The 55905-nt window shown below is 71.0% G+C and carries 54 protein-coding genes, 1 pseudogene and 1 riboswitch (1 of these 56 cut by a window edge); of the genes and pseudogenes, 35 read left to right on the top strand and 20 right to left on the bottom strand.

Annotation, left to right across the window (positions count from 1 at the left end; translation table 11 throughout):
* The 3 genes from ACH442_RS19190 to ACH442_RS19180 all read left to right on the top strand — a co-directional run.
* Nucleotides 1–111 carry the 3' end of an ABC transporter ATP-binding protein gene (locus ACH442_RS19190; RefSeq protein WP_396339354.1) on the top strand. The gene continues 867 nt to the left of window position 1, outside the view, so the window shows 111 of its 978 coding nt (coding positions 868–978); its start codon lies beyond the left edge, outside the window; it ends in the stop codon at nt 109–111.
* A complete protein-coding gene (locus tag ACH442_RS19185) occupies nt 108–1106 on the top strand; it encodes an ABC transporter permease subunit (protein ID WP_396339353.1) in 999 nt (332 codons plus the stop codon). The genes ACH442_RS19190 and ACH442_RS19185 overlap by 4 nt, the downstream gene beginning before the upstream one ends.
* 92 nt (nt 1107–1198) lie before the next feature.
* Nucleotides 1199–1534 carry a DUF3263 domain-containing protein gene (locus ACH442_RS19180; RefSeq protein WP_396339352.1) on the top strand — a complete coding sequence of 112 codons (336 nt, stop codon included), beginning with the start codon at nt 1199–1201 and terminating at the stop codon, nt 1532–1534.
* Here the strand turns inward: ACH442_RS19180 and ACH442_RS19175 are convergent.
* Nucleotides 1531–3741, bottom strand: coding sequence for an AAA family ATPase (locus ACH442_RS19175; RefSeq protein ID WP_396339351.1), 2211 nt, complete (start codon nt 3739–3741; stop codon nt 1531–1533). The two genes, ACH442_RS19180 and ACH442_RS19175, sit on opposite strands and share 4 nt — an antisense overlap.
* Nucleotides 3742–3842: 101 nt before the next feature.
* Here ACH442_RS19175 and ACH442_RS19170 point away from each other — a divergent pair, with 101 nt between their 5' ends.
* From ACH442_RS19170 to thrC, 4 genes are all read left to right on the top strand, one after another.
* Complete coding sequence (locus tag ACH442_RS19170) at nt 3843–4442, top strand: hypothetical protein (RefSeq protein WP_396339350.1); 600 nt, start codon at nt 3843–3845, stop codon at nt 4440–4442.
* 47 nt (nt 4443–4489) lie between these two features.
* The gene (locus ACH442_RS19165; protein ID WP_396339349.1) at nt 4490–7195 is read left to right on the top strand and encodes an alpha/beta fold hydrolase; all 2706 of its coding nucleotides are present in this window, start codon (nt 4490–4492) and stop codon (nt 7193–7195) included.
* Nucleotides 7192–8097 (top strand): ABC transporter permease, encoded by a 906-nt coding sequence (locus ACH442_RS19160; protein WP_396339348.1) that lies wholly within the window; start codon nt 7192–7194, stop codon nt 8095–8097. The genes ACH442_RS19165 and ACH442_RS19160 overlap by 4 nt, the downstream gene beginning before the upstream one ends.
* A 313-nt stretch (nt 8098–8410) precedes the next feature.
* Nucleotides 8411–8543, top strand: a riboswitch (SAM riboswitch).
* Nucleotides 8544–8554: 11 nt separating this feature from the next.
* Nucleotides 8555–9838: a threonine synthase gene (gene thrC / locus ACH442_RS19155; RefSeq protein WP_396339347.1), complete on the top strand. Its 1284-nt coding sequence runs from the start codon at nt 8555–8557 to the stop codon at nt 9836–9838.
* A gap of 177 nt (nt 9839–10015) precedes the next feature.
* Here the strand turns inward: thrC and ACH442_RS19150 are convergent, their stop codons facing one another.
* Both ACH442_RS19150 and ACH442_RS19145 read right to left on the bottom strand, forming a co-directional pair.
* Complete coding sequence (locus ACH442_RS19150; RefSeq protein ID WP_396339346.1) at nt 10016–10492, bottom strand: hypothetical protein; 477 nt, start codon at nt 10490–10492, stop codon at nt 10016–10018.
* A complete protein-coding gene (locus tag ACH442_RS19145) occupies nt 10492–10998 on the bottom strand; it encodes a GNAT family N-acetyltransferase (protein ID WP_396339345.1) in 507 nt (168 codons plus the stop codon). The genes ACH442_RS19150 and ACH442_RS19145 overlap by 1 nt, the downstream gene beginning before the upstream one ends.
* Nucleotides 10999–11394: 396 nt before the next feature.
* On the opposite strand from ACH442_RS19145, the gene groL reads away from it, so the two are divergent.
* The gene (gene groL / locus ACH442_RS19140) at nt 11395–13017 is read left to right on the top strand and encodes a chaperonin GroEL (RefSeq protein ID WP_396339344.1); all 1623 of its coding nucleotides are present in this window, start codon (nt 11395–11397) and stop codon (nt 13015–13017) included.
* Nucleotides 13018–13280: 263 nt separating this feature from the next.
* On the opposite strand, the gene ACH442_RS19135 is transcribed toward groL, so the two are convergent.
* Nucleotides 13281–14525, bottom strand: a complete 1245-nt coding sequence (locus tag ACH442_RS19135) for an MFS transporter (RefSeq protein ID WP_396339343.1) — start codon at nt 14523–14525, stop codon at nt 13281–13283.
* Between the two features lies 1 nt (nt 14526).
* Here ACH442_RS19135 and ACH442_RS19130 point away from each other — a divergent pair, with 1 nt between their 5' ends.
* Complete coding sequence (locus ACH442_RS19130; RefSeq protein WP_396339342.1) at nt 14527–15429, top strand: redoxin domain-containing protein; 903 nt, start codon at nt 14527–14529, stop codon at nt 15427–15429.
* Here the strand turns inward: ACH442_RS19130 and ACH442_RS19125 are convergent.
* Nucleotides 15401–19720, bottom strand: coding sequence for an Ig-like domain-containing protein (locus ACH442_RS19125; RefSeq protein ID WP_396339341.1), 4320 nt, complete (start codon nt 19718–19720; stop codon nt 15401–15403). The genes ACH442_RS19130 and ACH442_RS19125 overlap by 29 nt on opposite strands.
* A gap of 90 nt (nt 19721–19810) precedes the next feature.
* Here ACH442_RS19125 and ACH442_RS19120 point away from each other — a divergent pair, with 90 nt between their 5' ends.
* Together ACH442_RS19120 and ACH442_RS19115 are read left to right on the top strand one after the other, a co-directional pair.
* Nucleotides 19811–21610: a glycerol-3-phosphate dehydrogenase/oxidase gene (locus ACH442_RS19120; protein WP_396339340.1), complete on the top strand. Its 1800-nt coding sequence runs from the start codon at nt 19811–19813 to the stop codon at nt 21608–21610.
* A complete protein-coding gene (locus ACH442_RS19115) occupies nt 21607–21879 on the top strand; it encodes a DUF4031 domain-containing protein (RefSeq protein ID WP_396339339.1) in 273 nt (90 codons plus the stop codon). Before ACH442_RS19120 ends, ACH442_RS19115 begins: the two co-directional genes overlap by 4 nt.
* 77 nt (nt 21880–21956) lie before the next feature.
* Here the strand turns inward: ACH442_RS19115 and ACH442_RS19110 are convergent, their stop codons facing one another.
* Complete coding sequence (locus ACH442_RS19110; RefSeq protein WP_396339338.1) at nt 21957–23210, bottom strand: AI-2E family transporter; 1254 nt, start codon at nt 23208–23210, stop codon at nt 21957–21959.
* Between the two features lie 190 nt (nt 23211–23400).
* Between ACH442_RS19110 and ACH442_RS19105 the strand changes: the two genes are divergently transcribed.
* Nucleotides 23401–23697: a co-chaperone GroES gene (locus tag ACH442_RS19105; protein WP_203681235.1), complete on the top strand. Its 297-nt coding sequence runs from the start codon at nt 23401–23403 to the stop codon at nt 23695–23697.
* On the opposite strand, the gene ACH442_RS19100 is transcribed toward ACH442_RS19105, so the two are convergent.
* Together ACH442_RS19100 and ACH442_RS19095 are read right to left on the bottom strand one after the other, a co-directional pair.
* The gene (locus ACH442_RS19100; RefSeq protein ID WP_396339337.1) at nt 23688–25427 is read right to left on the bottom strand and encodes a PrsW family glutamic-type intramembrane protease; all 1740 of its coding nucleotides are present in this window, start codon (nt 25425–25427) and stop codon (nt 23688–23690) included. The genes ACH442_RS19105 and ACH442_RS19100 overlap by 10 nt on opposite strands.
* Before the next feature lie 50 nt (nt 25428–25477).
* The gene (locus ACH442_RS19095; RefSeq protein ID WP_396339335.1) at nt 25478–26641 is read right to left on the bottom strand and encodes an aromatic acid exporter family protein; all 1164 of its coding nucleotides are present in this window, start codon (nt 26639–26641) and stop codon (nt 25478–25480) included.
* A gap of 21 nt (nt 26642–26662) precedes the next feature.
* On the opposite strand from ACH442_RS19095, the gene ACH442_RS19090 reads away from it, so the two are divergent.
* A complete protein-coding gene (locus ACH442_RS19090; protein ID WP_396339334.1) occupies nt 26663–27310 on the top strand; it encodes a metal-dependent phosphohydrolase in 648 nt (215 codons plus the stop codon).
* 463 nt (nt 27311–27773) lie between these two features.
* Here ACH442_RS19090 and ACH442_RS19085 read toward each other — a convergent pair whose 3' ends face one another.
* From ACH442_RS19085 to ACH442_RS19065, 5 genes are all read right to left on the bottom strand, one after another.
* Entirely contained in the window at nt 27774–28109 is a 336-nt protein-coding gene (locus ACH442_RS19085; RefSeq protein ID WP_396339333.1) for a DUF1416 domain-containing protein, read from the bottom strand.
* A 5-nt stretch (nt 28110–28114) separates the two neighbouring features.
* The gene (locus tag ACH442_RS19080; protein WP_396339332.1) at nt 28115–28963 is read right to left on the bottom strand and encodes a sulfurtransferase; all 849 of its coding nucleotides are present in this window, start codon (nt 28961–28963) and stop codon (nt 28115–28117) included.
* Nucleotides 28964–29142: 179 nt separating this feature from the next.
* Nucleotides 29143–29220: an Ms5788A family Cys-rich leader peptide gene (locus ACH442_RS19075; protein WP_369009918.1), complete on the bottom strand. Its 78-nt coding sequence runs from the start codon at nt 29218–29220 to the stop codon at nt 29143–29145.
* 68 nt (nt 29221–29288) lie between these two features.
* Nucleotides 29289–30080, bottom strand: coding sequence for a DUF2993 domain-containing protein (locus ACH442_RS19070; protein WP_396339331.1), 792 nt, complete (start codon nt 30078–30080; stop codon nt 29289–29291).
* Between the two features lie 108 nt (nt 30081–30188).
* Nucleotides 30189–31193 carry a hypothetical protein gene (locus ACH442_RS19065; RefSeq protein WP_396339386.1) on the bottom strand — a complete coding sequence of 335 codons (1005 nt, stop codon included), beginning with the start codon at nt 31191–31193 and terminating at the stop codon, nt 30189–30191.
* Between the two features lie 281 nt (nt 31194–31474).
* Between ACH442_RS19065 and ACH442_RS19060 the strand changes: the two genes are divergently transcribed.
* From ACH442_RS19060 to pstB, 6 genes are all read left to right on the top strand, one after another.
* Nucleotides 31475–32191 (top strand): winged-helix domain-containing protein, encoded by a 717-nt coding sequence (locus ACH442_RS19060; RefSeq protein ID WP_396339330.1) that lies wholly within the window; start codon nt 31475–31477, stop codon nt 32189–32191.
* A 14-nt stretch (nt 32192–32205) separates the two neighbouring features.
* Nucleotides 32206–33045: a mycothiol synthase gene (mshD, locus tag ACH442_RS19055; RefSeq protein ID WP_396339329.1), complete on the top strand. Its 840-nt coding sequence runs from the start codon at nt 32206–32208 to the stop codon at nt 33043–33045.
* Between the two features lie 517 nt (nt 33046–33562).
* Nucleotides 33563–34663, top strand: coding sequence for a phosphate ABC transporter substrate-binding protein PstS (pstS, locus tag ACH442_RS19050; RefSeq protein ID WP_396339328.1), 1101 nt, complete (start codon nt 33563–33565; stop codon nt 34661–34663).
* A 45-nt stretch (nt 34664–34708) separates the two neighbouring features.
* Complete coding sequence (gene pstC / locus ACH442_RS19045) at nt 34709–35782, top strand: phosphate ABC transporter permease subunit PstC (protein WP_396339327.1); 1074 nt, start codon at nt 34709–34711, stop codon at nt 35780–35782.
* A gap of 73 nt (nt 35783–35855) precedes the next feature.
* Nucleotides 35856–36941: a phosphate ABC transporter permease PstA gene (pstA, locus tag ACH442_RS19040; protein ID WP_396339326.1), complete on the top strand. Its 1086-nt coding sequence runs from the start codon at nt 35856–35858 to the stop codon at nt 36939–36941.
* A gap of 13 nt (nt 36942–36954) precedes the next feature.
* Entirely contained in the window at nt 36955–37731 is a 777-nt protein-coding gene (gene pstB / locus ACH442_RS19035; protein ID WP_396339325.1) for a phosphate ABC transporter ATP-binding protein PstB, read from the top strand.
* Nucleotides 37732–37829: 98 nt separating this feature from the next.
* Here the strand turns inward: pstB and ACH442_RS19030 are convergent, their stop codons facing one another.
* On the bottom strand, nt 37830–38600 hold the full coding sequence (locus tag ACH442_RS19030; protein ID WP_396339385.1) for an NUDIX hydrolase: 771 nt from the start codon (nt 38598–38600) through the stop codon (nt 37830–37832).
* Nucleotides 38601–38659: 59 nt separating this feature from the next.
* Here ACH442_RS19030 and ACH442_RS19025 point away from each other — a divergent pair, with 59 nt between their 5' ends.
* Nucleotides 38660–39640, top strand: a complete 981-nt coding sequence (locus ACH442_RS19025; protein ID WP_396339324.1) for a Gfo/Idh/MocA family protein — start codon at nt 38660–38662, stop codon at nt 39638–39640.
* 473 nt (nt 39641–40113) lie between these two features.
* Here ACH442_RS19025 and ACH442_RS19020 read toward each other — a convergent pair whose 3' ends face one another.
* The 3 genes from ACH442_RS19020 to ACH442_RS19010 all read right to left on the bottom strand — a co-directional run bounded on the left by ACH442_RS19020 (nt 40114) and on the right by ACH442_RS19010 (nt 42715).
* Complete coding sequence (locus ACH442_RS19020; protein WP_396339323.1) at nt 40114–41121, bottom strand: anion permease; 1008 nt, start codon at nt 41119–41121, stop codon at nt 40114–40116.
* Nucleotides 41122–41123: 2 nt separating this feature from the next.
* Nucleotides 41124–41750 (bottom strand): DUF47 domain-containing protein, encoded by a 627-nt coding sequence (locus ACH442_RS19015; RefSeq protein ID WP_396339322.1) that lies wholly within the window; start codon nt 41748–41750, stop codon nt 41124–41126.
* Nucleotides 41751–41818: 68 nt separating this feature from the next.
* Nucleotides 41819–42715 carry a hypothetical protein gene (locus ACH442_RS19010; protein WP_396339321.1) on the bottom strand — a complete coding sequence of 299 codons (897 nt, stop codon included), beginning with the start codon at nt 42713–42715 and terminating at the stop codon, nt 41819–41821.
* A 97-nt stretch (nt 42716–42812) separates the two neighbouring features.
* Between ACH442_RS19010 and sigJ the strand changes: the two genes are divergently transcribed.
* Nucleotides 42813–43697, top strand: a complete 885-nt coding sequence (gene sigJ / locus ACH442_RS19005) for an RNA polymerase sigma factor SigJ (protein WP_396339320.1) — start codon at nt 42813–42815, stop codon at nt 43695–43697.
* Here sigJ and ACH442_RS19000 read toward each other — a convergent pair.
* Nucleotides 43677–44183 (bottom strand): DUF402 domain-containing protein, encoded by a 507-nt coding sequence (locus ACH442_RS19000; protein WP_396339319.1) that lies wholly within the window; start codon nt 44181–44183, stop codon nt 43677–43679. The two genes, sigJ and ACH442_RS19000, sit on opposite strands and share 21 nt — an antisense overlap.
* A 154-nt stretch (nt 44184–44337) precedes the next feature.
* Here ACH442_RS19000 and ACH442_RS18995 point away from each other — a divergent pair, with 154 nt between their 5' ends.
* From ACH442_RS18995 to ACH442_RS18985, 3 genes are read left to right on the top strand one after another with little or no spacing between them, the layout of a single operon-like run.
* On the top strand, nt 44338–46233 hold the full coding sequence (locus ACH442_RS18995; protein ID WP_396339384.1) for an ATP-dependent DNA helicase: 1896 nt from the start codon (nt 44338–44340) through the stop codon (nt 46231–46233).
* A complete protein-coding gene (locus tag ACH442_RS18990) occupies nt 46230–46649 on the top strand; it encodes an NUDIX hydrolase (protein ID WP_396339318.1) in 420 nt (139 codons plus the stop codon). The genes ACH442_RS18995 and ACH442_RS18990 overlap by 4 nt, the downstream gene beginning before the upstream one ends.
* A 55-nt stretch (nt 46650–46704) precedes the next feature.
* Nucleotides 46705–47598 (top strand): hypothetical protein, encoded by an 894-nt coding sequence (locus ACH442_RS18985; protein WP_396339317.1) that lies wholly within the window; start codon nt 46705–46707, stop codon nt 47596–47598.
* On the opposite strand, the gene ACH442_RS18980 is transcribed toward ACH442_RS18985, so the two are convergent.
* Nucleotides 47595–47969 carry a DsrE family protein gene (locus ACH442_RS18980; protein ID WP_396339316.1) on the bottom strand — a complete coding sequence of 125 codons (375 nt, stop codon included), beginning with the start codon at nt 47967–47969 and terminating at the stop codon, nt 47595–47597. The two genes, ACH442_RS18985 and ACH442_RS18980, sit on opposite strands and share 4 nt — an antisense overlap.
* Before the next feature lie 14 nt (nt 47970–47983).
* On the opposite strand from ACH442_RS18980, the gene mtfM reads away from it, so the two are divergent.
* Nucleotides 47984–48088 carry a small membrane protein MtfM gene (gene mtfM / locus ACH442_RS18975; protein ID WP_275407938.1) on the top strand — a complete coding sequence of 35 codons (105 nt, stop codon included), beginning with the start codon at nt 47984–47986 and terminating at the stop codon, nt 48086–48088.
* A complete protein-coding gene (locus ACH442_RS18970) occupies nt 48085–48687 on the top strand; it encodes an FABP family protein (RefSeq protein WP_396339315.1) in 603 nt (200 codons plus the stop codon). The genes mtfM and ACH442_RS18970 overlap by 4 nt, the downstream gene beginning before the upstream one ends.
* Here ACH442_RS18970 and ACH442_RS18965 read toward each other — a convergent pair.
* On the bottom strand, nt 48684–49418 hold the full coding sequence (locus tag ACH442_RS18965) for an aminotransferase class IV (RefSeq protein ID WP_396339314.1): 735 nt from the start codon (nt 49416–49418) through the stop codon (nt 48684–48686). The genes ACH442_RS18970 and ACH442_RS18965 overlap by 4 nt on opposite strands.
* A 31-nt stretch (nt 49419–49449) precedes the next feature.
* Between ACH442_RS18965 and ACH442_RS18960 the strand changes: the two genes are divergently transcribed.
* The 9 genes and pseudogenes from ACH442_RS18960 to ACH442_RS18920 all read left to right on the top strand — a co-directional run bounded on the left by ACH442_RS18960 (nt 49450) and on the right by ACH442_RS18920 (nt 55551).
* Nucleotides 49450–49872, top strand: a complete 423-nt coding sequence (locus ACH442_RS18960) for a Fur family transcriptional regulator (protein ID WP_396339313.1) — start codon at nt 49450–49452, stop codon at nt 49870–49872.
* 8 nt (nt 49873–49880) lie between these two features.
* Nucleotides 49881–50906 carry a YgfZ/GcvT domain-containing protein gene (locus tag ACH442_RS18955; RefSeq protein ID WP_396339383.1) on the top strand — a complete coding sequence of 342 codons (1026 nt, stop codon included), beginning with the start codon at nt 49881–49883 and terminating at the stop codon, nt 50904–50906.
* A 49-nt stretch (nt 50907–50955) separates the two neighbouring features.
* Nucleotides 50956–51789, top strand: a complete 834-nt coding sequence (locus tag ACH442_RS18950; protein WP_396339312.1) for a 3-keto-5-aminohexanoate cleavage protein — start codon at nt 50956–50958, stop codon at nt 51787–51789.
* A 37-nt stretch (nt 51790–51826) separates the two neighbouring features.
* Nucleotides 51827–52738 carry an asparaginase gene (locus tag ACH442_RS18945; RefSeq protein ID WP_396339311.1) on the top strand — a complete coding sequence of 304 codons (912 nt, stop codon included), beginning with the start codon at nt 51827–51829 and terminating at the stop codon, nt 52736–52738.
* A 95-nt stretch (nt 52739–52833) separates the two neighbouring features.
* A pseudogene (locus ACH442_RS18940) lies at nt 52834–53182 on the top strand (helix-turn-helix domain-containing protein); the annotation flags it as partial.
* Nucleotides 53183–53255: 73 nt separating this feature from the next.
* Nucleotides 53256–53765: a hypothetical protein gene (locus tag ACH442_RS18935; protein ID WP_396339310.1), complete on the top strand. Its 510-nt coding sequence runs from the start codon at nt 53256–53258 to the stop codon at nt 53763–53765.
* 67 nt (nt 53766–53832) lie between these two features.
* Nucleotides 53833–54147, top strand: a complete 315-nt coding sequence (locus tag ACH442_RS18930; RefSeq protein WP_396339309.1) for a DUF2516 family protein — start codon at nt 53833–53835, stop codon at nt 54145–54147.
* A 22-nt stretch (nt 54148–54169) separates the two neighbouring features.
* On the top strand, nt 54170–55054 hold the full coding sequence (locus ACH442_RS18925) for an alpha/beta fold hydrolase (RefSeq protein ID WP_396339308.1): 885 nt from the start codon (nt 54170–54172) through the stop codon (nt 55052–55054).
* An 89-nt stretch (nt 55055–55143) separates the two neighbouring features.
* A complete protein-coding gene (locus tag ACH442_RS18920) occupies nt 55144–55551 on the top strand; it encodes a hypothetical protein (protein ID WP_396339307.1) in 408 nt (135 codons plus the stop codon).
* Nucleotides 55552–55905: the final 354 nt, after the last annotated feature.

Raw genomic sequence — 55905 nt, 5'->3', positions numbered from 1 at the left:
GTCTCGGCCGATCTCGAGGACGTGTTCCTGGAGCTCACCGGCACCGCCCCGGTCGACGGAGCGAACCGGCAGGTCGATCAGGTCGTCGCGAAGGGCGGGTGGGGTCAGTGAGCCTGTTCCGGGCGGAGACCCGCCGGCTGTCGAAGCGCCGTTTCACCAGGTCCTTCGTGATCATCGCGCTGGTGGTGCTCGGCCTGATCGCGGGCGGCACGGCCTACACGCACGAGAAGACCACAGCGCAGACCCGCGCGGCCGCCGAGGCCGCCGCCGATCAGGACTACCAGGAGCAGCTCCGGTATGCCGAGCAGGCGCGCGTGAACTGCAAGAAGAACCCGGCGGACTTCGGCGGGGACTGCGACAGCATCACCGGGCCGGCCCGCGAGGACATCTCCTCCGACCAGTTCCTGACGCCGCAGTTCAACTTCCGCCAGGACTTCCCGGCGATGGTGATCGCCTGGGCGGCGCTGCTCGCCCTGGTCGCGTTCGTGATCGGCGCGTCCTTCGTGGGCGCCGAGTGGAACAGCGGCGGCATGATGAACCTGCTGCTCTGGCGGCCGCAACGGCTGCGAGTGCTGTCGACCAAGCTGTCCGCCCTGCTGACCTGGCTGTTCGGCTTGAGTGTGGTCACCGGAGCGGTCTGGACCGGGCTGTTCTGGCTCATCGCGACGCTGCGCGGGACGACCGAGGAGATGACCCCGGGCGCCTGGCAGTCGCTCGGCCTGACCGGGCTGCGCGGCCTGGGCCTGGTGCTGGTGGCCGGCATGATCGGATTCGGCGTGGCGTCGATCGGGCGGCACACCGCGGCGGCGCTGGGCGCGGCGATCGGCGTGATCGTGATCTTCCAGTTCGGCCTGGCCATCGTGTTGGAGCTGGCCCAGGCCCGGTTCTACGATGCGTATCTCCTGCCGGCCTGGATCGGTGCCTGGATGGCCAAGTCCTACGAGATCACCGACTACAACGCGCCGTGTGACTTCTCCGCCACTCAGGGGTGTGAGCAGCCGACGTTGACCATCACCTGGGAGATGGCGGGAAGCCTGTTCGCCGCGGTGTCAATCATCATTGTGGGTGTCGCAATGTGGACGATCCGTAGGCGAGACATCACCTGAGGTAGCGTACGCGGGGATCGCCGGCGGCCATTATGCTGGTGATCTCCGCGTAAATATCTGCAGCGACCGATGTCCTTCGTCAGGGGAGTGCCATGCAACCCGCCGCCGAACCGGCCGGTGACCAGCCGGTCGAGGAGCAGCAGCACATCCCCGCGCCCCGCGTCCCGGAGCCTTCGCCCGAGCCGGCCGCGGAAGCGCCCGCACTCACCGAACGCGAAGAGCAGATCCTCGCGTTCGAGGCGAAGTGGTGGAAACATGCCGGCGCCAAGGAGCAGGCCATCAAGGATGCGTTCGGGCTCTCCTCGACTCGGTACTACCAGCTCCTCAACGCCCTGCTCGACAACCCGCTGGCCCTGGAGCACGACCCCGTGCTGATCGGCCGCCTGCGGCGACTGCGATCGACCCGGGCGCGCACTCGCCGCCGTTAGGCCTGGCGTTTTTCGGCGTACGTCTCCAACCACGCGACCTGCGCGGCGTCGAGTGACGGGCGGATGCGTCTGCGGGCGGCATTCACGTTCGCCAGGGTGACCGTGGAAGCCTCCAGCGAATCGCGCATCGCGGCCAGCGCCGACTCCCGCACCAGGGCCGCGCAGTCCGCTGCCGAGAAACCGTCCAACTCCTGCCCGAGCGCGTCCAAGTCCACCGCCTCGTCCAGCGGCACCGCCCGTGCCGACGCCCGCAGGATCGCGGCGCGCGCCGGCCCGTCCGGCGGCGGCACGTAGACCAGGCGCTCCAACCGGCCGGGCCGCAGCAGCGCCGGGTCGATCAGATCCGGGCGGTTCGTCGCCCCGATCACCACCACGTTGCGCAGATCCTCCACCCCGTCCAGTTCGGTGAGCAGCGCCGCGACCACCCGGTCGGTGACCCCGCCGTCGGTGCCCTGACCGCGGGCCGGGGCGAGCGCGTCCACCTCGTCGAGGAAGACCAGGGTCGGCGCGGCCTCCCGGGCCCGGCGGAACAGTTCCCGCACCGCCCGCTCGCTGTCGCCGACCCACTTGCTGAGCAGCTCGGCGCCCTTGACCGAGAGCACGTTCGCCTTGCCGGTGCCGGCGATCGCCTTCACCAGGTACGTCTTCCCGCAGCCGGGCGGACCGTAGAGCAGCACCCCGCGCGGCGGGGAGACGCCGAGCCGGGCGAACGTGTCCGGATAGTTCAGCGGCCACAGCACCGACTCGGTCAGCACCTCCTTGACCTCGGCCATGTCGCCGACGTCGTCCAGCGTGACCGCGGCCACCTCCAGGGTGGACTCGGCCATCGAGGTGGGGCGGACCACGTCCAGCGCGACCTCGAAGTCGGCCATCGTCACCGACGGCGCCTCCGACTCCTTCTGCCGCAGCGCGGCCCGCACCCCGGCCTCCCGCACCAGCGCCCGCAGGTCGGCCGCCACGAACCCGGGGGTACGGCCGGCCACGTCCTCCAGCTGGACGTCGTCGGCCCGCTCCATCCGGCGTGTCAGCACCTGCAGCTGCTCGTGGCGCATCGCGGCGTCCGGCAGCGGCACGGTGATCTGCACGGCCAGCTGGTTCGGCGCGCGCAGCGACGGGTCGACCGACTCCGGCTTCCCGGTGGTGCAGACGATCGCCACGCCACGGCCGATCGCCTCGCCCAGCAGCTGACGGAACACGATCGAGATCGGGCCCGGCTCCTCCCTCGGCGTGAGCGCCTCCACGTCCGAGATCAGCAGCACCTCGGGGCGGTCACCGCGCAACTCGGCGATCATCGCGCGCAGCCGCCGGGCGGCCGCGTCGTCGGTGAGCGCCGCCAGCTCCGGCCCCCACACCGAGTGCACGATCGCGCCGACCTTGGCCCCGACCGCCCGGACCAGGTCGGACTTGCCGGACCCGGACGGGCCGCAGAGCAGGACTCCGAGGCTGACCTTGGTGTCCAGCTTCCGCAGCACCTCCTTGTGGTTGAAGCCGAGGTCGAGCAGCTCCTCCAGCTCCTTGGCCTGCGCGCGCAGACCGGGCAGGTCGTCGACGCTCGGCGTCAGCTCCTCGTCGGTGACCCCGGCGGTCTCCGTGGCCGGGGCGACCCGCACCACGACCGGGCCGGCCGGGGTCGCCGACGGGCCGTCCTGCCAGCCGACCACGGTGTCCATGGTGACCAGGGCCGCGTCGGTGTCCTCAACGGCGACGACGGTGAGCAGGGCGCTGGTCCACGCATACCCCACCCGGTTCGACAGACTGCGCCGGGCCGCCTCGACCAGCAGCCGGTGCCCGAGCTCCGGCAGCACGTCCTGCGGCAGCAGCGACACGTCGTCACCGGCGCTGACCACCTTGCCCAGCAGCGCCAGGCGCAGCATCTCCGGGGTGACCACGGCGACGATCTCCGGCGGACCGGACAGGGTCACCCGCCGCGCCCCGGTCAGCGGGATCGGCGTGATCGTGACCTGGCCGCCGTCGCGCATGCCGAGGTTGCCGAGGGTGAGGTCGTCGGCGTAGAGCAGCGCCCGGCTGGCGCCGGACTCGGCCCGGGCCACGATCCCGGCGGTCACCCGGGTGCCGGTCAGCCGTACCGGATCGCCCTGGTTGAGGCCCAGGGCGGCGATCACCTCCGGGTGCAGGCGGACGATGCCGCGCCGGGCGTCGAGGGCCGCGGGCCGCAAAGTCACGGTCAGCGTGAGATCATCTGCCACCGCGGATGCCTCCGATTGATCGTCTGGGGCTGTGGTCGTCAACGCTATCCGCCGAGGGGAAGCTCAGCCGCCCCTTGGCAACGGGGAGAAGAACTGTGTCCATGAAACGCCGTCTGGCCGTACTGACCGCCGTGACGCTCGCCGCCGCCCTGGCCGGCTGCAGCGACGACCCGAAGGACGACAAGCTGCCGCAGGCGCAGGCGACCGCCGCGCCGTCCCCGTCGACCGAGGTGAGCGTCGACGCGGAGCACCCCCTGCCGAGTGCGCCGGGCGCGTCCGGGAGCTCGGACGCGAAAGCGGTCGCCGCTGACGGCATCGGGCCGTTCGCGGTCGGCGTGACCCGGGCCGACCTCGAGGCGGACGGCCTGATCGAGTCGGTCAAGGACTCCGGTGGCGGCTGCGCCACCGCGACCGGGACCACCGTCTTCAACCCGCCGACGCTGATCTTCTCCCAGGGCAAGCTGACGCAGCTGCGGGTGACCAGCGGCGACGGCTTCGGGATCGGCAAGAGCCTGGCCGAAGTGCAGGCCGCCTACCCCGGTGGCAGCGCGGTCACCGGCCTCGGCGGGGCGACCGGCTACTCCGTCCCGTCCGGTACGAACGCGCTGCTCTTCGAGCTCAAGGCGGACAAGGTCACCGCGCTGTCCGCGGGCGTCGCCACCACCGTGACGAAGGTGTTCACCACCGGTCAGGGTTGCTGAGCCGCTTCACAGGTCGTGCTCAGGCGCGCCCGGATAGGTTGGGCCGCATGTCTGCGTTACCCCGGGTGACCCGGCGCCGGGCGGTCACCGCCGCGGTGGCGCTCGTGCTGATCGCTGCCGCGACCATCTACGCCGTGCTGCCCGAGCGGGCCGCCTGGACGGCTCAGGACCTGCGGATCACCGTCCGCTCCGGCCCCGCCGACGACCAACCGGCCGACCTCGACGCGCGTTTCCTGTTGCCGCGGGAGCGCTCCGGCAAGGTGCCCGCCGTGCTGCTCGCACACGGGTTCGGCGGCTCCAAGGACTCGGTCCGCTCCGACGCGGAGTCGCTCGCCGCCCGGGGTTACGCGGTGCTCACCTGGACCGCGCAGGGCTTCGGCGCCAGCACCGGCCAGATCCACCTGGACAGTCCGGACTACGAGGTCAAGGACGCCCAGCGCCTGCTCGACTGGCTGGCCCAGCGTCCCGAGGTGCAGACCGACGCCGCCGGTGACCCGCGCGTCGGCGTGGTCGGCGGCTCCTACGGCGGTGCGCTCGCCCTGCTCCTGGCCGGGCAGGATCAGCGGGTCGACGCGATCGTCCCGTCGATCACCTGGAACGACCTGAGCCGCGCCTTCCTGCCGCAGGCCGCGTCGACCAGCGCGACCGGCGTGTTCAAGAAGGGCTGGGCCGGGGTCTTCTTCGGTTCCAGCTCCGGCGGGGACAACCCGGCCTGCGGGCGCTTCGCCGCCGACGTGTGCGCCGCCTACCTGTCGATGGCCACCACCGGCAGCGCCGACCAGTCCGCCCTCGACCTGCTGCGCCGGTCCAGCCCGGCGACCGTGCTCGACCGGATCAAGGCGCCGTCGCTGCTGATCCAGGGCGCGGTCGACACGCTCTTCCCGCTCTCCGAGGCGGACTACAACGCCAAGGGGATCGCGGCCACCGGCACGCCGGTCAAGGTCGCGTGGTTCACCGGCGGCCACGACGGCGGCGCCGGCCCCGGCTCGGATCAGGACCGGGTCAAGTTCCTCACCGCGCAGTGGCTCGACCACTACCTCAGGGGCGAGGGCGCCGCACCCGGCGACGACTTCACCTGGTCGCGGGTGGCCGGCTTCAGCGCGCTCGACCGGGATCTGGTGACGAACGGGTACTCGACGCCGGCGTACCCGGGGATCACCGGCAGCGGCAGCACCCAGGTGGCCGTCACCGGCGAGGCACAGGCGATCGCCAACCCGCCGAACGGCAACCCCGGCGCCATCTCGTCGCTGCCCGGCCTCGGCAGCCGCCTCTCCTCGCTGCTCAGCGGTAACGTCGCCACCGATCTGCCGGGCCAGCACGCCACGTTCGCGACCGCGCCGCTGACCAGCGCGATCGACGTGGCCGGCGCGCCCACGCTGCGGTTGCGGGCGGCGTCACCGACCGGCGAGGCGGTGCTCTTCGTCAAGCTCTACGACGTCGACCAGGGCGGCACACCGACGCTGAGCGCGGGGCTGGTCGCCCCGGTCCGGCTCACCGGCCTGCCCACCGACCTCGCCGCGGCGCAGCCGGTGACCGTGACGCTGCCGGCGATCGTCCGGCGGCTCGAGGCCGGCCACACCCTGCAGGTCGTCGTCGCCTCCTCCGACCAGGCGTTCCTCACGCCGGCCGCCCCGGCCACCTACACCGTCGCGGTCGACGGGCAGGTGACGCTGCCGACCCTGGCGGGCACGCCCATCGCGTCGCCGGCGGCAATCTACTGGTACGCCCTGGGCGCGCTGATCGCGCTGGTGCTCCTGGGTCTCGCGGTCCTGCTGCTGATCCGCCGCGCGCGCCGCCGACGGCGGGTCACCACCGTGAACGCCGAACTCGCGGACACGCCGCTGGTCGTCAGTGGGCTGCGCAAGGCGTACAAGGACGGGTTCGTCGCCGTGGAGGAGATCGGCTTCACCGTCGAGCGCGGTCAGGTCGTCGGCCTGCTCGGGCCGAACGGGGCCGGCAAGACCACCACGCTGCGGGTGCTGATGGGGCTGACCACGCCGACCGCGGGAGAGATCCACGTGTTCGGGCACCGGCTGGTCCCCGGCGCGCAGATCCTGTCCCGGGTCGGCGCGCTCGTCGAAGGCCCCGGCTTCCTGCCGCACCTGACCGGGCATCAGAACCTGGAGGCGTACTGGCGGGCCACCGGCCGTCCGTGGGAGGACGCCCGCTTCGACGAGGCCCTGGAGATCGCGGGCCTGGGCGCGTCGGTGCACCGGAAGACGAAGAACTACAGCCACGGCATGCGGCAACGACTCGCCATCGCCCAGGCCATGCTCGGCCTGCCCGAGCTGCTGGTGCTCGACGAGCCGACGGACGGGCTGGACCCGCCGCAGATCGCCGAGATGCGCCGGGTGCTGCAGCGGTACGCCACCGACGGGCGCGCCGTGCTCGTCTCCAGCCACCTGCTGGCCGAGGTGGAACAGACCTGCACGCATGCCGTCGTGGTGAACAAGGGCCGGATCGTGGCCTCCGGTCCGGTCGAGGACATCGTCGGCGAGTCGCCGTCGGTCGCCATCGACGTCACCGACGTCCCGGCGGCCACCGAGATCCTCACCGGCCTGGGCGTCCGCTCGGTCACCGCGGACGGCCCGTCCGGCCTGATCGTGGACATGAACGGCACGCCGCGGGCCGAGGTGGTCGCGTCCCTGGTTCGCGGCGGGGTCGGCGTCGACCGGGTGGCCCCGCGCCGCCGCCTGGAGGACGCGTTCCTGGCCCTGGTCGGCGACAACTCCCGGGGAAGTGGAGACCGATGAGCGAGCTCACGAGCGATTCCGTGACGGCAGTCCCCGGCTCGAGAGCTTCGGCCGCGACGGGCTACCGGCCGTCGCGCACGCTGCCGATCGTCGCCGAGATCCGCCGGCAGGCATCCCGGCGGCGTACCCAGCTGGCGCTCGGTTTCATGGTGCTGCTGCCCTTGATCATCCTGGTGGCGTTCGAGTTCGGCGGCGGGAACGGCGACGACGACAACAACGGCGGAGGCGCGTTCAGCAGCCTGGTCGACCTGGCCACCTCCGGCGGGCTGAACTTCGCCCTGTTCTGCCTCGCCGTCTCGGCCGGCTTCCTGCTGGTGGTGGTCTTCGCGCTCTTCGCCGGGGACACCGTGGCCAGCGAGGCGAGCTGGGGGAGCCTGCGCTACCTGCTGGCGATCCCGGTCCCGCGGGCGCGGCTGCTCGCGGTCAAGCTGATCGTCGCGCTGGGATACTCGTTCCTCGCCCTGTTCCTGCTGGCCGGCACCGGTCTGCTGGTCGGAACCCTGCGGTACGGCTGGCATCCGCTCGGCAGCACCGTCGCGGCGCAGATCCCGCCTGGCCAGGGCGTGCTGCGGCTGCTCGGCATCCTCGCCTACCTGGCGGTGATCCTGCTGGTCGTGGCCGGGTTGGCGTTCCTGCTCTCGGTGCTCACCGACGCCGCCCTGGGCGCGGTCGGCGGCGCCGTCCTGCTCTGGATCCTGTCCAGCATCCTTGACCAGATCACCGCGCTCGGCTCGATCCGCAACGCGCTGCCCACGCACTACAGCGACGCGTGGTTGGGCCTGCTCTCCACCCCGGTCCAGACCGAGGACCTGGCGAAGGGGGCCATTTCCGCGATCATCTACGCGGTCGTGTTCTGGGGTGCGGCGTTCGTCCGCTTCACCCGCAAGGACGTCACCTCCTGACCGACCCGTCCGCGAGCCCGGGCGGGACTCTGCGGCCGGCGAGGGCTGTCGACGGGTTTGTGCTCTGACCTCGGCCCGCCACGGAGGTCGCCCTGGAGGGCTGAGCGTTCTGGGCGCCCCGCGCCCTGCTCGGCCCGGAAGGGTCCCCGCGGGAGCGGCGGAGGGCGACCACGGCGGACGTAGGACATGAAGGTCTTGAACGTGATCTTCGAAGGGTTGAGCCGGACCGGCCGATGAAGGAGGTCGCTCACACATCGGGAACTCACTGGGGAGATACCGAAGTCTCGTCGTAAGCTTCGGGAAACAACTGAATACCTCATCCAGAGGGGCAGAGGGAACGGCCCTGTGAAGCCCCGGCAACCACCGCACATGTCTCGATGACGAGGCCGCATGCGGCAGGTGCTAATTCCGTCCCCGCGGCAGGTCGCCGCCGGGAAAGATGAGAGGGAAGGCCTCGATGACGTCTACCGTCAGTGCACCTGCTGCTATCACCACCTCGCCCGCCCGTGGCCTGATCTGCCGCGCGTGCAGTGCCGAATATCCGCTGGCCGCGCAGCATGCCTGTTACGAGTGTTTCGGCCCACTCGAGGTGGCCTACGACGAGGCCGCTCTCGCGCGGGTGACCCGGGCTCAGATCGAGGCGGGCCCGCAGAACATCTGGCGCTACGCGGCGCTGCTGCCGGCGGGGCAGGACCCGGCGACCCGGGTGACTCTCGACCCGGGCCTGACGCCGCTGGTCAGCGCCCCGCAGCTGGCCGCCGAGCTGGGCATCACCGGCCAGCTCTGGATCAAGGACGACTCGCAGAACCCGACGCACTCGTTCAAGGACCGGGTCGTGTCGGTGGCACTGACCGCGGCGAAGGAGCTGGGCTTCACCCGGTTCTCGTGCGCGTCGACCGGCAACCTGGCGAACTCGGTGGCGGCCCACGCGGCCCGGGCCGGGGTGCCGAGCATCGTGTTCATCCCGTCCGACCTGGAGCAGGGCAAGGTCGTCACCACCGCGGTCTACGGCGGTGAGCTGGTCGCGATCGAGGGCTCCTACGACGACGTGAACCGGCTCTGCAGCGAGCTGGTCGAGACGGACGAGTTCGAGGACACCGCGTTCGTGAACGTGAACGTCCGCCCGTTCTACGCCGAGGGCTCGAAGACGCTGGGCTACGAGGTGGCCGAGCAGCTCGGCTGGCGGATCCCGGCGCAGGTGGTCATCCCGATGGCTTCCGGTGAGCTGCTCACCAAGGTGGACAAGGCGTTCAGCGAGCTGGTCGAGATCGGACTGGCCGAGGCGCCGGAGGGCGGCTGGACGGTGTTCGGCGCGCAGTCGGCCGGGTGCAACCCGATCGCGGAGGCGCTGCACAACGACACCGACGTGATCACCCCGGTGAAGCCGACCGGCATCGCGAAGTCGCTGAACATCGGTGACCCGGCCGCGGGGCCGTATGCGATCGAGGCGGTCCGCCGGACGGGCGGCTGGATGGACTACGCGAACGACGAGGAGATTCGCGAGGGCATCAAGCTGCTGGCCCGGACCACCGGCGTGTTCGCCGAGACGGCCGGCGGCACCACCGTCGCGGTGCTGAGGAAGCTGGTCGAGAGCGGCAAGCTGGACCCGGCGAAGGAGACTGTCGTCTACAACACCGGCGAGGGCCTGAAGACGCTGGACGCGATCGCCGCCGAGGTCGGGCCGACCCATCGGATCAAGCCGTCCCTCAAGGGTGCTCGCGAGGCCGGCCTGCTGGGATAACTGTCGGTAACCGGACATCTGCCGGTTGTCGAATATTCCTTCCTCCGAGGACTTGCGCGCCGATCTCCGGATCGGCAGGATGCTTGTCGCGGGAGGACGCGACGCCGTAAGAGGCCCCTCACCTGAGCTTGGCGACAATCTCCGAGGGTCCCAACGATCCCAGCGCTGACCCAATGGCTACGGCCGGAGGCGCTGTGCGTTCCGTCCTCCCGACCAAACTCTCCGCACCCACGGCCGCAGCGGCAGATCCTCCGGATAGCCGCCGTCGAGCAGTCCGGCGTGCCGTTCGAACCAGTTGCGCACACCCCACGACCCGGTCGTCGCGTAGGACCAGCCACATGCGACCCAGTACGCCGGGAAGAAGAGCGGGCCGAGCACCGCGTACTGCCCGGCGTGCCGGCTCTCGTGCGCGAGCAGCGCGGCCCGGTCCTCGGCGAGCAGCCATTCCGCGCTGCGCCGCGTGATGATCACCGAACCGATCGTGAAGCAGGACGCCGGGGGCATCGGCAGCCGCCAGCCCTCGGCGATCAGCACTCCGTCGCGCCCGCGACGGACCCTCGTCCGGGTGACCAGGGCCAGTAGCAGGCCGGCGCCGGTCGTGCCGTTCGCCGCGGTCAGCACGGTTCGCGCGACGGGCCAGTGCCGGGGTGCCATCAGATCCGCCGGCGCATCTGGAGCTGGGTCATGACCGGCACCGTGGGATGCGGCTGGCGCACGCCGGTGTCTTCGAAACCCAATTTCTCGTACGCCCGGACGGCCCGATCGTTGCCGGCGACCACTTCGAGCATCAACTCGTGGCGCCCGGCCGCGGTCGACCAGTCGGCGACCGCCTCGACGAGGGCGGCGAGCACCTTCCCACCCCGGAACCGCGGGGTCAGGTAGACCGAGAAGACGACGGTTACCAGCGGCTCGTCCGGGATCACGGTGCCACCGGCGTGCCCGATCAGCGGCCCGTCCCCCGGGTCGGCGACGAACTGGGACAGCTCCGGGCCCTCGGCCGCCATGCTCAGGCGCTGCCGGTAGCCCTCGTGCGAGCGGGCCGCGGCCTGGGCCAGGGTCTCCAGGTAGGCGAGGGGACTGTCGGCCAGCATCTCTAGTCGCAGGGCGCGCATCCGCCCGGCGTCGTGGGGGGTGATCCGGCGTACGGTCCAACTCTCCATGTCGTCCTGAGTACTCCCGGCGGCGGGTGTGAGCAACCTTCTTGCCGTAAACGAGACCGGGGTCCGGAGGTTCCCTGACCAGGGGATGAAGATCTTTAACGGGTTTGCGGGCCGGGCCGGGGGCTTTCGCGGGAAGATGGGGTTTCTTGCACTCGGTACCCGGGAGTGCTAAACAAGTGATTGGCACTCGCGACCTGTGAGTGCCAGCAGGTCGGGACGGTGGGGTTCCGGTCACGGCGCCGCCATCGGTGCCGGGGCACGAAACCGGTCGTCGCGGGCTATCCGGCTCGGCCTGAGGACGTCACATCGCCAGGTGGTGACGTCCACAGACTTCCTCAATGTGCGGGCGGGGCCGACGAGGCCCGGCGCCGCGGATGTCCGGGAGGACAACGCCGTATGGCCAAGATCATTGCATTCGACGAGGAAGCCCGTCGCGGCCTCGAGAGCGGCATGAACCAGCTCGCCGACGCCGTCAAGGTGACGCTCGGCCCGAAGGGTCGCAACGTCGTCCTCGAGAAGAAGTGGGGCGCTCCCACGATCACCAACGATGGTGTATCCATCGCCAAGGAGATCGAGCTCGAGGGCACCTTCGAGAAGATCGGCGCCGAGCTGGTCAAGGAGGTCGCCAAGAAGACCGACGACGTCGCCGGTGACGGCACGACGACGGCGACCGTCCTGGCCCAGGCGCTGGTCCGCGAGGGTCTGCGCAACGTGGCCGCGGGTGCGAACCCGATGGCCCTCAAGCGGGGCATCGAGGCCGCCGTGGCCAGCGTCTCCGAGGGTCTGTCGCAGCTCGCGAAGGACGTGGAGACCAAGGAGCAGATCGCCTCCACCGCCTCCATCTCCGCCGGTGACTCCACGGTCGGCGAGATCATCGCCGAGGCCATGGACAAGGTCGGCAAGGAAGGCGTCATCACCGTCGAGGAGAGCAACACCTTCGGGCTGGAGCTGGAGCTCACCGAGGGCATGCGCTTCGACAAGGGCTACATCTCGGCCTACTTCATGACCGACGCGGAGCGTATGGAGGCCGTCTTCGACGACCCGTACATCCTGATCGCCAACAGCAAGATCTCGGCGGTCAAGGACCTCCTGCCGGTCCTCGAGAAGGTCATGCAGTCGGGCAAGCCGCTGATCATCATCGCCGAGGACGTCGAGGGCGAGGCCCTGGCGACCCTGGTCGTGAACAAGGTCCGTGGCACCTTCAAGTCCGTCGCCGTCAAGGCGCCGGGCTTCGGTGACCGCCGCAAGGCCATGCTGGAGGACATCGCCATCCTCACCGGTGGCGCGGTCATCAGCGAGGAGGTCGGCCTCAAGCTCGACGCCGCCGACCTGACCCTGCTGGGCCAGGCCCGCAAGGTCGTCATCACCAAGGACGAGACCACCATCGTCGACGGTGCCGGCAACGCCGAGCAGATCGGCGGCCGGGTCAACCAGATCCGCGCCGAGATCGAGCGCTCGGACTCCGACTACGACCGTGAGAAGCTGCAGGAGCGTCTGGCCAAGCTGGCCGGCGGCGTTGCGGTCATCAAGGTCGGCGCGGCCACCGAGGTCGAGCTGAAGGAGCGCAAGCACCGCATCGAGGACGCCGTTCGCAACGCGAAGGCGGCCGTCGAGGAGGGCATCGTCCCCGGTGGTGGCGTGGCGCTGGTGCAGGCCGGCAAGACCGCGTTCGACAAGCTGGACCTGGTCGGCGACGAGGCGACCGGTGCCAACATCGTCAAGGTCGCGCTCGACGCCCCGCTGCGTCAGATCGCCGTGAACGCCGGCCTCGAGGGCGGTGTCGTCGTGGAGAAGGTGCGCAACCTCCCCGCGGGTCACGGTCTGAACGCCGCGTCCGGTGAGTACGTCGACCTGCTGGCCGCGGGCATCATCGACCCGGCCAAGGTCACCCGCTCGGCGCTGCAGAACGCCGCGTCGATCGCCGCGCTGTTCCTCACCACCGAGGCCGTCGTGGCCGACAAGCCGGAGAAGGCCGCGGCTGCGCCCGCCGGCCCCGGCGGCGGCGACATGGACTTCTGAGTCCAGCCGTCACGCAGTAACTGAGAAAGGCGGGTCGCTTCGGCGGCCCGCCTTTTCCATGCCCGAGACCATTTCCCGGTACGTCGTGTGCCCGGTCCTGTGGCACCGGCGCGGGCTTGTCCCGGCACCGGGCCGAGGCGCGCCCTCGCGTACGACTCGTGCGGGTGTGGGCCATGGCGGAACACGGCTCGTGCCGGTGCGGGCCACGGCGGCGCGGCGGCGCTTGCGGGTCGTGCGGCGGGCGGGTCGTGGAGCGGGCGGGCTCACGACGTACGGGAAAGGGTTTCGGGGGTGGGGATTTCGAGGTCGGAAAGGTTGTGGAGTTTGCGGACCGGGGAGAACCAGTAGATCAGCGGCGAGATCGCGGTCAGCGCTCCGAACAGCAGCAGTGTGGTCCGCGCGCCGAGTGGCCCGGCCAGCGCGCCGGCGATCAGGCCGCCGAGCGGGATCGCGCCCCACGACACGAACTTGACCGTGGCGATCACGCGGGACAGCAGTTCGGGCGGGCCGGCGGTCATCCGGTACGTCCGGGTGGTCACGCTGAGGACCACGGTCGAGACCGCGAAGATCACGTTGCCGGCCGCGAACGCCAGGAACGCGGTCGCGCCGGTGCCGAGCGGGATGATCAGCGCGCCGGCCACGCCCACGACGGACGCCACGAGCAGGCCGCGCGCGGTCCCGGCCCGGCTGGTGAACCACGTGGTCAGCGCCGCGCCGACCAGCGAGCCAAGGCCATCGGTGGCGATCAGCAGCCCGGCCAGGCCGGGTGACGCGCCCAGTTCACGAACCAGGTAGTACGGGAAGAGGGCGAGCATCGCGCCGCAGACGAAGTTCGTCGCGGTGGCGTCCCACATGCACGGTCCGATGATCGGGTGCCGGACCACATACCGGAATCCTTCGCGGATCAGCGTGAGCATGGGCGGCCGGTCCCGGTCCGGTTCGACGCGGCGTTCGGGCAGGGTGCGCAGCAGCGACGCGGAGAACAAGTAGCTCGCCACGTCGGCCAGCAGCGTCGGCGCGGCTCCGAGCACCTGCACGAGCAGACCGCCGAGGGACGGCCCGCCGAGCTGGGTGGCGGCGTGCATGCCGGACATGAAGCTGTTGCGCGACTGGATCTGTTCGGCCGGGACGATCGTCGGCAGGAACGTCTGGTTGCCCACGTCGAAGAGCACGGTCGCGAAGCTGATCACCAGTGCGACCGCGATCAGCTGGGCCATGCTCAGCCAGCCGCCCCACCACGCGAGGGGGATGGAGAGCACGGCCACGGCCCGGACGAGGTCGGCGCCGACCTGGGTCCGGCGCAGCGGCAGCCGTTGGACGATCACTCCGGCCGGCAGGCTGATCAGCAGGTACGCCAGGTAGGTGGCGGCGGTGATCAGCCCCATCTCGAACGCGGACGCGTGCAGCACGGTCAGGGCCGTGAGCGGCAGCGCCATCCCGGTCACGGCCGAGCCGAGGTGGCTGGTCGCGCCTGCGGTCCACAGACGCCAGAACGCAGTGAGTTTCATAATGGAACTGACTATAGTGGTGACCGTGAGGCAAGTCGACCTGCAAGACGTGGACTGCGGGATCACCCAGGCGCTCGGGGTGCTCACCGACTGGTGGACGTTCCTGATCGTGCGGGACGTCGCCGGCGGGGTGACCCGCTTCGACGCGCTGCAGAAAGAGCTGGGCATGAGCCGCCGTGCACTGGCCGAGCGGCTCGCCGCCCTGGTCGAGCACGGTGTCCTGGAGCGCCGGTGCTACATCGACCGGCCGCCGCGCTTCGACTACGTGCTCACCGCCAAGGGCGGGGGCCTGCTCCCGGTGCTGCTGGCGCTGCAGGAGTGGGGCGATCGCTACGTGCTCGGCGACGGCTCGCTCACCGCCACCGCCGCGGCCGGGTCGGCCGAGCACCGCCGCGCGCACGCCCTGGTCGGGCGCCGTCTTCCGGCGATCACGCTGCCGCGGCAGGACGGGTCGCCGGTGACGCCGGCCGACCCGGGCGGGTGGACCGTGCTGTTCTGCTTCCCGGGTGCGTTCGCGCCGGCATCGAGGGGTCTTCCGCCGGCCTGGGGCGACATTCCGGGCGCGCCCGGTTGCACGCTGGAGACGACGACGTATGCGGCCCGCAACGACGCCTTCGCCGCGGCCGGCGCCCGGATCCGCGGCGTCAGCACCCAGCGGCCCGACCAGCTGCACGACTTCGCCGAGCATGCCGGCCTGCCCTACGACCTGCTCTCCGACGCCGACGGGCGGCTCGCGACGGCGCTGCGCCTGCCCACCTTCCGGGCCGGCGGCGCTGACCGGCTCAAGCGCCTGACCATGCTGATCGACCCGGCCGGCACGATCCGCGAGGTCCAGTTCCCGGTCACCGATCCGGCCGCCTCGGTCGACGAGATGCTCACCGCCGTCGCGAAGAGCGCCGCCTAGCCTGGCGAGGCTGCCCCTTTCTCCCCTTTCCCCGACGATTCGGGGGTACGGCCTGAGCCGCCCGCCCCGCCACCAGCAGCGCGACTCCGAGCAGCGTGCAGAGCCCGGCCGAGGTGAACAGCCACCTCGGCACCGGCCCGCCCGTGGTGGGCAGAGCCGGCGGCGGCCGACGACTCGGAGCGGTGGACGGGCTCGTCGCCGAAGGCCGGGGCACCTTCACGACGATCGTCCCCTGAGCCGTGTTGCCGTCCGCGTCGACGATCACGTAGGTGAACGTGTCGTCCCCGGTGAAGCCCGGATCCGGCGTGTAGGTGACGGACCCGTTGGGGTTGAGCCGCGCCCGCCCGTGCGCCGGCTGGGTGATCCGCCGGTCCGCCACCGGGCGGCCGAGAGCGTCGGTCCCGGGCAGCGCGATCGAGACGGGCTGACCCGGAGGTGTGACCACGGACTTGTCCGGGACCACGGGTGGGCTCACCGATCGGCTCGGGGCCGGACTCGCCGAGCGGCTCGGCCTCGTCGGAGGGCTGGTCGGAGGGCTCGTCGAAGGGCTGGTCGGAGGGCTCGTCGAAGGGCTCAGCGAAGGTGACGGTGAAGGCGTCGGCGGTGGGTTCACGAGCGGCGGGGAAGTGTCGACGACGATCGTGACCGTCGCGGTGTCCGTGCCCCCCAGGTCGTCGGTGAGCACGTAACCGAAGGTGTCCGTCACGAACCCCGGCGCGGGCGTGTAATTCACCGTGAGCGGCCCGGTGACCGTGACCGTCCCGTGCGCGGCCGGCCCGGCCGAGAGCACGCTCAGCACCTGCCCGGTGTTCGGGTCGTGGTCGTTGGCCACCACCGGCAGGGCCGTCGTGCCGCGGACCAGGAACGCATCGTCCACCGCGACCGGCGGCGCGTTGCGCACCACCACGGTGATCACCGCGGAGTCGAACAGGCCGTGCCCGTCGCTGATCGAGTAGCCGAACACGTCCGTCCCGGTGAAGCCGCTCACCGGCGTGTAGACCAGGGTCCGGCCCGGTCCGGCCACGACCGTCCCGTGCGCCGGGACGGTCCAGGCGACCCGGGTGACCGGGTCACCGTTGGGGTCGTCGTCGTTGCCGAGCGGGTCGATCGTCACCGGGGTGTCGGTGGGCGTGGAAACGGTGTCCGGCCGGGCTGTCGGCGGCGCGTTGACCAGGACGATCGTCACCGTCGCGCCGGAGGCGCCGCCGCGCCCGTCGGTGATCGTGTAGTGCAGCGAGTCGGGTCCGGAGTACCCGACGGCCGGTTGGTAGGCGATCTGCCCGCCACTGACCGTCGCGGTCCCGTGCGAGGCGCCCACGTCGATCGTGATCGTCAGCGGGTCGCCGTTCGGATCGTCGTCGTTGACCAGCACGTCGATCGTCGACGGCACGCCCGAGGGCCGGGTCACCGAGTCGGGCGCGGCGGTCGGCGGGGCGTTCCCCACGTCGATCGTGATCGTGCCGGTGCCGGTGCCGCCCCGGCCGTCGCTCAGCGTGTACGTGAAGCTGTCGATCCCCGACCAGCCGGGATCCGGGGTGTAGGTCACCTTGCCGTTCGATTCGCGGACCACGACGCCGTGGGCCGGATCGGTCGTGCCGCTGACGAACAGGGTGTCACCGAGGTTCGGGTCGGTCCCGGCGGCGGCCGGGTCCAGCAGCTTCGCGGTCAGGTAGGGCGTCGTGTCGGCGAGGTCGGCCGCGACCGGCGGCGCGTTCGCGACCACCACCGTGATCTGTGCGGTCGACGTCGACGCGACGTGGCCGTCGGTGATGGTGTAGCCGAACGTGAAGCTGCCGGAGTAGCCCGCTTCGGCCTGGTAGTCGACGGTCGTCCCGTTGACCGTCGCGGTGCCGTGCGCCGGGGTGCCGACCGAGACGACGGTCAGCGGATCGTTGTTGATGTCCCGGTCGTTGACGAGCACCGGGATCGACACCGCACCCAGGTACGTCGTCGTGGCCAGATCGTTGGCGGCGGTCGGGACCGCATTCGCCACCTCCACCGCCAGTTGCGCGGTGGACGTGTCCTGGCCATCACTGACCGTATACGTGTACGTGGCCGTCCCGACGAAGGTCACGTACGGGCTGAAGACGATCGTGTCGCCGACGATCGCGATCGGTCCGTTGTCCGGGCCGTTGACCGCGGTGACGGTCAGCGGGTCGCCGTTCGGGTCGGAGTCGTTCCCGAGGACCGGCACGGTGACCGTCCCGTTGGTGGCGACGGCGGCCGAGTCGTCGATCAGCACGGGCGGGGCGTTCGGGGTGCGGACGGTGACGAGTGCGCTCGCGCTGCCGCCGTCCGGGTCGGTGATCGTGTACGTGAACGGATCGTTCCCGGCCCAGCCGGCGGCCGGGGTGTAGGAGATCGTGCCGTCGGCCAGGGCGACCGCCGTCCCGTGGGCCGGCTGGGCCGGGATCGAGACGGTGAGCGCGCCACCCTCCGGGTCGCTGTCGTTGGCCAGCACCGCGATGATCCCCGGGGCGGCGTTCGGGTCGGCTGTCGCCACCGGCGCCTGGTTCGTGGTGACGGTCGCGACGGCGGAGTTGTTGCCCGGCGCCGGGTCCGCGCTCGAACCGTAAGTCCTGAGAGTTCCGGACAGAGAGCTGGCGGGGATGGCCGTCGTCGCCTGGGTCCCCGGGGCCAGCGGGCCGAGCGAACACGTCGCCACCAGCCCGAACGAGCTGCACCCGGCCGGCAGGACACCGAAGCTCCCACCGGCCGCCAGGGTCAGCTCGGCCCACGCGTCCGGCTCGGTCGAGGGCCCGTTGTCGGTCACGACGGCCAGGTAGGTGACGGCCGGCGGATCCCCCTGCTGGATCAGGGGCGGGGTCACGCTCAGTGCCGCGGCCAGGTCGGACTGCGCCGGCGCGACCACGCTCGCGGCCGTCCCGGCCAGGCCGGAGACGCCCACCCCGGCGGTGTGACCGGTGTAGCTCAGACTCACCAGGTTGGTGATCGCGTACCCGGCCGGTGCGCCCGGGTCGACCCGCACTTGGAACACCACCCAGGTCGCGCCCTGATAGGGGATGTTGCCCAGGGTGACGGCGATCTGCCCGCCGCTGATCGCGTCGGCGGCCGGTGCCCCGCCGATCCGCATCGAGCCCGGAACATAGCTGGTGTACGCCGGGATCGCGTCGGACAGCACGGTCCCGTCGGCGATGTCGTTGCCGTCGTTGCGCACGTCGATCCGGTACTCGACGATATCGCCGGGAAGCAGGGCACCGAAGTCCAGGTCGGTGCCGGCGACCGTGGTGACCAGCTTCGGCGCGTAGAGGTCGACGGCGACCGTCACCACCCCCGGGTAGTACGTGTCCCCGCTGGTGGTCAGCGTCAGCGTGGCCGAGGTGACCGCGTGCCCCAGCTTGCCCGTCGCGTCGAACTGGTCGATGTCGACGCCGAGCAGGTTCGACCAGCCCGGGTTGCGCCCGCCGACCGGGGTGCCACCGCTGCTCACGGTGCTGTTGAAGAAGTTGTCGACCGGGTTGGCGGTGTCCGACATCGGTTGCCCGTCGAGGCGCAGGGCATCACCCTGCACACCGAGATCACCCTCGTACGCCACGGTGCCGATCTCGGCCCGTACGGTGCCCGAGTGCGGGGTCTCGAAGCCGCTCACCGAGATGTCCAGGGTGCCGCCCGAGCCGCTCACCGTCTTCAGGCCGTCGTAGACCCGCAGTGCGCGCAGCACCTCGGCCGGATTCCGGTACGCCACCGCCAGGGCCCACCCCGCGAACCGGTTGACGCCGAGGCCGGCCTGGATGTCGGCGACCCCGTAGACCCCGCCCCCGGCCGCCGCGACGAGCGCGGTCACGTCGGCGAAGCCCTGGTACGCGCTGCCGGTGGTGTACGTCTTGGCCGCGGTGAGCGCCTGCCACGCCGTACCCGAAGCGGGTGTCTTGAATTTGACCTGATCTTTGTCGGCCGGAACGGGCGCGCCCGTGGCGTCGGAGCTCCAGTAGAGACCGGCGAAGAGGACCGTGCTGCCCGGCGGCAGCGAGACCGTGGCGGTGCTGTCGTTGAACGTCGCCGGACTGTTGTCGGCGTTCGCGTTGACCATCGCGAAGTCGTTGTTGCTCAGCGCCGTCCCGGTGCCGGACCGTCCCGGCGCGCAGTCCGGGTCGACGGTCGGGCAGACCAGGTTCGTGTTGCCCCGGATCAGGATCGAGCCGTTGGTGTTCGCCTCGAAGCGCAGCGCGAACGTGGGTGGGACGGCGGCTTCACCACGCTCGGCCAGAAACCCACCGAAAGCCAGGACGACGGCCCAGACCAGCAGGACCGCGGCGCCGGTGCGGTGCATGATCTTCACGCTAACCGCCGTTGATGACACGTGTGGGCCGGACCACATTCCTCCGCCGGGGTGACACCGGTGAGGGCTAACGTGGGACGGGTGCGTGATCCCTCCGTCTCCCGCTACACGGCCGGCCGTCTCTCCCCGATCCGCCGCGCGTCCGACCTGCGGCGGCTGCGTGACGAAAACTTCGACGTCCTGGTGATCGGAGCCGGGGTCACCGGCGCCGGCGCGGCGGTCGACGCCGCCTCCCGCGGGCTGAAGGTGGCGCTGGTCGAGGCGCGTGACTTCGCCGCCGGCACCTCCAGCCGTTCCAGCAAACTCATCCACGGCGGCCTGCGCTACCTGGAGCAGCTCGAGCTGCACCTGGTGCACGAGGCGCTGACCGAGCGCGGCCTGCTCGCCACCCGGCTCGCCCCGCACCTGGTCCGCCCGGTGCCGATCCTGGTCCCGCTGCCGGCGGCGAGCCCGCCGAAACGGGTCTGGCAGCGGGGTTACTACGGGCTCGGCGTCGCCGCCTACGACGCGTTCGCCGGCGTCTTCGGCGGTGGCCGGGGCATGCCGCTGCACCGCCACCTGACCCGCGACGGCGCCCGCCACCTGTTCCCCAGCCTGCGCGCCGACAAGATCGCCGGTGCGATCCGCTACTACGACGGCCAGATGGACGACGCCCGCCTGGTGGTCAACCTGGCCCGCACCGCGGCTGCGCAGGGCGCCGCGGTCGTCACGAGCGCCCGGGTCACCGGCTTCGTGCGCGAGGCCCGCGAGGTCGTCGGCGTCCGCGTGAAGGATCTGGAGTCCCCCGGCTCGGAGGAGTTCGAGGTCCGGGCGAAAACCGTCGTCGCCGCCACCGGCGTGTGGAGCGACGACATGTCCGAGATGCTGCGCGACGTCGGCGTCCGCCCCGGCCTGCGGGTCCGCGCCTCCAAGGGCGTGCATCTGGTCGTGCCCCGCTCGGCGATCACCGGCGAGGCCGGGCTGATCCTGCGCACCGCGACCTCGGTGCTCTTCGTGCTGCCCTGGGGCGGCCACTGGATCATCGGCACCACCGACACCGACTGGGAGCTCGACCGCTCCCACCCGGCCGCGTCCGCCCGCGACATCCGATACCTGCTGGACCAGGTCAACGCGGTGCTCGACCGGCCGCTGACCACGGACGACATCGAGGGCGTCTACGCCGGGCTGCGGCCGCTGCTCTCCGGCGAGGCCGACTCCACGTCGAAACTGTCCCGCGAGCACGCCGTCGTCGAGCCGATGCTCGGGCTGCTGATGGTCGCCGGCGGGAAGTACACGACGTATCGGGTGATGGCCGCCGACGTCATCGACAAGGCCGTCCGCCGGCTCGGCGGCGAGTTCCGTGCCTCCCGCACCGACCAGCTGCCGCTGCTCGGCGCCGACGGTTACGCCGCGGCCTGGCGCGACCGGCAGGACATGGCCCGCCGCCACGGCGTCACCACGGGCGTGGTCGAGCACCTGCTCGAACGGTACGGAACGCTCACCGTCCACCTCCTGGCCATGATGGAAGCCGACCCGTCGCTGGCCGAGCCGCTCGCCGGCGCGCCGGAATACCTGGCGGCCGAGGTGGCCTACGCCGCGCTCGCCGAGGGCGCGCTGCACCTCGACGACGTGCTCACCCGGCGGACCAGGATCTCCTTCGAGACCACCCATCGCGGGGCAGAATCGGCCGAGCACGCCGCCCGGATCATGGGCGCGGTCCTCGGATGGGACGAGACGGTCCGCAAGCGCGAGGTCGAGCACTACCAGGCCCGGGTCACCGCTGAACGGCAATCCCAGACCATGCCCGACGACCAGGCCGCGGATGCCGCGCGGGTCGGCGCGCCGGACGTACGCGGCCTCGCCGCCGACCGCCGCACCGAACTGCTCGAACTCGACCTTTGATCCTCATCGACGAGCCGCGCTGGCCCGGTCGTGGCCACCTCTGGTCACACCTGGTCAGCGACGTCTCCTACGCCGAGTTGCACGCGTTCGCGCAGATGCTCGGCTCGCCGCGCCGGGCCTTCGACCGGGACCACTACGACGTGCCGGCGGCCCGCTTCCGGGCGGCGCTCTGGCTCGGCGCGACGCTGGTCCCGTCCCGGGAGATCACCGCCCGGCTGCGGGCAGCCGGCTTACGCCGCCCCAAACACCTCGTTTCCCGTACGTCGTAAGCCGGGCCCCGTGACAGCGGGCCCGCGAGCTCGGCGCCGGGTCGGCCCGGCTGCGCGGCGCGGACTTCCGGCTGGTCTCAGGGTTCGCGGGCGGCGGTGACCACGACGGCGTCCGGGGGGATTTCCGGGCGGCGGCGGGACAGACGGCGGATGCCGGTGTTCAGGACCGCGATCAGCGGGACTGCGACCAGCGCCCCGATGATCCCGGCGAGCACCACCCCGCAGGCGATCCCGATGATCACCGCGAGCGGGTGGATCGCCACCGCCCGCCCCATGATCAGCGGCTGCAGGACGTGCCCTTCCAGTTGCTGGACCAGGATGACCGCGCCGAGCGTGATCAGCGCGACGACCCAGCCCTGCGCGACGAGTGCGACCAGCACCGCGACCGCGCCGGAGATGCTGGCGCCGACGATCGGGATGAACGCGCCGAGGAACACCAGCGCGGCCAGCGGGAACGGGAACTGGACGTGCAGCAGCACCAGGGCCAGCCCGATACCGACCGCGTCGATGAACGCCACCAGCACGGTCGCCCGCACGTACGCCCCGAGTGTCGCCCACGACGCGTCCCCGGCGTCGGCGAGCGACCAGCGCGCGTTCACCGGGAACAGCCGGACGATGAAGCGCCAGATCTTGCGTCCGTCGCGCAGGAAGAAGAATGTCGAGAAGAGCACCAGCAGCAGCCCGGTCAGCAACTCGAACACGGTCGCCGCGGTGGAGATGCCGGTCGAGGTGAGCGACGAGGTGTTGTCGTTGATCCAGCTCTGGGCCGAGTCGATGGCCTGATCGACCTGGTGGTCGGAGAGGTGCAGCGGTCCGGTCCGCGCCCAGTCCTGGATCTGCCGTACGCCCGCGCTGGCTTTTTCGGTCAATTGCGGGAGCCCGTCGATGAACTGGTTCACCACCAGCGTCAGCGTGCCGGCGACCGCGCCGAGGCCGCAGATCAGCACCAGGAACGTCGCCAGGGACCGGGGCAGGCGCAGTTTGAGCAGCCAGCCGACGGCCGGACCGAGCAGCGCGGTGAGCAGCAGCGCGATGGCGAGCGGGATGACCACCACGCTGACCAGGCCGATGAACCGCAGCCCGACGTAGCCGACCAACCCGACCACGATCAGCCGCCAGCTCCAGGCCGCGGAGATCCGCAGCGAGTGCGGCACGTCCGCGTCGTCGAGGCTGGTCGTCGAGCCGTGCACCACCGCCGGTTCGGGGGCCGGGGGAATGAACTCCTCCTCCGGCTCGGACTCCGGTTCCGGGGGTCGTTCGATCCGCGCCATCCGCGCTGCCTCCCGTCCGGTGTCGTACGCCCGCCGCAGGTTCTGCCGGACACGTCGCAAGCGGTTCACCCGCGTACCCCCTCGACCCGTCGTGACAACGTCATTACCGTAGTGCTCCCGCGCCCCACGAGCGTTGCGTGACCCACCCCGCGCGATCCGGACCACCCGGACCGTCCGGGCCGGAGGCGGCGTACCGTCTGCATTCGTGAGTTCCGACACCACCCGCACCGAGAACGGCCTGCCGATCCGGATGCTGCACGACCGTGTCCTCGTCCGTCAGGACGGCGGGGAGGGCGAACGCCGCTCGACCGCCGGCATCGTCATCCCCGCCACCGCGTCGATGGGCCGGCGATTGTCCTGGGCCACCGCGGTCGGTGTCGGGCCCAACGTCCGGTCGATCGTCGTCGGTGACCGGGTCCTGTTCGACCCGGACGACCGTTCCGAGGTGGAGCTGCACGGCAAGGAGTACGTGCTGCTCCGCGAGCGGGACGTGCACGCCGTCGCGGCCACCCGGGTGGACGCGGACGGCACCGGCCTCTACCTGTAGGACGGCGGGTACTGCCCCGGGTACTGCGGGCCCGGGTACTGCGGGTACTGCGGCGCGGGGGCGAACGGCGGCGGCCCGTAGGCGTAGGCCGGCGGCAGCTGTACCGGCACCGGCATGACCGGCTCGGCCGGCGGCGCCACCGCGCGGACCACCCCGTCCGGGAAGCTGATCCGGTAGAGCTGCCCGTCCCACCACGCCGGCGGCGTCTGCGGGTCGCGCCCGGCGAAGACCGACCGGTAACCGGTGATCGCGCCGAGCAGCTCGCGCTCCTCGAACGTGGCCTTCACCATCTCGTTCTGATCGCCGGCCAGGCCGCGCTGCATCCCGTCGCGCAGGATCGCCAGCCGGGTCGCGGCGAACTGGAAGCTCTTCATCGCCTTGCCGCCGTGCGGACCGGCCACCCGCTTGGCCCACTGCCGGGCCGAGTGCCGCCGGCCCAGGCTGCCCAGCGCGGCCACCTCCGGCGGCGCGAACCAGCCGGTACGCACGTAGTGGTGCAGCACCCGCTCGGTGAGCCGGCCCTCCCAGCTGCGCAGTGCGATGGCGAAGCCGACGACCGCGAAGAAGAACGGCACCATGAAGCCGAGATAGCCGTACAGCATGATCAGTGACTCCCCGGTGGCGGCGGAGAGCGTCGGCAGCAGGTTGAACGTGCCGTGCAGGATCATCGCGAGCAGCAGGCCGCCGATCGGGGCGAGCCAGCGCACGTTGCGGTCCGCGGAGCGCGCCGACAGGCCCAGGCCGATGCCGGTCATCGAGGTGAAGAGAGGGTGCGCGAAGCCGGTGAACAGGATGCGCACGATGAAGATCAGGAACACGTTGGTCAGGCCGGTGGCCGGCCCGTACTGCTCGGCGCCCGCGGCGTAGCCGTGCCCGCCCAGGTAGAGCACGTTCTCCACCATGGCGAAGCCGAGCGCGGAGAGCCCGCAGTAGACGATGCCGTCGGTGATCCCGGACCACTCGGCGCGACGCCGCCAGAAGAGCAGGATCGGGCCGAGCGCCTTCATCGACTCCTCGATGAACGGCGCGACCACCACCGCGACCAGCGCCTCGGGCAGGCCGATCTTGTCGAAGAGCCAGGCCGCCCCGGTGTTCACGGCCAGCGCGGCCGCGGTCGCCACCGCGGCGCCCCAGGCGAAGCAGAAGATCAGATACTTCACCGGCTCCGGCTCGTACCGGTCCAGCCAGGCGAACGCGCTGGCCAGCAGGGGGACCGGGAGGATCGCCGCGGTCAGGCCGACGGCCAGGCCGGTCAGGCCGATGTTGTAGCCCAGGAAGATCAGCATGCCGATGGCGGCCGCGGCGATCAGCGCGATCACACCGGTGACCGGGAGCCAGCGGCGCCAGCCGGAGCGGCGGCCGGGAATCGGGGCGACGGTCTGCACCGGCTCGGTGGGGAAGGGCGGCACCGCGTCGGACGGGACCTCGGCCGCTGTCACGTTGCCCGGGACGGAACCGGCGGGCCAGGCGGCCGGGGCACTGCCGGGGGCGACGGGGGCACTGCCGGGGGCGACGGGGGCACTGCCGGGGGCGACGGGGGCACTGCCGGGGGCGACGGGCGCACTGCCCGGGGCGGTCGGGGCCTCGGAGGGCGGCACATGGTGCGTCGGCTCGGCGGGCGGAGCCGACGGAACCGACAAATCCGGCGCGCCCGGATAGGGGGCCGACGAGGGCGGCGAAAAGGGCTGGGAGACCGGATCGGGTGACCCGGTCGGCGGAACGTCGGCCATGCCCGCCAGCGTAGTCACCGCCGCCGCATCGGGCGTGCCCGAGGAGCGCCTCAGGCCGGGTCCGCGGGCGCCGGCGGCGGCGCCGGCCGGGAGCGCGCCGCCCGGTTCCGGGCCCCGTGCGGCCGCCCGCGCCAGCCCACGGCATCGCGGACCTGGCGGGTGGCCTCGGCATACTCCACCCCGGTGGCGCGTAGTAAGTCGGCCACCGACGTACGGATCTGGGCCACCACCACGCCCCCGGAATATCCGACCCCGGTCTCGTACGCCCGCCCGGACTCGGACGCCGCCCGCAGCGCCCGTTCCCGGGTCGCCACCGGCTCGACGCCCCGCGACCACTCCTGCCGCAGCAGGTCCACGGCGTCCCCGAGGTGACGCACCGAGGCCGGGAGCACCTCGGGGACCCGTTCGCGGTCGTTCAGGGCGGTCTGCGCGCGACGGATCATCACGCGCACGTTCCGCAGCGCGTACGTGAGTTGCGGCGCCCCCTCCACGTACTGCGCCAGAGCGCCCCGGTTCCGCCAGCGCGCCGGGGCGAACGCCACGTTCTCCCGGGCGGCTTCGATGGCCGTACGGAAATTGGCGAACGTCCCCTCGGCGGACCGCAACCTGGTCAGCGCCGCCTGGATGACATCGGGATCGCCGTCGGAGAGCCCCAGCGCCGCCTCGTGCAGCCCGGCGGTGAAGGCGCGCAGCGCCGGATCCGCAGCCCGCCGCACCACACTCAGCGGGTTGATCGGCAGCAGCACGGTCATCACCGCCAGCCCGATCCCGCCGCCCACCAGCGCGTCGAAGAACCTGGTCCACGGGTGACCGGTCTGCACGGTCAGCGTCGCGACCAGCACCGCCGAGGATGCCGACTGCACGATCAGCGGTGAGCCGCCGCCGACCGCGGTCGCCACCAGCACGGCGAAGAGCACGATCAGGCCGATCTGCACCGGCCCGGTCCCGATCAGCAGGATGATCCCGTCGCCCAGCCCGATGCCGACGGCGACCCCGGCAACCAGCTCGGCCGTGCGCCGCATCCGCTGCCCGACCGACGACGCGAGGGTGATCACCGCGGCGATCGGGGCGAAGAACGGCGCCGGACGGCCGATCAGGTCGTGCGCCACGAACCACGCCAGGCCGGCGGCCAGCCCGGCCTGCAGGGCGAGCATCAGCCCGGCGCGGGCACGCCTCGCCGCCGCGTCGACCCGAACCTTCGCGACGCCGATCATGCTTGCGACCTCCGTGCCAGGATGACCACTGTGACATCTTTGCCCGACCAGTTCCGGGCGGCGGCGCGGGGCGCCGGCGCCACCGCCGACGACGCCGACCTCGACTCCGCCGCAAACTACCTGCTGACGCGCTGGGCCGAGCCGCAACGCCACTATCACGACGTGACCCACCTCTCCTCGGTGCTGGAGGTCGTGGACCGGTTCGCCGGGCTCGCCCCGCACCCGGACCGGGTGCGGCTGGCCGCCTGGATGCACGACGCGGTCTACGACCCGAAGGCGCTCGGCGACGCCAACGAGCGGGACAGCGCCGAGTTCGCGCAGGGACTGCTGGTCACGCTCGGTGTGCCGGACGAGGTGGCGGCCGAGGTGGCGCGGCTCGTCGGCCTCACCGCGGGGCACGCCACCGAGGAGAACGACCCGGACGGCGAGCTGCTCTGCGACGCCGACCTGGCGATCCTCGCCGCCGACGAGGAGCGCTACGCCGGGTATGCGGCCGCGATCCGCCGCGAGTACGCCCACGTGCCGGACGGCGATTTCCGCGCGGGCCGGTCCCGCGTCCTCACCGAGCTGCTCAAACTCCCGTCGATCTACCGTCTCGCCCCGATCCGCGAGCAGTGGGAGTCCCGCGCCCAGGCCAACCTGAAAGCCGAGCTGGAGCAACTGGCCTGATCCGACCCCGAAGATCAACGTCAAGGTCTTCATGTCCGATCTCCGCTGTGGTCGCCCTCCGCCGCTCCCGCGGGGACCCTTCCGGGCCGAGCAGGGCGCGGGGCGCCCAGAACGCTCAGCCCTCCAGGGCGACCTCCGTGGCGGGTCGAGCTCAGAGCACAAACCCGTCGACAGCCCTCGCCGGCCGCAGAGTCCCGCGCGTCGAGGTCCGCGAGGTGGGCGGTGGCTCACCCGGGCCGCGCGCTCCCGTTCCGGCTGCTCCGCACCGTGGTCATGAGGCATGAACAACCACGGTGCGAACCAGCCGGGAGAATGCGGCGGGCTGCGGGCTGCGGCCGGCGAGGAGACCGCGGACCGGGCTCGGCGGGCGTGGGCTCACGACGTACGCGGGAATGGGCCGGAAAAGCGAACGGGCGGGACCCCCTGAGAAGGAGTCCCGCCCGATCCGACAGAGCGTGAGCGGTCAGACCGTCGCGACGCTGAGCCCGACCTCGTTGACGCCACGGGTGGCGTCGACGACGAGCTCGCCGTTGCCGAAGCGGCTCAGAGCGCGCAGCGTCCACGAGCCGGGGGCGGCGAAGAAGCGGAAGACGCCCTCGGGGGAGGTGACGACCTCGGCGGTGAACTCGCCCGAGCCGTCGAGCAGGCGGACGTAGGCGCCGCCCACGAGCTCACCCTCGGCCGTGGTCACGACGCCGGTGATGACCGTTTCCTTCGCCAGGTCGACGCTCGCGGGGAGGGGAGCGGACTGGTCGGGCGCGGCGCAACCGGCAGCGATGTTCGCAGCGGGAGAAGTCATGGTGATCAGGCCTTTCCGGGTTCGTCGCCGAGGGCGATCGGCACACCGATGAGGGAGCCGTACTCAGTCCAGGAGCCGTCGTAGTTCTTGACGTTCTCCTGGCCGAGGAGCTCCTTGAGCACGAACCAGGTGTGCGAGGAGCGCTCGCCGATCCGGCAGTACGCGATGGTGTCCTTGCTGCCGTCCAGCCCGGCGTCGCCGTAGATCTTGGCGAGTTCCTCGTCGGACTTGAACGTGCCGTCCTCGTTGGCGGCCTTGCTCCACGGCACGCTGATCGCGGTCGGGATGTGACCGGCCCGCTGCGACTGCTCCTGCGGCAGGTGCGCGGGGGCGAGCAGGCGGCCGGCGAACTCGTCGGGGCTGCGCACGTCGACCAGGTTCTTCACGCCGATCGCCTCGACGACCTCGTCGCGGAACGCGCGGATCTCCAGGTTCGGAGCCTTGGCCTGGTAGGACGTCGTGGCCCGGGTGGGCACGTCCTTGGTGTAGACGCGGGCGTCGAGCTCCCACTTCTTACGGCCACCGTCGAGCAGCTTGACGGACTCGTGGCCGTACAGCTTGAAGTACCAGAACGCGTACGCCGCGAACCAGTTGTTGTTGCCGCCGTACAGGATCACGGTGTCGTCGTTGCTGATGCCCTTCTCGGACAGCAGCGCGGAGAACTGCTCCTGGTTGACGAAGTCGCGGCGGACCGGGTCCTGCAGGTCGGTCTTCCAGTCGATCTTCACGGCGCCCGGGATGTGACCACCGTCGTACGCGGTGGTGTCCTCGTCGACCTCGACGAAGACGATGCCGGGGGCGTCCAGGTTCTTCTCGGCCCAGTCGGCCGAAACGAGTGCGGTGTCGCGACTCATCGGTTCACTCCCTGAAAAGTGGGTGAGGGGAGAGTCAGCGCACGGAGGTGTGTTGTCGCACCCCGCGCGGACCCATCGAAATAGGTGGGATCACGGGCTGGTTTGCGACGGCGCCACTGCCGGGCAGAGAAATGCCCTGGACTAGCCAGCTAAAGGAACTTGCTCAGCACTGTGGCCCGTCAGAGGACGGGACGACACAGGCACGCGGCCACGCGACACAGGTCGATCGCGCGCCTTTTCGTGAGCAAGGGGCTCATGTCCGGGACATTACCAGCGGTTCCAAGCCACGGAACAGTACCGACCACGATACGAGACGTTACGGGGGTCACAGACCGCCGGCGTTGAGGTTCACGTCGGTCGCCCCGAACGTGACATTCAGCCCGTCCGCCTCCGGAGCCACCGACTGGACCTTGAGCTGCAGCGGAAGCTTCGGCGCGGGAAGATCGACAGCCAACTTCTGCGCGTACGAGTCGATGAAGCCCTGGAACAGCGGAACGTCCGGCAGATTGGCCGCCTTCACGTCGGTGAAACGAACCTGAATTCCCCCGTTGACCACGGTCAGCTTGGCCGTCCCGCTCAGATCGAGCTGCTGCCCGAGCGCCGTCACCTTGGCCGAGCCGACGAGTTTCCCGTCCTTCGCGGAGAGCGTCACGCCCTTCTGCCCGATCAGATTCACCAGCTGCGGGTAGTCGATCTTCCCGTTCGCGGTGAGGCTGCCGGCGACCACGTCACCCTGCCCGCTGCGCAGCGCGTCCAACGGTGCCTTCACGTCCTTGGCGTGGATGTCCAGGAGGTTCAGGTGGATGTCGTCGCCGGTGCCGGTCGGGCCGGAGAAATTCGGCAACTGGATCCGGATCTCCTTGTAGAGGCCGTCGAGCACCTGCGTGACGAACGGGAAGCCCTCGATGGCCACCTCCGGGGTGTCGCTGCTCGCCTTCTGCGCGCGCACCTGCTCGGCGACCTTGTCGGAGATGAGGCCCTGGGCGAACGACCGGCCCCACCGGTCCGCCACGAACGCCCCGCCGAGCAGGATCAGCAGCAGGATCACGACGACGATCAGCAGACCCCGGCCGCGGCGACGGCGGCGCGGCGGAGCGGTCTCGTACACCTCGGCCACGCGGCCCTCCCGGTTCGTGAGCTATAGCGGACCGTACATGCCCACATCCACGGAACCGTGAAACTGATGGTTCAGACCGGCGATCCGCCGCGGAGCGAAGCGGAACGATCAGACGAGATAGATGTGCAGCAGCGCGTAAGTGGCGGCGAACGCCAGCGCGAACCCACCCAGCGGACCGGTCATGTGCCGGGCCAGCCAGAACGTCGGGGCTTCACCGGCCAGCCGCCGGCCCGCCTCACCGAAGTTCACCGCCAGGTCGACCAGGATCGCCGCGACCGCCGCGACCAGACCGGTCACCGCACCCTTGGCCGGGGTGAACGGCAGGACGAGCTGACTGCCGAGCCACGCGGTGGCGAACGTGCCGACCATCGCGCCCAGCACCACGCCGGCCGCGCCGCGCGGCACCTGTGCGGCGATCCGCGGTTTCGGGAACACGGCGTCGGCGAGCCGGGCGACCAGCAGCGCCAGGCCCGCGCCGGTGCAGCAGACCAGGATCGCCTGGGCGCCGAGCGGTTGCCGGGTGAGGACGATCGGAATCGCGTACGCCACCACGCCGAGCACGATCAGCAGCGTCGTCCGCCACGAGTCGGTGATCCGCTGCCGGTCCTCGGCGCGGAACGTCTGCCCGACGATCGCGACGAACAGGCCGCCCAGGCTCACGTAGAGCAGAGGAATGAGGCCGGGCTCGTCCGCGGTGGCCGCGAGGTAACAGGCGACCAGGCCGGTCGCGCCGGCGACGCCCGCGGTGATCGAGGCGGCCGGCGGGTTCAGCGCCATGGTCCACGCGAGCAGGCCGAGCAGCTGGATGCCGAAGAGCACCACCGCGTACGGCAGGCGGACGTCCGGCCCGGTGGTCAGCGACCCGACGATCAGCGCCAGTGCGAGCAGCGCCGCGAAGCCGCCGATCGCCACGGACAGCTTGGCCCGGACGGGGACGACCTCGATCTCCTCGAACTCCTCCTCCTCCTCGCCGGAGTCCGGACCGCCGGCGGAGGTTTGCTCGTTCGGGTCGTCGTCGGGCACGGCGCCGTACATCCCGGCTTTCGGGCGGCCCGGGTTGAGGCGCGCGACGTCGCGGGAGGCGTCGGCGTCCCAGGGGTCGTCCTGCGGCATGGAGGGGAACACGAAAGCGATCGTGCCAGAACCGCGCCTGGCGCCCAATTCGCCGCCCGTATGTAAAAGGCTTGTTACCAACCGGGCGTTATGGCACCTAGCAGGCGTTTGATACATCACTTGCAAGCGCGAACCGGTCGCCGGACCGAATGTATCGGTTAAGGTAACCGCAACCCACCCGTCGGTGACGCCGGGCCCAGTCTCTCCGGTGGCGAAGCTATGAGCTGCGCAAACCGGGTCACCCGAGCGGCCACTCGAATGCCGCGAGGACGGAGGTGAGTGTGGAGATCCTTCTGTTGGTGACGGCACGTGCCGGTGAGCCTTCTGCCGTGCTGCCCGCCTTGGACCTGCTACCCCACTCGGTACGGACCGCCCCCCGTGACGTGCGCACCCTGGTGTCCGGGCCGAGCCCCGACGCCGTGCTGGTCGACGCACGGTCGGAGCTCTCCGAGGCGCGTGCGACGTGTCGCATGCTGCACGCTACCGGGATCGGTGTGCCGCTGGTCGCGGTCGTCACCGAGGCCGGCCTGATCGCCCTGAACGCGGACTGGGGCGTCGACGACGTGATCCTGGCCAGTGCGGGCCCGGCCGAGGTCGAGGCCCGGCTGCGGCTCGCGGTCGGCCGGATCAACAACGCGACGGCCGGTGCCGGCGGTTCCATCCGGGCCGGCGAGCTCAACATCGACCCGGACACGTACGCGGCGAAGCTCAAGGGTCGTCCGCTCGACCTGACGTACAAGGAGTTCGAACTCCTCAAGTTCCTCGCGCAGCACCCGGGCCGGGTCTTCACCCGTGACCAGCTGCTCCGCGAGGTCTGGGGCTACGACTACTTCGGCGGCACCCGGACGGTCGACGTGCACGTCCGGCGCCTGCGGGCCAAGCTCGGCTCGGAGTACGAGTCGATGATCGGCACTGTCCGCCAGGTCGGCTACAAGTTCGTGACCCCGCCGTCCGGCCGTCAGCTGCCGGACAACGACCCGGTCTCGCTCCCGGTCTGACCTCGATTTCTGCTATGCCGGAGAGACTGCCCGCCGCCGAGGCCGAAGCCGTTCTGGCTCTGGCCGCCGCGGCGGGCTATTCCCTTTCCGAGGACGTGGAGCTCCGCGTCCGCAACGGCGGTGGCGAGCACGTTCTCGCCCACGCGCCGGACGGCAGCCTCGCCGGTTACGCGTTCTTCGAGAACGGTTCCGGTGAGCTGGTCGTCCACCCGGCTCATCGCCGGCGGGGCCACGGCACCGCGCTGCTCGCCGCGGCCGGCCCCGGCCCGCTGCAGGTCTGGGCGCACGGTGACGACCCCGGCGCCCGGGCCTTCGCCGAGCGCAACGGTTTCACCCGCGCCCGGGTGCTCTGGCAGATGCGCCGGTCGCTGATCGAGCCTCTGCCCGACGTGCCCCTGCCGGACGGCGTGACCGTCCGCGCCTTCCGCCCCGGCTCCGACGAGCAGGCCTGGCTCGCTGTGAACTCGCGGGCTTTCGCCCACCACCCGGAACAGGGCCGCTGGACCCTCGACGACCTGCTGGTGCGCGAGGCCGAGCCGTGGTTCGACCCGGCCGGCTTCCTGCTGGCCGTCGACATCACCGACACCGTGCTCGGCTTCCACTGGACCAAGGTGCACCCGCCGGCCGGGGACGAGCCGGCCCTGGGCGAGATCTACGTGCTCGGTGTCGACCCGAGCGGGCACCGTCGCGGGCTGGGCGCGGCGCTGAGCGTGGCCGGGCTGCGGCACCTCGCGGCCGCGGGCCTGCAGTGGTCGAATCTGTATGTGGACGAGTCGAACGAGGGCGCCGTGCGGTTGTACCGGGGCCTCGGGTTCGAGATCTACAAAACGGACATCAACTACCACCGAGCCTGATGGCTCCGCTTCGCTTCGCGCGTACAGAGTTCGATTGCTTCGCTTCGCTCCGCGCGTACGGAGTCTGATTTGTCCGCTTCGCTCCGCGTGCACGGAGTTTGATCGCTCCGCGCGCGACGCAGCCGTCGATGAACGGGTTCAGCACCGGCGTCAGCGGGCCGGCGACCGCACCGAGGCCGTCTCGTCGTCGGCGGCGTTCCGTAGTCGGGGCGGGTGTGATGGCCGACACGTTCGGTTACTGAGGCCTGTCGATGCGTAGCGACGGGCCTTTTTGATAACGCCCCGGACAAGCCAGCGTCTCGCTAAGGTCACGGGTAAAACGATATATACGACATTTCGGGTAGAGAGCGCGTAGTTCACCCTCCAGCAAACTGAGCCTCAGGGCGTAGTCACTTCGTGGGGTCGACGTGTTCACCCCTAGTTCATTCGGGCCCGGCTCGCAGGTCACTTGGCACTTTTAGTTTTCTCCCCGAGCCGGTGAGCGACCGGCTGCACAAACCCGAAGGGGACAACAACCGTGAAGTTCCAGCGGTCCGGTCTGGTTGCCGGCATTGCTTTGACTGCGACGATCGCGCTCACCGCGTGCGGTTCGGACAACGACAGCACCAAGGAGACCGGCGCCGCTGCCCCGTCCGCGGGCACTTGCGTCGGCGGCACCCTCTCCGCTCAGGGCTCCAGCGCGCAGAAGAACGCGATGGACGAGTGGATCAAGGCGTACGCGGCCTCGTGCGCCGATGCGAAGATCGATTACAACCCGAACGGGTCCGGCGCCGGTGTCAAGGCCTTCACCAGCGGGCTCGCCGACTTCGCCGGCTCGGACTCGGCGCTGAAGGAGGAGGAGCAGCCGCAGGCTGACGCCAAGTGTGGCTCGCCGGCCCTCAACCTCCCGATGGTCACCGGCCCGATCGCGGTGGTCTACAACGTGCAGGGCGCCGACGCGCTGCAGTTCTCGCCGTCGACTCTGGCGAAGATCTTCGCCGGCACCGTCACCAAGTGGAACGACCCGGCCATCGCCGCGGAGAACAAGGACGCCAAGCTGCCGGACGCCACGATCGAGGCCGTCCACCGCGGTGACGAGTCCGGCACCACCGACAACTTCACCAAGTACCTGAGCAAGACCGCCGAGAAGGACTGGACCTTCGGTAACGCCAAGGCGTGGCCGGCGACCAAGGGCGGCACCGGCGCGAACAAGTCGGACGGCGTCGCGGCCAAGGTCAAGGGCACCGCGAACACCATCTCGTACGTCGAGCTGTCCTTCGCGGAGAACAGCGACCTGCAGATGGCCAAGGTGCAGAACGGCGCCGGGGAGTTCGTCGAGCTGACCGCCGAGTCGGCCGGCAAGACCATCGAGGGTGCCGAGATCAAGGGCACCGGCAACGACCTGAAGCTGAGCATCGACTACAACACCAAGACGGCGGGCGCCTACCCGATCGTCCTGGCGACCTACGAGATCGTCTGCACCAAGTACGCCGACGCCGCCAAGGGCAAGGCCGTCCAGGGCTTCCTGAAGTACACGTCCTCCGCCGAGGGTCAGTCGAAGCTGAAGGACCTGGGCTACGCGCCGCTGCCGGAGTCGGTGCGCGCCAAGGTCGCCGCCTCGGTCGCCGCGATCTCCTGAACCCCCCGGTTCGTTAATCCCTCCGAGACGACAGCGAGCGCGTAGATGGGTGACAACCCCTCCTCCCGCTCGGGGAACTACACCGCCGGCGACCTGGGCGTGACTCCTCGTCACGCCCGGGGCGCCGGTTCTGGCGTATCCCCGAGCAGTCACGAAGAGCCCCCCGTAGGCGGGGGCGGTGCCCTGCCGAAGAAGTCCAGGTTCTCGATGGAGACCGGCTTCCGAGGTCTCTCCACCGCTTCAGGTGCGATGGTGCTCGTCATCATCGTCGCGATCGCCATCTTCCTGCTCTCGAAGGCGATCCCGGCCATCCAGGCCGACAACGAGAACTTCCTGACGTACAACCGCTGGAGCCCGAACGAGGCGACGCCGGCCTTCGGTATCGCCGTCCTGGCGCTCGGCACCCTGCTCACCTCGGTCATCGCGCTGGTCGTCGCGGTGCCGATCGCGATCGGGATCGCGCTGTTCCTGTCGCACTACGCCCCGAAGCGGCTGGCCACGCCGCTGGGCTTCGTGATCGACCTGCTCGCCGCGGTGCCCAGCGTGGTCTTCGGTCTCTGGGGCCGCGACCTGTTCCAGGAACCGGTCCGGGACTTCTCGGTCTGGCTCAACCACTACTTCGGCTGGATCCCGATCTTCGGCGGTGACGGCCCGTTCGGTCAGTCGCTGATGCTCGGCGGTCTCGTCCTGGCGATCATGGTGCTGCCGATCGTCACCTCCCTGTCCCGCGAGGTCTTCCAGCAGACCCCGGGCATGAACGAGGAGGCCGCGCTGGCCCTCGGCGCGACCAAGTGGGAGATGGTCCGCACCGCGGTACTGCCCTACGGCAAGCCCGGCGTGATCGCCGCGGTCATGCTCGGCCTCGGCCGCGCGCTCGGTGAGACCATCGCGCTGGCGCTGACGCTCGGCATCACCTGGAACATCTCGTTCAACCTGATCCAGACCGGCGGTAACTCGATCGCCGCGAACATCGCCAACTCCTTCAACGAGGCGAACGACACCGGCCGTGGCGCGCTGATCGCCTCTGGTCTCGTGTTGTTCGCGATCACGCTGATCGTCAACATGACGGCGCGGGCGATCATCTACCGTCGCCGCGAGTTCCGGGACAGTGCCGCATGAGAGAGCGAAGCGAACGAATCATCTGGCTCAGCGTCAAGGACCATGTCGGCGCGGAGCGAAGCGGAGTGTCGGCATGAGTCTTCTGGATCGAGAGATGCCGGACGTCGTGATGACGCCGGACAACATTCGCAGCAAGAAGTTCCCGCTGGTGGCCAACCTGCTGGTCGCGGTCGGCGCGTTCGTGGTCGCGGCCGTCGTGGTGTTCGGCCTCAGCATCGGCAACTGGGTGCTGGTCGTCGTCCTGGGCGGCGTCTTCTACCTGGTCGGTCTCAACTTCGCCGCCGGCCGGGTGGAGGGCAAGCGCGCCGCCCGCAACCGGATGTGGCAGACGGCCATCTACACCGCCTGTCTGCTGGCCGTCCTACCGCTCGCCTCGGTCGTCTGGACGCTGATCTCCAAGGGCGTCGACCGGCTCGACGGTGACTTCTTCGGCAGCTCGATGGCGAACATCGGCGCCCGCGACGCCAACGGTGGCGCCTACCACGCCATCATCGGCACCCTGGAGCAGGTCGGCATCGCCACCCTGATCGCGGTGCCGCTCGGCGTGCTCGGCGCGATCTACCTGACGGAGTACGGCCGGGGCAAGTTCGCCGGCACGATCCGGTTCTTCGTCGACGTCATGACGGGTATCCCGTCGATCGTCGCGGGTCTGTTCGTACTCTCCTTCTGGGTCCTGATCGTCAGCAAGTGGTTCAACGACGGGAACCCGGAGTACTCGGGCTTCGCCGCCTCGCTCGCGCTGACCGTGCTGATGCTGCCGACCATCGTGCGCTCCACCGAGGAGATGCTGCGCCTGGTGCCGGGGCCGCTCCGCGAGGGTGCGTACGCGCTCGGTGTCCCGCAGTGGAAGACGATCCTCAGCGTCGTCCTTCCCACCGCGGCGCCCGGCATCGTCACCGGTGTCATGCTCTCGATCGCCCGCGCGGCCGGCGAGACGGCCCCGGTGCTCCTGGTCGCGGGTGGTCTCTCGCGGATCAACTTCGACCCGTTCGGCGGCGGCCAGTCCTCGCTCGCGCTCTACGTGTACCAGCAGGCCGGGGACGCCTCGAAGTACGCGCCGGCCCGGGCCTGGACGGCCGCGCTCACCCTGGTGGCGCTCGTTCTGATCCTGACCATCGCGGCCAAGCTGCTCGCCCGTCGCAACAAGTTGACCCGGTAAAGAAGGTTCTCCCATGGCCAAGCGCATCGAGGCGAGCAACGTCTCCTCCTACTACGGCTCCTTCAAGGCGATCGACAACGTCTCGATGACCGTCGAGCCGAAGACGATCACCGCCCTGATCGGTCCGTCGGGCTGCGGCAAGTCGACCTTCCTCCGGTCGATCAACCGCATGCACGAGGTCCTGCCGAACGCGCGGATCGAGGGCAGCCTCACCATCGACGACCAGAACATCTACGACCCGGACGTGGACATCACGGCCGTCCGTCGCATGATCGGCATGGTCTTCCAGCGGCCCAACCCGTTCCCGACCATGTCGATCTACGAGAACGCGGTCGCCGGCCTCAAGCTCAACGGCGTCAAGAAGAAGTCCCTGCTGGACGACGCCGCCGAGAAGTCGCTGCGCTCCGCGAACCTGTGGGACGAGGTCAAGGACCGCCTCGACCGGCCCGGCGCCGGCCTCTCCGGCGGTCAGCAGCAGCGCCTCTGCATCGCCCGCACCATCGCGGTCGAGCCGCAGGTCGTGCTGATGGACGAGCCGTGCTCCGCGCTCGACCCGATCTCGACGCTGGCGATCGAGGACCTGATGTTCAAGCTGAAGGACCGCTTCACGATCATCATCGTCACGCACAACATGCAGCAGGCCGCTCGGGTCAGCGACAAGACCGGCTTCTTCTCGATCGACAAGACCGGCGAGCCCGGTCGCCTCATCGAGTACGACGACACGCAGAAGATCTTCAGCAACCCGTCCCAGAAGAAGACCGAGGACTACATCACCGGCCGATTTGGATAGCCGGGCTTCGCTCGGCCGAAGCGCGTGCTGGCTGAGCTGAGTGAAAGTCAGGGGCGCCGATTTCTCCGCCGTACGGGGAAATCGGCGCCCCTGTCTTGTCAGAGTGACAACGTGGCCGTGCCGTCGGGCCGCACCTCGATGCGTGGCATGACGGGCGTCGCCGCGTCGCGGTGCTCGGAGGCGGCGACCACGCCCGGGATCGTGCCCGCGGCGGCGATCTGGCTCAGCGTGTGCCGGGTCGGCGGCAGCATCGGCAGTTCCGCCGAGTCCAGCGGATCGATCCACGCCGTCCGGTCCGCTTCCCCGGAGACGTCCCGTGCCTCCTGCGCCTCCGGCAGCAGCGCCGCGAAGAACCACGTGTCGAACCGTTTCGGCTCGAACTCCGGGGTGATCCACCGGGCCCACGGCAGCAGCAGGTCGTCACGCAACCGCAGCCCTCGGCGTTCCAGCAGGTCAGCCATGGTCAGCTCACGGCGCAGCACCGCCGCCCGATCCGACTCCCACGTCGGGTCGTCGGCGTCGGCAACCGTGCGATCCGGTTCCGCGGACGGCCCGGCCAGCACCACCCCGGCCTCCTCGAACAGTTCGCGCGCGGCCGCGCCGACGACCGCCCGGGCCTGCTCCGCCGGCACGCCGAGACGGGCCGCCCAGTCGTCGCGCAGGGTTTCCGGGCGATCCGACGGGTCCACGGCACCGCCCGGGAACGCGTAGACGCCGCCGAAGGCCATCGAGGTCATGCGGCGCAACACGTACACCTGGAAAGCCTGGCCGGACGGCCGGAGCAGGACCACCGTGGCGGCCGGCCGGGCCGCAGCGGGCGGGCCGGTGAACTCCCGGGCCCTCTTCATCATCGCGGGCGGCAGTGGCATCGGCTCGGTCACCGTCCGATCCTGCCACCGGGGGCGCTGTGGGCGATACCGTATCGATCATGACCGGACAGAACGTTCGCTGGGGAATTCTCGGGCTCGGCGGCATCGCCGCGACCTTCGCCGCCGACCTGCCCCTGGTGCCGGGCGCCGAGCTGGCCGCGGTCGGCTCGCGCGACCAGGCGACCGCCGACGCCTTCGCCGCCAAATACGGCTTCGCCCGCGCGCACGGTTCCTACGCCGCCCTGGCCGCCGACCCGGACGTGGACGTCGTCTACATCGCCACCCCGCACGCCTACCACCACGAGGGCGCGCTGCTGTGCATCGAGGCCGGCAAGCACGTGCTCGTCGAGAAGCCGATCACGCTCGACCTGCCGACCGCCGCCCAGCTCGTCGAGGCCGCCCGCGCCCGCGGTGTGTTCCTCATGGAGGCGATGTGGATGCGCTGCAACCCGGCCATCCGCAAGGCCGCCGAACTCGTCGACGAGGGCGCGATCGGCTGGGTCAGCTCGATCCACGCCGACTTCGGGTTGCAGGGACCGTTCGCGGCCGAGCATCGCCTGCGCGCCCCCGCTCTGGGCGGCGGCGCACTGCTCGACCTGGGCGTCTACCCGATCCACCTGGCTCATCTGTTCCTCGGGTTGCCCGTCTCCGTCCAGGCCTGGGCGCATCTCACCCCGGAACGTGTCGACGAGCACACCGGCATCCTGCTCGGCTGGCAGTCCGGTGCGGTCGCCGCGCTGACCTGCAGCATCAACGGTGCCAGCCGCAACGCCGCGTCGATCACCGGCACCGACGGCCGCATCGACATCCCGCCGGGCTTCATGGTGCCGCGCTCGTTCACGCTGAGCCGCCCGAACAAGGCGCCGGAGACGTTCGAGTTCGAGTTCCCCGGCAGCGGCTACCAGTTCGAGGCCGCCGAGGTGCAGCGCTGCCTGGCCGCGGGCGAACTGGAGAGCCCGATCGTCTCCCAGACCACCACCCTCGAGGTCATGAATCTCCTGGACTCCATCCGCGAACAGATCGGCGTCTATTACCAGTAACCCCGAAGATCAACGTCAAGGTCTTCAGGTCCCAGGTCCGCCGTGGTCGCCCTCCGCCGCTCCCGCGGGGACCCTTCCGGGCCGAGCAGGGCGCGGGGCGCCCAGAACGCTCAGCCCTCCAGGGCGGCCTCCGTGGCGGGTCAGGCTCGGAGCAACAAACCCGTCCACGCAGGTGGTCCCGCCGCCTCCGCCCGTCGAGGGCGCAAGCCGGCCGCAGAGAGTCCCGCGCGTCGAAGCCCGCGAGCTTGCCGGTTGGTGGCACAGGCCGCGCGCCCTCGGTCCCGGCCGGGTCGCACCGTTCATGAGGCACGAACAACCACGGTGAGGCCCCGCCGGAGAGCACGAGCCGCGGCTGGTGCCGGTGCGGTTGCGGGTTCGCGGGGGTGCGCCACTCGCGGGGCGGCTTCGAGCGCCGGCGGGCCCGCGCGGGGCTGGGCGGGCGCGGGCTCACGACGTACGCGGGAAGGGGGTTGTCAGGTGAAGAACGGGCGGGTGACGAAGTAGAGCACGCAGGCGATGAGCGCCGCCGCGGGGAACGTCGTGATCCAGGCGATGATGATGTTGCCGGCGACGTTCCAGCGGACCGCGCTGAGGCGTTTCGTCGCGCCGACGCCCATGATCGCGGACGTGATCGTGTGGGTCGTGGAGATCGGGGCGTGCAGGACCCAGGCGTTGAAGTACAGCACCGAGCTGGCGACCACCTCGGCGGCGAAACCCTCGGCCGGGCCCAAGTCGATGATCTTGCGGCCGAGCGTGCGGATGATGCGCCAGCCGCCGGTGTACGTACCGGCCGCCAGCATCGTCGCCGACGCCCAGTAGACCCACTGCGGGATGTGCGTCGTGTCGCTCTGGTAGCCGCCGGTGTAGAGGGCGAGCACGACGATGCCCATCGTCTTGGCCGCGTCCTGGGTGCCGTGACCGATGGCCATCGCCGCGGCCGAGACCGTCTGGGCGTACCGGAATCCGCGGTTGAGCCGCCCGGGGTGCCCGCGCCGGAAGATCCACATCAGTGCGACCATCGCCACGAAGCCGAGGATCAGCCCCACGACCGGGGACAGGACCATCGGGATGAGGACCTTCTGGACGATGTTGGCCCACTGCACGCCGCCGATGCCGGCGAACAGGGTGGCGCCGACCAGACCGCCGAAGAGCGCGTGGGACGAGCTCGACGGCAGGCCGAAGTACCAGGTGATCAGGTTCCACGAGATGGCGCCGAGCACGCCGGCGAAGACGATCCCGAGGCTGGCGATGCCGGTCGGCAGGTGGACCAGGCCCTCACCGACGGTCTGGGCGACCTTCGTGCCGAGGTGAGCACCGATGAAGTTGCCGACCGCGGCCATCGCCAGGGCCACCCGGGGGGTGAGCGCGCGGGTGCTGACGCTGGTGGCGATCGCGTTCGCCGCGTCGTGGAAACCGTTGGTGTAGTCGAACACCATCGCGGCGAGGATCACCGCCAGGACGGCGACGAGTTCCGGGGACAACCTCAGGACTCCTTGACCGCTATGGTCTCGACCGTGTTCGCCACGTGCTCGAACGCGTCGCAGGCGGCCTCCAGCTCGTCGGCGACCTCTTTCATCTTGAGCACGGTGAGCGCGTCGTACTCCCCGGAGAAGAGCCGGACCAGCAGCATGCGGTAGGCGCGGTCGCCGTCGTTCTCCAGACGGTTGATCTCGATCCAGTACTCCTCGAGGCCCTTCATCGACCGCAGCCGCGGCATCGCCTCGGAGGTGACCCGCGCCTGCTGGTCGAGGACCGTGATCAGCTCGTGCATCTCGCGGGGCAGCGACGGCAGCTCGGTCAACCCGTACAGGTAGAGCAGGTTGCCGACCGCTTCGAGGTGGTCCATGACGTCGTCGAGCTGGGAGCCGAGCGAGTAGATGTCGGCCCGGTCGAACGGCGTGATGAACGTCGAGTTGATCTTCTTGTACAGCTCGTGCGTGATCGCGTCGCTGTCGTGCTCGATGTCGCTGAGCCGTTCACTGACCGACTGGACGTCCACCCCGGGCAGCGTCAGCTCGTTGAGCAGCTCGGTGCCCTTCACGAGGTTGTACGAGGCCCGGGTGAAGAGGTCGTAGAAGACGCCCTCGACGGGACGGAACGAGAATTTCACGGTGCGGACCTCGATCGACGGGCGTGTGCGTTTGATCTCCGACCCGCATGCTATCGGTCCCCTTGAGTTCACCCTTCTGACACGGTGCTAAACCGTTTTGTGAGTGTCGCTCGTTCGGGCTGGTGAGAGCTGCGCAGATATTTGCTCAGCCCGTGCAGGTCCGTGTCGGCGATCACGTCCACGCCGGCCGACCACAGCTCGGCCCAGACCGCCGCCCGGGCGCGCCGGTTGCCCTCCGGCAGGCCACTGATCCGGACCGTACGACCCTCCTCGTGCGCGGCCCGCACCAGCGCGTGCAGCAGGTGCCGCTCCTCGGCCGCGATCGGTTCCCGCCCGTCCCAGCCGAACCGGTGCGCCCAGGCCTCGCTGAGCACCGGCGCCAGGTCCACCGGGACGGCCCGCGAGCCCAGGTCGTCGAAGCCGGCCTCGGTGAACGCGTACCGCACCGGCTGGGCGGCGAGCAGGTTGCGGGCGTCGACGATGCCGGCCACGGTCACGCTCACCACGCCCTGCGTCAACTCCCCGCCGGTGCAGCGGCTGAGCAGCGGCGCATGGTCGCGCAACTGCTGATCGAGCATCCGGTAGGCGCGCAGCAGCGACTCGGTGTCCCGGTTCGGCCCGGCGAACTCGACGACCAGCTGGAACGGCATCCGCTGGTCGCTCCAGAGCCGTCCGCCGGTGGCCTGCGCGCGGGTGAAGAGCGGGGCCAGCACGAGCCGGCGCAGTGTGCGGCCGGGCTGCGGGGCGCCGGGGCCGAGGAAGAGCTCGCCGTGCGGGCCGGGGACGACCCGTACGGTCATCCCGCCCAGCCCGAGCCGCAGCACCGCCGGCAGCGGGTCGGCGAGCCGGTCGCCGACCAGCGCGTGGCCCTCGGCCAGGCTGGCCCGTGACCGGCGGGCGAGGGCGATCGACATGGCTCCGCCCGCGCCGGCGAGTCCGGCCAGGCTGCCTGCGAGAGTTGCCATGTCCTGCACGTGCCACCACCCCAATTGAGCAGAAAATCCGGTTTATACTGTGGCACAGGTGCTACCCGAGGCCGGGCATCCCGCGCAGAATTGCGTCATGCCGTCGCCGACCGTCAGTGAGTTCGAGGCCCACCGGTCCCATTTGATGGCCGTCGCCTTCCGGATGCTGGGCAATCGGTCCGAGGCCGAGGACGCCGTGCAGGAAGCGTGGCTGCGCTTCGCCGGAGCCGACGACATCCGGGACGTCCGGGGCTGGCTGACCACGGTCACCGGCCGGATCTGTCTCGATCAGCTGACCTCCGCACGCGTACGGCGTACGTCCTACCCCGGCGAGTGGCTACCCGTCTTCGCCGTCGACCCGGACGCCGACCCGGCCCTGACGGCCGAACGCTCCGACCAGGTCGGCATCGCCCTGCTCGTGATCCTGGAACGGCTCACCCCGGAACAACGGGTCGCGTTCGTGCTGCACGACGCGTTCGGCGTGCCGTTCGAGGAAGTGGCCACGGTCCTCGACACGACACCGGCGGCGGCCCGGCAGCACGCGTCGCGCGGGCGCAAGGCGGCGGCCGAGGGCGGGATCCGGCATTCGGCGGGAGCGGCCGAGCAGCGGCGGGTGCTGACGGCGTTCCTGGTGGCGGCGCAGAGCGGCGATGTCCGTACGCTCGCCGCGGTCCTCGCCCCGGACGTGGTGGCGATCAGCGACGGCGGCGGCGTGGTCCGCGCGGCACTACGACCGATTCACGGGGCCGACAAGGTGGGCCGCTTCTTCCACGGCCTGCTGAGCCGCCGGATGGACGAGGTGCTCGACCTCACCGTCGAACCGGTGCTGGTCGAAGGCGACCCCGGGATGCTGGTGCGCGGCCGGTGGCCGGACGGCACCCGGGTACTCACCGTGCTCACCGCGGCCGTCGAGAACGGGCGGATCACCGGGCTCTTCGTGCAGCAGAACCCGGAGAAGGTGTTACTGGGTGACCTCGGATAGGTGCTTGCGGTAGTGCGTGGCGAACGGCTCGGTGCCGTCACCCAGCCGGCCCATCAGCAGCTCGGCGGCCGCGTTGGCCTCGACGACCAGGTCCTCCGGATAGCCGAACTGGACCCGGTGCTCCTCGAACTCGTCCTCGTCGCGCAGCTCGACCAGGCCGGTCTCGCGGCGCCGCACCACGTCCAGGTCCAGGTCGATGATGTGGACCGTGTCACCCTCCCAGCGCGCGGGAGTGGTGATGTCGCAGTAGACCTCACTGGTCCGCGGCGGCGGGTTGAACATGCCCGTCCACCACGCGTGATGCGGAACGAGCAGGACGAACGGGATCTGCTCGACGGACGGCCGGCCGTGGTAGACCGAGGCCGTGCCCTGCGTCACGCCGACCCAGATGCCCAGGTCGTCCTCGGCGAGCTTGCGCGCCGGATAGTCGCGGTGAGCCGAACCGTCGTACTTCGTGTAGATGACCCGGACCGTCTCGCTCGGCATGGATGCACCCTAACGGTGGCCCGGATATGTCGGTGGTGGCGGGTACGGTTCCTGCGTGCCCGCAGCAACCAAGAAGAAGGCCACAGCCGGACAGCTCCTCGCCGCGGCGGTCGGCGCCGTCCCCGGCGGCAGCGCCCGCCCAGGTCAGCAGGCCATGGTCGAGGCGATCGACAAGGCCATCCAGGATCGTGAGCACCTGCTGGTGCAGGCCGGCACGGGCACCGGCAAGAGTTTGGGATATCTCACCCCCGCACTGCTCGTGGAGGGGCCGGTGGTCGTCTCCACGGCCACCCTCGCGCTGCAGAATCAGCTGGTCGAGCACGACCTGCCGCGGCTGGCCACGGCGGTCGAGCCGGTGCTCGGGCGCAAGCCGACCTTCGCCGTGCTCAAGGGCCGCCATCACTACCTGTGCATGGCCAAGCTGGAGCACGTCGACGAGGAGGCGCCGACCGACACGCTCTTCGACGACGCGCCCGCGCCCAAGGCCGGCCAGTGGCTGGGCGAGGCCGGCCGGCTCGGCAAACAGGTCGTCCGGATCCGCAAGTGGTCGGAGAAGACGCAGACCGGCGACCGCGACGAGCTCGACCCGGGTGTGGACGACGCGGCCTGGCGCTCGGTCTCCATGCCGGCCCGCGACTGTGTCGGCGCGGCGCGCTGCCCCTACGGTCAGGAGTGCTTCGCCGAGGCGTCCCGGGTGCGGGCCCGTGAGGCCGACATCGTCGTCACCAACCACAGCCTGCTCGCCGTCGACATGCTGGCCGAGCGGCACATCATCCCGCCGCACAAGCTGCTCGTGGTCGACGAGGCGCACGAGCTCGCCGAGCGGGTCTCCTCGGCGTCCCAGGCCGAGCTCACGCCCGATGCGATCGAGCGGGCCGGCCGCCGCGCCCGCACCCTGATCCCGCCGGCCGCCGCCGAGGCGCTGGCCGAGGCCGCCGACGCGCTCACGCTCGGCCTGGCCGACGTGCCGGCCGGCCGGCTCACCGACGGCCTGCCCGACGCGCTGCGCCAGGCCGTCACCCTGCTGGAGACGGCGACGCGGGCCGGGCTCACCGCGATCGGCGACGTCAAGGGCGACGACCCCGATCCGGTACGGAAACAGCAGGCCAAGGCGGTTCTCGACGAACTTTCGGCGACGGCCCAGCGGCTGCTCGAGGAGGATGCGTTCGACGTCGCCTGGGTGGAGAAATCCGAGCTGGGCGCCGGTCGCCGAGCGCTCGTGGTCGCGCCGCTCTCGGTCGCCGGCACGCTGGCCCAGGCGCTCTACGAGGACCGGACGGTCGTGGCGGCCTCGGCGACGCTGACGCTCGGCGGCCGCTTCGACACCGTCGCCCGGTCTCTCGGCCTGCCGGTCTCCGGCACCGACAACGCGGGCGACAACTGGAAGTCGCTGGATGTCGGCTCCCCGTTCGACTACCCCAAGCAGGGCATTCTCTACGTTGCCGCGCACCTGCCCCGGCCCGCGGCGTCCGGGCTGCCCGAGGCTGCCGGCGCCGAGCTGCTCCGGCTGGTGGAGGCGCTCGGCGGGCGCACGCTCGGGCTCTTCTCCTCCCGCAAGGCGGCCGGTCAGGCGGCTGAGCTGCTGCGCGCCAAGACCGACCTGCCGATCCTGCTGCAGGGCGACGAGACGCTGCCGATCCTGGTCCGCAAGTTCAAGGAGCAGAAGTCGAGCTGCCTGTTCGGCGTGATGTCGCTGTGGCAGGGCGTCGACGTGCCCGGCGACGCGTGCCAGCTCGTGGTGATCGACCGGCTGCCGTTCCCGCGCCCCGACGAGCCGCTCGCCGCGGCCCGCTCGGCGGCGGTGGACGCGACCGGGGGCTCCGGCTTCGCCGCGGTCAGCGTGCCGATCGCCGCGGTCCGCCTCGCGCAGGGCGTGGGCCGGCTGATCCGGTCGACCGGCGACAAGGGCGTGGTCGCGGTCCTCGACTCCCGGCTGGAGACCGCCCGGGGTTACGGGACGTTCCTGCGCAACTCGCTGCCCCCGTTCTGGTACACGACGAATGCGGAGGTGGCGGTCGGCGCCCTGAAACGCCTGGGCGCCGCCGAGTGAAACTGCTGGCGTGCACGTTGCTGGTCGCCGCCGACGGGTCGCTGCTGCTCCAGTTGCGTGACGGGCAGGCCCCGGCCCATCCGGACGTCTGGGGCCTGCCCGGCGGCGCGATCGAGGAGGGCGAGACCCCGCTCGTGGCGGCGCTGCGCGAATTGATGGAGGAGTCGAGCCTGCGGCCGGACGGGGAGCTACGCCTCTTCGAGCGGCAGGAGCTGCCCGCCGAGGGGCGGATCAAGCATTACTTCCACGGCCGGACCAGCGCGACTCAGGCCGATGTGGTCCTGGGTGAGGGCGCCGCGATGCTGTTCGTCCCGGCCGCCGAGGTGCTCGACCGTCCGTTCACCCCGGGCAGCGCCGAGGTGATCGCCCGCTTCCTCGCCTCCCCTGAGTACCGGGGGTCCGGGTCGGCGCGGTGAGCGACCCCGCTGAGGGCGGTGGGACGGCTGTGGCCGGCGTGTCACCATGGCTGCCGTGACGGTGCCGGAGGTTGGGAACGGGCCGCCCGCGCTCGCTCCGAAGCGGCGCCGGCGGTGGCTGACGGCTGTGGTGGCCGCGTGGGTCATGGTGCTGGGGCTGATCTCGTGGTGGTCGGTCCGGAACGATCCGCCGACCGTGGCCGACCAGCAGGGCATCGAGCAGGCCATGCCGGCGCTGCGCCGAGCGGCCGGGGTGCTGCTGGGCGCGGCCGGGTCGGCCGCCTCCACGAACGTGCCGTCCCGCAACGAGATCCCCGGCCGCACGACGTCCGGCCCGCCGTGGGCCGTGCGGCTGGGGGCGGTCCGGTCGGAGAGCTGTGCGCTGACGCCTGTGCGGGCCGGGGTGGAGGCGCACCGCGAGGTCTTCCTCTACGTGCCGCAGGGGCAGGCGAAGCTCGCGCTGGAGCGGGTGGCCGCCACGCTGCCCAGCGGCTACCACGCGGACGTGATGGACCTTCGGATCGGGACGCGGCTGTCGTTCTACGCCGACGCGGGGGACTTCATCGCGATCGAGGGCGAGGCGAAGCCGGACGATCAGGTGCTGACCCTGTCGGTGGCGACCGGGTGCCGTCCGGGGACGACGGCGGGCGGCAGCGATCCGGCCGCGCCGCCCGTTCCGGCGGTGCTGGGCGAGACCGTGACCGCGCTCGGCGGGCGGCCCGATGCCGAGGTGTCGACGCAGGCGGTGGCGTGTCCCGGGGGCGGGACGGCAGCGACCTATCAGGCGGCGGCCGGGCCGGGTGGGGACGGGCCACGCGGAGTGCCGAGCGGCGTGACGCCGGTGTGGTCGCAGGCCGGCGGATGGGCGTACGCGCAGGAATCGGATTTTGTGGTTGTCGATGACAGCGGCGAGAATTTGCAGGTCAGCGTGACGACCGCCTGCCGTTAGTAGACGAGTGCCTGCGCGCCCTCGGTCATGATCTCCTCGACGAAGACCGCGGCGCCGGCGATGCGGATGCCGGGGAGGACGTCGCCCGGGCCGATGTCGCGGCGCGCGGCGCACTGGGTGCAGGCGGTGATCCGGCCGGCTTCCAGCAGCACCTCGATCAGGTCGGGCAGCGGCGCGGCGTGCGGCAGCGTGAACTCGGCGGCGCGGCCGGGCAGGGCGAACCAGGTGGACTCGCCGGTCAGCCAGAACGACACGTCGACCCCGGCTGTCGCGGCCGTGGTCGCCACGTTGAACGCCTGGTTGCAGCGTTCCGGGGCGTCGGCGCCGGCGGTGGCCTTGACGACCAGCAAACGTGCCATACCGGCCAGCATAAGATGGGCCGGTCATGGTTACGGAGATCGGGTTCGTGAGCCTGCTGGTCGCCGGTGTAGGCGCGCTGGCGGGCGGTTTCGGCTATCTGGCAATGCGTATTTCGAGGGGGCGTTGGTGAGTAACGGCGAGACGGAAAACCCATTGGGCCCGCCGCCGTGGCTGAACGCCCCGCCGGTCGACGCTTATCCCTACGAGGACACCCACGACCTGCGGGTCGGCCCTGACCTGCATCAGTCGCTGCTCGGGCTGCTGCCGTTCATCGGGTTGTGGCGGGGGCGCGGCCAGGGCGGGTTCCCGGCGGAGGAGGATTTCAACTTCGCCCAGGAGATCCGGATCAGTCACGACGGGCGGGACTTCCTGCGTTTCGAGTCGCGGGCCTGGCTGCTCGACGACGAGTCGCAGCCGCTCGGGCAGGCGCTGACCGAGTCCGGCTTCTGGCGGCCGGTGCTGGTCGACGGCCGGCCCGGTGACGAGATGGAAGCGACGATGATCCGGCCCGACGGCGTCGCCGAGCTGTACCTGGGGAAGGCTGCCGGCACGCGGCTGGAGATGGGGACGGACGCGGTGGCGTACACGTCGACCGGGCTGCACGTGACCGGCGGGCACCGGCTGTTCGGGATCGTCGAGGGCGCGCTGCTCTACGCGCACGAGATCTCGATCGACAACAGCGGGCTGACCCCGCACATGTCGGCCCGGCTCCTCCGGATCGGCGGCTAGAAACCCAGCAGGTTCAACAGGCGGGGGGTCCACGGCGAGCGCGTCCGTGGCTCCCCGTCCAGCACGATCACCTCGGCCAGGCCGCGCAGCGACGACGCGAACCAGACGGCGTCGGCCGCGGCCAGCTCCGGCAACGTGATCATCCGCTGGACCGGGCGCAGTCCGGCGGCCGGTGCCAGGGACAGCAGGTGCCCGGCGGTGATCCCGGGCAGGATGCCGGCTTCCTCCCACGGGACGGTGCCCAGCTCGTCCCCGGTGAGCCAGATGATCGACGCGGTCGGGCCCTCCAGGACGTACCCCTCGGTGGAAAGCCAGACCACGTCGTCGGCGTGATGCCGCGCCGCCCAGCGGCGAGCCGCGAAGTTGCTCGCGTAGGACAGTGACTTGGCGGCGGAGATCGACCACGGCGGGCGCCTGGAGACGGAGACGCCGAGGTCGGCGCTGAGCACCCGGATCCCGTCGCGCCGCTCGCGCAGGACCGACGACGGGATCTCGGAGACGCCGGCGTGCCGCACGTTCCGGGTGTAGACGAGCCGCAGGGCGGCGAAGTCCGCGCGCAGATCCGAGATGCCGGTAAAAACGGGTGGGGGCAGGTCGAGAAGTGCGGCTGACCGCGCCAGCCGGGCCAAATGCTCGTCGAGCAGCCAGGGGCCGGACGGCCGCAGGTGCAGCGTCTCGAACACCCCGTCGCCCATGAGGTCGGCCGGAGACACCAGGATCTGCTCGTTCATCAACGTGAAACTAGCGAACTATGCTCGTGGGGTGTCCGCCACTTCGCTTGCCGCCATGCTCCGAGAGCGCGGCCTGCGGCTCACCCCGCAGCGCCAGCTGATCCTGGAAGCGGTGCACGAGCTCGGCCATGCGACGCCCGAGTCGGTGCACAACGCGGTCCGCGAGAGGGTCGCCGGAGTCAACATCACCACGGTCTACCGGACGCTGGAGCTGCTGGAAGAGCTCGGCCTGGTCAACCACACGCACCTCTCGCACGGCTCGCCGACCTACCACGCGGCCGGTGAGGATCAGCACGTGCACCTGGTCTGCCGCTCGTGCGGGTCGATCGAGGAGATGGATCCGGCCGTGCTGCGCCCGGTCTGTGACCAGTTGCTGGCCGAGCGGGATTTCCGCGTCGATGTGGGGCACGTCTCGCTGTTCGGGGTCTGTGGCAAGTGCAAGGAGTCGGAGTGACCGTCGTCATGGTCGAGGATCTCGACCCCAGTTCCGCCGATGCCGGGGTGCCCGCGCATTTCGGTGACCCGATGAAGGAGCAGCGGCTCCTGGAGACGGCGGTCGGTCTGGTGGACCGGTCGAACCGGGACGTCATCGCCGTCCCCGGGCCGGAACGCGCGAGCTGGCTGCACACGCTGACCACCCAGCACCTGTCCGACATCTCCGCGAATCAAGGCAGTGAGCTGCTGGTTCTCTCGCCGCACGGCCATCTGGAGCAGCACGCGTTCGTCACCGAGGACGGGACGACCGCCTGGCTGGACACCGAGCCGGGCGCCGGGGCCGGGCTCCTGAAGTACCTCGAGATGATGCGGTTCTTCACACAGGTCGACCCGCGTGACGCCACGTCCGAGATCGCGGTGCTGTCGCTGGTCGGCCCGGCCGCCGCGGACCTGTTCCCCGACCTCGCCGAACCCCGGGTGGGTGCGGTGCCGGGTCCCAAGTTCGCCGCCGGGTCCGTCCCGCCCGGGGCCACCGCGGTCTATGGGGTCGAGGCTTTTGAGGGCGGCCTGGCTCGCCGCGTCCCGCACGGCGTCGACCTGCTCGTCCCGCGGGACGCGAAGACCTCGGTGATCGAGAAACTGGGGGTCCCGCGGGCCGGCCTGTGGGCGTTCGAGGCGATCCGGGTCGCGGCGCGAACCCCGCGGCTCGGTCACGAGACCGACCACAAGACGATCCCCGCCGAGGCGGATTTCCAGGCCACCGCCGTGCACCTGGACAAGGGCTGTTACCGCGGGCAGGAGACGATCGCCCGGGTCCACCACCTGGGCCGTCCGCCGCGCCGCCTGGTCCTGCTGCACCTGGACGGGATCGCCACCGACCACCCGCCGGCGCAGGGCACGCCCGTCGAGCTGGACGGGCGGGCGGTCGGCTTCGTCGGGACCGCGGTGCGGCACCACGAGCTGGGGATGATCGCGCTGGCCGTGGTCAAGCGGAACGTGGCTGACGACGCGCGGCTCATGGTGGGGGAGTCGGCGGCCGCGATCGACGCCTGAGCGGACGGTTTCGTGCGTCTTGCCGGAGGGCGGTGGCAGGATGACCGGCATGACCGGGACCTTGATCACCGTCGCCCCGACCGGCGCGGAGAGCAGCAAGGCGGACGTGCCGGCTCTGCCAGTGACCCTGGACGAGCTGGTCGCGACCGCGAAAGAGTGCGAGGCGCTCGCCGCCTCGATCATCCACGTGCACATCCGGGACGCGGAGGCCCGGCCCACCCTCGATCAGGGCCGGCTGCGCGCGACCGTGGCCGCGCTGCGTGAGTCGACCGGCCTGATCGTGCAGCTCTCCTCGGGCGGCGCGGTGACCGACCCGGAGACCGACCGTCTGGCCGTGCTCGACGCCGGGCCGGAAATGGCCTCGTGCACGATGGGCACGGTCAACTTCGGTGACGACGTGTTCATGAACCGGTGGGACTTCATCGTCGACCTGCACACCCGCATGCAGGAGCGCGGCATCGTGCCGGAGTTCGAGATCTTCGACCTCGGCCAGCTCACCACTCTGCAGCGGCTGCTCAGCAAGCACGGGCTGCCGTTCGGCGGGCACGTGCACGTCGACCTGGTGATGGGCGTGCCCGGGGGGATGCCCGGCACCGCGGCCGCACTCGTCGCCTGTGAGCGGGTGATCCGTGACCTGCCGGCCGGCACCACGTTCTCGGCGACCGGCATCGGGCGCAGCACGATCCCGGTGATCCTGGCGTCGCTGTCGGCCGGGGGCCACCTGCGGGTCGGCATGGAGGACACGATCACGTATGCGAAAGGCCGTCCCGTCGAGTCGAACATGCAGCTCGTGGCTCGTGCGGTGGCCTTCGCCCGGCTGGCCGAGCGGCCACCGCTGAGCCCGTCCCAGGCGCGCGAGCTGCTGGGGGTGCCGGCCCGATGAGCGAGCGCGTTCACTGGAATGCAACGGGGGTGGCGCGATGACCGTTGTTGCGGAGGTGACCCGCTCCGGCTTTGTCGAGAGCGTGCACCACGGCGTCGTCGCGTTCACCGACCGTCCCGGCGTCGGCGAGGTGGACAGTCCGTTCTTCCCCCGTTCCTCGAGCAAGCCGTTGCAGACCGTCGGCATGCTCCGCAGTGGCCTGGTGCCGCGCGAGGCAGCCGACCTGGCCCTGATCAGTGCCAGTCACGACGGGGAGCCGTTCCACCTGGAGCGGGTCGCCGCGATGCTGGCCGCGACCGGCCTCGGGCCGGAGGCGCTGCGCTGCCCGGCCGACCTGCCGCTGGGCGACGCCGCGCGGAATGCGTTCCTGCGCGGTGGCGGCGAGGCGGCCCCGATCCTGATGAACTGCTCCGGCAAGCACGCCGGGATGCTGGCGACCTGCGTGGCCAACGGGTGGGACCTGGAGACGTACCTCGACCCGAAGCATCCGTTGCAGGTGGCGCTCACCGAAGCGGTCAGCGACCTGGCCGGTGAGCCGATCGCGGCGGCGGGTGTGGACGGTTGTGGCGCACCGGTGCTGGCGGTCTCCCCGGCCGCCCTGGCCCGGGCTTTCCTGCGGCTGGTCGACGCCGCGCCGGGCACGCCGGAACGGCAGGTCGCGGACGCCATGCGCGCCCACCCGGAGCTGGTCGCCGGCACCGAGTCGGCCGACACCGTCCTGATGCGCGCGGTGCCCGGCCTGCTGGTCAAGCGGGGTGCGGACGGTGTGGTCGCCGCGGCCGTCCCGGGTGTCGCCGGGGTCGCGCTGAAGATCTCCGACGGCGCGGCCCGGGCGCGGGTCCCGGTGCTGCTGGAGGCGCTGCGGCGGCTGGGTGTGACGCCGCCGGTGCTGGACGAGGTCGTGCTGGGCGGCGGCCGCGTGGTCGGCGAGGTGCGAGCCGTTTTCTAGGGGTGACCCTGAGTTTCCTCCGGGTGACGCGCTTCACGCTAGCTCCTGCAAGCACTCTGCTTGCAGGAGCTAGCACCAGCGGTTAACGTCGAGTCATGGCCAACAAGGAACTGCCCCAGGACATCGGGACGTTCATCCGGGACCTGAGGCAGACCGCGAAGATCTCGCTGCGGCAGCTCGCCGACAAGGCCGGGGTGAGCAACCCCTACCTCAGCCAGATCGAGCGTGGCCTGCGCAAGCCGAGCGCCGAGGTGCTGCAGCAGATCGCCAGCGCCTTGCGTGTGTCGACGCCCGCGATGTATCTGCGGGCCGGACTGCTCGATGGCGAGGGTCAGCAGGGTGTGCTGGCGGCCATCGCGGTCGACCCGGAGCTCACGATCGCGCAGAAGCAGTCCCTGTCGCAGATCTACGAGACGTTCCGCAATGAGAACGCTCGGAACGCGCCGCCCGCGACATCCGAAGACGGTTCGCCTGACGACGGCGCGCCCCGGACCACCCCGATCGCCGAGGAGACGAAATGACCGAGCAGACCAAGACCAGGATCCCGACCCCGCTGTACGCCGCGGCCGGCGCCGGTGACCTCGCCTACCAGCAGCTGCGCAAGCTGCCGGCCGTGCTCACCGAGCTGAGCGACCGTGCCGTCGCCTCGCTGCGCACCGCCAACGTGCAGGCCGCCGAGCTGCAGAAGAAGGCCGCCGAGCAGGCCGGCGAGTTCCAGAAGAAGGCCGCCGGGGCCGACTTCGACGCGCTGCGCACCAACGCGCAGACCGCGGCCACCGCGTTCGCGCAGATCGCCCAGGAGCGGGCCGTTGCCGCGTACACCGCCCTCGTCGCCCGCGGCGAGAAGGTCGTCGGCACCGGCATCGTCGAGTCCGCCGAAGTGGTGAACGCCGACATCGAGGCGACCGAGGCGCCGAAGGCCGTCGAGGCGACCGTCGCCGAGGCCAAGGCCGTCGAGGCGGCCGAGACCACGCCGAAGCCGCGCAAGCGCGCCAAGGCTGCCCCGGCCCCGAAGCCGGCCGAGTAAACATCTCGCGTGAGACATGATCCGCGGGCCCCGGCAACGCCGGGGCCCGCGGCATAGACTTCCCGGCATGGCTCTCTCCGCGCCGCTTTTCTTCGACGATGTCCGGCACTACACCGAGCAGTTGATCCTGCTGTTCGCCCTGATCCTGGAAGTCATCGCGTTCGTCCACTGCCTGACCCAGCGCGGTGCGGCCTTCCAGGCCCTCGGAACGCTGCCCAAGGGCGCGTGGGCCGTGATCCTCGGCGTGTGCGCCATCCTGACGTTCGGCGGGCGGTCGGCGCTCGGCATCTTCGGCCTGATCGGCATCGCGGCCGCGATGATCTATCTGCTCGACGTGCGGCCCGGCCTGCGGGACATCGCCGACGGCAAGGGCTTCTGGTGATCCGGCCGGCCCGTCGCCGATCGTGAGGAAACGTTTCGGTCCGCCACCGCCCGACGGCGGGCCGCGCCTGCAGCGCGTCGACCGGACCGGCCCGCGATCCGGTCGCCCCACGCTGCCGGGCCCGGCCACCGAGCTGGTCACTCTTCCTTCGGGCGTACGGGTCGAGCAGCTGACCACCGGCACCGGCGACCCGATGACGGTCTTCGCCCACGGGCTGGCCGGGGACATTGCCGGCACCCGTCCTCTCGGCAGTGCGGTGACCGGCCGCCGGACGTTCTTCCAGTTCCGCGGGCACGGCCGTTCCGACGCCCCGCCCGGCCCATGGACCTTCGGTGACCTGGCCGCGGATCTGCGCGGCGTGGCCGACCTGGCCGGTGCGACCCGGGCCGTCGGCGTCAGCATGGGCGCGGGCGCGCTGTGCCGGCTGCTCGCCGAGACGCCGGACCGGTTCGAGAAAGTCGTCCTCTACCTCCCCACCCCGCTCGACGGGCGCCGTTCCGACGCCGCTGTCCGGCGCCTGGACCGGCTGCTCGCCTCGGTCGAGTCCGGTGAGGCCGCGATGATCGCCGACGCGGTCGAGGCGGAGTTGCCGCCGTCGGTCCGTAACAGCCCGGCCGGCTGGAGTTACCTACGTCAGCGCGTCGAGCAACTCCAGCGTGACGGCCTGGCCCCGGAACTGGCCGACCTGTGGGCTGCTCCGGCCGTGCCGGACGAGACGGCGCTCGGCGCTTTCCGCGGGCGCGCACTGGTCGTCGGCTGCCGCGACGACGAGGTCCACCCCGTTGCCTGGGCGGAACGGCTGGCCGGCCTGCTCGACGCGGACCTGCACATCTACGACCTGCCCTCGGTCCTGTGGACGAACCGCAACGACCTCCGCGATCGGGTGTCCAGCTTCCTGAACGCTTAAGTCGCTTTTGCGCCGAAACCGTAACTTTTCCCGCTCTTGAGCGATGTTCCAGCGTGCGCTTGTCCCCTAAATCCGTTTTCATCGGTGTTGTGGCGATCGGGCTACCCTTCGCTGTCGTGGTCGGCTGGGCGCTGGGCACCCCCGTCCCCAGCACCACCGCCGCAGTGGAGACCGGTGGTGCCGGCGGCAGTGACGGCCTCGGCGTAGCGCCGGGCCGGACCAGTCCGTCCACCGGAGACACCGGCCGGCCCGCCGGCGACGCCCCCGCCCCGATCGTCGTCGTCAGCAGCACCGTGATCACCAAAACGGTCACGGTGGCGGCCTCGGTGGCCCCGGCGACAGTGCCGTCGACCTCGCCGCCGCCGATCCTGAGCATGCCGCCGGTGCCCACGCCGACGCAGATCAGCGGGCCGCCGGAGCCGACCACGACGCCATCCGGAAGCGTCCCGCCGAGCACGAGCGTCGCGCCGTCCTCCAGCGCCACCCCCGGTTCCTGACCCCGACTCCACCGGTCGCTTCCCGGCGCCTCCTGGTCGGCCGCACCGAGCCGGTCGTGCCGGCCGACTCGCCGCCCGGCCGCAGCGGGCTCGTCTTGCCGGCCGGCCTCTCCGCCCGGCCTGACAACGCTGAGGCCCGGCTCGCCCGGCTGGGCCGGCGTCCAGCGTCGTCATGGACGCTCGGCAGCAACGCACAGGCCCGGCTCGGCCGGCGTCCGGCGTCGTCATGGACGCTCGATGACAACCCTCAGACCCAGCTCCTCGCTCGGTCCGAAACCGGCCGTGCATCGTAGGCGTCGACCCGGGCATGTCGGCCGGCGTCGGCAGCTGGTTCTCGACCGTAGGGGGCCCGCT

This window comes from Actinoplanes sp. NPDC020271 (assembly GCF_044388125.1).
Lineage (GTDB): Bacteria > Actinomycetota > Actinomycetes > Mycobacteriales > Micromonosporaceae > Actinoplanes.
Note: the sequence above shows the minus strand (reverse complement) of the source record. Positions and strands in the feature narration are given on the sequence as shown.

What these genes read in the sequence shown, in the direction of transcription:
- ACH442_RS19180 (WP_396339352.1), top strand. Translation starts at nt 1,199, where the DNA reads ATGCAACCCGCCGCCGAACCGGCCGGTGACCAGCCGGTCGAGGAGCAG.
- ACH442_RS19170 (WP_396339350.1), top strand. Translation starts at nt 3,843, where the DNA reads ATGAAACGCCGTCTGGCCGTACTGACCGCCGTGACGCTCGCCGCCGCC.
- ACH442_RS19165 (WP_396339349.1), top strand. Translation starts at nt 4,490, where the DNA reads ATGTCTGCGTTACCCCGGGTGACCCGGCGCCGGGCGGTCACCGCCGCG.
- ACH442_RS19160 (WP_396339348.1), top strand. Translation starts at nt 7,192, where the DNA reads ATGAGCGAGCTCACGAGCGATTCCGTGACGGCAGTCCCCGGCTCGAGA.
- thrC (WP_396339347.1), top strand. Translation starts at nt 8,555, where the DNA reads ATGACGTCTACCGTCAGTGCACCTGCTGCTATCACCACCTCGCCCGCC.
- ACH442_RS19150 (WP_396339346.1), bottom strand. Translation starts at nt 10,492, where the DNA reads ATGGCACCCCGGCACTGGCCCGTCGCGCGAACCGTGCTGACCGCGGCG.
- ACH442_RS19145 (WP_396339345.1), bottom strand. Translation starts at nt 10,998, where the DNA reads ATGGAGAGTTGGACCGTACGCCGGATCACCCCCCACGACGCCGGGCGG.
- groL (WP_396339344.1), top strand. Translation starts at nt 11,395, where the DNA reads ATGGCCAAGATCATTGCATTCGACGAGGAAGCCCGTCGCGGCCTCGAG.
- ACH442_RS19135 (WP_396339343.1), bottom strand. Translation starts at nt 14,525, where the DNA reads ATGAAACTCACTGCGTTCTGGCGTCTGTGGACCGCAGGCGCGACCAGC.
- ACH442_RS19130 (WP_396339342.1), top strand. Translation starts at nt 14,527, where the DNA reads ATGGAACTGACTATAGTGGTGACCGTGAGGCAAGTCGACCTGCAAGAC.
- ACH442_RS19125 (WP_396339341.1), bottom strand. Translation starts at nt 19,720, where the DNA reads ATGCACCGCACCGGCGCCGCGGTCCTGCTGGTCTGGGCCGTCGTCCTG.
- ACH442_RS19105 (WP_203681235.1), top strand. Translation starts at nt 23,401, where the DNA reads ATGCTGCACGACCGTGTCCTCGTCCGTCAGGACGGCGGGGAGGGCGAA.
- ACH442_RS19100 (WP_396339337.1), bottom strand. Translation starts at nt 25,427, where the DNA reads ATGGCCGACGTTCCGCCGACCGGGTCACCCGATCCGGTCTCCCAGCCC.
- ACH442_RS19095 (WP_396339335.1), bottom strand. Translation starts at nt 26,641, where the DNA reads ATGATCGGCGTCGCGAAGGTTCGGGTCGACGCGGCGGCGAGGCGTGCC.
- ACH442_RS19090 (WP_396339334.1), top strand. Translation starts at nt 26,663, where the DNA reads ATGACCACTGTGACATCTTTGCCCGACCAGTTCCGGGCGGCGGCGCGG.
- ACH442_RS19085 (WP_396339333.1), bottom strand. Translation starts at nt 28,109, where the DNA reads ATGACTTCTCCCGCTGCGAACATCGCTGCCGGTTGCGCCGCGCCCGAC.
- ACH442_RS19080 (WP_396339332.1), bottom strand. Translation starts at nt 28,963, where the DNA reads ATGAGTCGCGACACCGCACTCGTTTCGGCCGACTGGGCCGAGAAGAAC.
- ACH442_RS19075 (WP_369009918.1), bottom strand. Translation starts at nt 29,220, where the DNA reads ATGAGCCCCTTGCTCACGAAAAGGCGCGCGATCGACCTGTGTCGCGTG.
- ACH442_RS19065 (WP_396339386.1), bottom strand. Translation starts at nt 31,193, where the DNA reads ATGCCGCAGGACGACCCCTGGGACGCCGACGCCTCCCGCGACGTCGCG.
- mshD (WP_396339329.1), top strand. Translation starts at nt 32,206, where the DNA reads ATGCCGGAGAGACTGCCCGCCGCCGAGGCCGAAGCCGTTCTGGCTCTG.
- pstC (WP_396339327.1), top strand. Translation starts at nt 34,709, where the DNA reads ATGGGTGACAACCCCTCCTCCCGCTCGGGGAACTACACCGCCGGCGAC.
- pstA (WP_396339326.1), top strand. Translation starts at nt 35,856, where the DNA reads ATGAGTCTTCTGGATCGAGAGATGCCGGACGTCGTGATGACGCCGGAC.
- pstB (WP_396339325.1), top strand. Translation starts at nt 36,955, where the DNA reads ATGGCCAAGCGCATCGAGGCGAGCAACGTCTCCTCCTACTACGGCTCC.
- ACH442_RS19030 (WP_396339385.1), bottom strand. Translation starts at nt 38,600, where the DNA reads ATGCCACTGCCGCCCGCGATGATGAAGAGGGCCCGGGAGTTCACCGGC.
- ACH442_RS19025 (WP_396339324.1), top strand. Translation starts at nt 38,660, where the DNA reads ATGACCGGACAGAACGTTCGCTGGGGAATTCTCGGGCTCGGCGGCATC.
- ACH442_RS19010 (WP_396339321.1), bottom strand. Translation starts at nt 42,715, where the DNA reads ATGGCAACTCTCGCAGGCAGCCTGGCCGGACTCGCCGGCGCGGGCGGA.
- sigJ (WP_396339320.1), top strand. Translation starts at nt 42,813, where the DNA reads ATGCCGTCGCCGACCGTCAGTGAGTTCGAGGCCCACCGGTCCCATTTG.
- ACH442_RS19000 (WP_396339319.1), bottom strand. Translation starts at nt 44,183, where the DNA reads ATGCCGAGCGAGACGGTCCGGGTCATCTACACGAAGTACGACGGTTCG.
- ACH442_RS18995 (WP_396339384.1), top strand. Translation starts at nt 44,338, where the DNA reads ATGGTCGAGGCGATCGACAAGGCCATCCAGGATCGTGAGCACCTGCTG.
- ACH442_RS18980 (WP_396339316.1), bottom strand. Translation starts at nt 47,969, where the DNA reads ATGCTGGCCGGTATGGCACGTTTGCTGGTCGTCAAGGCCACCGCCGGC.
- mtfM (WP_275407938.1), top strand. Translation starts at nt 47,984, where the DNA reads ATGGTTACGGAGATCGGGTTCGTGAGCCTGCTGGTCGCCGGTGTAGGC.
- ACH442_RS18965 (WP_396339314.1), bottom strand. Translation starts at nt 49,418, where the DNA reads ATGAACGAGCAGATCCTGGTGTCTCCGGCCGACCTCATGGGCGACGGG.
- ACH442_RS18955 (WP_396339383.1), top strand. Translation starts at nt 49,881, where the DNA reads ATGGTCGAGGATCTCGACCCCAGTTCCGCCGATGCCGGGGTGCCCGCG.
- ACH442_RS18950 (WP_396339312.1), top strand. Translation starts at nt 50,956, where the DNA reads ATGACCGGGACCTTGATCACCGTCGCCCCGACCGGCGCGGAGAGCAGC.
- ACH442_RS18945 (WP_396339311.1), top strand. Translation starts at nt 51,827, where the DNA reads ATGACCGTTGTTGCGGAGGTGACCCGCTCCGGCTTTGTCGAGAGCGTG.
- ACH442_RS18935 (WP_396339310.1), top strand. Translation starts at nt 53,256, where the DNA reads ATGACCGAGCAGACCAAGACCAGGATCCCGACCCCGCTGTACGCCGCG.
- ACH442_RS18930 (WP_396339309.1), top strand. Translation starts at nt 53,833, where the DNA reads ATGGCTCTCTCCGCGCCGCTTTTCTTCGACGATGTCCGGCACTACACC.